Genomic DNA, 55,189 nt, shown 5'->3' on the forward strand with positions numbered 1-55,189 from the left:
CGCGCGGCTGACTTCCCACAGCGTCCAGAGGGCTTCACGATTGCCAAGCATGGCTTGAGCTTATGTGAAGAAGCCCTCGGTTTTCTGGGCGGACCTCCAGGCGTATCCCTTTCGCCGTGGGGCCCCTCCTCGTGGGCCCGCGAGGGAGCCGTGTCATGGAAGAGATGCTGACCGCCGTGAAGGTCCTGTTGATTGTCACCAGCCACTCGCAGTTCGGGAACACGGGAGAGAAGACCGGCTTCTGGCTGGAGGAGCTGGCCGCGCCCTACGAGGCGTTCGTCGACGCGGGGGCGCAGGTGGACATCGCCTCGCCGGAGGGCGGGGCCGCGCCGGTGGACCCTCGCAGCGAGAAGGAGCAGACCGAGTCCACGAAGGCGTTCCTGTCGGATGCGCGGGCGAAGAAGAAGCTGGCGAACACGCTCAAGCTCGCGAAGGTGAAGGACTCGTACGACGCGTACTTCGTCGTGGGCGGGCACGGCGTGATGTGGGACCTGTCGAAGCACGCGCCCACGCACAAGCTGTTGTCCGCCGGGTACGCGCGGGGCGCGGTGGTGGCGGCGGTCTGCCACGGGCCCGCGGCGCTGGTGGGGGTGAAGGGGCCGGACGGGCAGCCGCTGGTGAAGGGCAAGCGCGTGGCGGGCTTCAGCAACGCGGAGGAGAAGGCGGCGAAGTTCGACGCCATCGTCCCGTTCGCGCTGGAGACGCGGCTGAAGGAACAGGGAGCCCGCTACGAGTCGGGCCCGCTGTGGGAGAGCTTCGTCGTGGCCGACGGCCGGCTCGTCACCGGGCAGAACCCGGCGTCGTCCGCCGCCACCGCGCGCGAGGTTCTCCGCCAACTGCGCGAGAAGAAGCAGCCCTGACGGAGGCTCGAGGCGGCGCCACCTGAACGATGTGCCGTCATGGGGGCGGAGGTGCGCTCGTAACCTCCGGACCGAACGGGTGTTGAATGGGCGGACCTCGCCGCCTCGCGGGGCCGACCACCCTGGAGTCCCAGCCGCATGCCCCAGTCCCTCTCTCGACGCCGTCTGCTGCATGCGCTGGGTCTGTCCGGAGTGGGGCTCCTGTTCACGCCAGGTCTCCTGCGTGGCGTCCAGGCGGGCACACCTCCTTCACGGCGCACGTTGGTGACGGTGTTCCTCCGGGGCGGAGTGGACGGACTCTCGCTCGTCCCGCCTGTCGAGGACGCGGCCTACCACCGCGCGCGCCCCTCGCTCGCGCTGAAGTCCACGGGCGAGGGCGCCGCGCTGCCCCTGTCCTCACCCTTCGGCCTGCACCCACGTTTGGAGCCCCTGCTCCCGCTGTGGAAGGAAGGACAGCTCGCGGTGCTGCACGGCGTGGGACTGCCCACCCCGGTCCGCTCGCACTTCGATGCCCAGGACTTCGTGGAGTCCGGAACGCCGGGCCGCAAGTCGACGCCGGATGGTTGGCTCAACCGCGCGCTGGGCTCCGAGGCGCAGGTCCCCTCCGCGCCGCTGCGCGCCGTGGCGCTGCAGTCTACGCTGCCCCGAGCACTCTTTGGTGACGCGGGCGCGCTGGCCATGGGGCGACTGGAGGAGTTCCGGCTGCGCGTGGGCAACCGAGGAGCACGGGCCACTCGCGGCTTCGAGGCGCTCTATGCCGGCGCCGTGGACGACGCGCTGCGGACCACGGGGCAGGGCGCCTTCGAGGCCCTCTCGCACCTGGACGAAGAGCAGCTCGCCCGGCTGCCGCCCACCTCCGGCGCCGAGTACCCACGCGCGCCCCTGGGCCAGCGACTGGCGGACATCGCCCGGCTCATCAAGGGCGACGTGGGCCTGGAGGTCGCCGCCACGGAGATGGGCGGCTGGGACACCCACGCGGCGCAGGGCGCGGCCACGGGCACCTTCGCCAATCGCTGCGCGGAGCTGTCCGGCGCGCTGTCCGCCTTCGCGCGCGACCTGGGCCCACGGCTCGAGCACGTGACGGTGGTGGTCCTGACGGAGTTCGGCCGCACCGTGCGGGAGAACGGCAGTCGAGGCACGGACCACGGCGTCGGGAGCGCGATGCTCGTGCTCGGCGGCGGTGTGCGCGGAGGTCGGGTGTACGGCCGCTTCGAGCCCCTCACCGCGGACCGGCTCCAGGACGGCCGGGACGTGCCCGCGTGGACCGACGTGCGCGCCCCGCTGTCGGAGGCCCTGCGCGCCTGCCGCCCTGGCGTGGACCTGACCCGGGTGTTCCCGGGGTACTCCCCCGGCACCGCGCTGGGCCTGTTCACATAGCGCGGTCCGGAATCGGGCAGACTGGGCGGGGCCATGGTCCGCCTCCGCCGCATGCTCACCCTCCTCCTCTCCGTCTTCGCGGTCCTCTACGTCGCGCTGTGCGTCGCGGCCTTCGTCTTCCAGCGCTCGCTGCTCTTCCCCGCGCCGAAGGCCGCCACCCTGCTCCCCGCGGCGGACGGCTTCAGCCGTCTGCCATTGAGCGCAGGGGCCTACGTGGACCTGCTCCAGTTGCCAGGGCCCGAGGGCGCGCCGACCGTGGTGCACTTCCACGGCAACGGGGAGCAGCTCCTCGACCAGCTCGACCTGGGCCTGTTCCTCCAGGCGAACGGCCTGGGCTTCCTGGCCGTCGAGTACCCGGGCTACGGCGCCTCCCCCGGAGCGCCCTCCGAGCAGGGCATCTACGCGGCGGCGGAGGCCGCGCTCGCGCTGCTGCGCACCCAGGGGGTCCCGCCGGAGCGCACGGTGCTCAGCGGCCGCAGCCTGGGCACGGGCGTCGCGGTGGAGATGGCGCGCCGGGGCCATGGCGCGCGCATCATGCTGGTGGCGCCCTACACCTCCATCCCCGACATGGCGGCGACGATGCTGCCCTTCCTCCCCACCTCGCTGCTCGTGAGGGACCGCTTCGACACCCTGTCGAAGGCGCGGGGGCTCGACCTGCCGGTGCTCATCATCCACGGTGAGCAGGACACCCTCATCCCGGTGGAGATGGGGCGCCAGCTGGGCACCCGCTTCCCTCGCGCCACGGTGATGACGGTGCCGGACGCGGGGCACAACGACGTGCTGGAGCGCTCGGGGCCGGACCGCGTGCAACGCATGGCCGCGTTCGCGCTCGGCGGCGACTGAGGCTCCAGCGCACGCCGTCGTCAGTGCACCTGCGACGCGGACTGCGTGTCGATGGAGACCTCGCGCATCAGCTCGGCGGTCTCCTCCGCGCCCAGACGCTTCACCAGGTCCGCCTGCGCCACCATGCCGCAGACGGTGTTGTCGTCGTCGAGCACCACCATTCGCCGCACCTGGTTCTGCTCCATCAACGCCAGGCAGTCCTCCAAGGGGGTGTCGCGGTACACGGTGGCCGCGGGCGCGCTCATCGCCGCCGTCACGTCCAGCATGTAGGGGTCCTTCCCCTTGGCGATGATGCGGCAGGTGATGTCCCGGTCCGTGATGATGCCCAGCGGCCGGTTGTCGGCGTCGATGACGGGCAGGGCCCCGCAGTCACACTCGACCATCCATCGCGCCGCCTGTTCGATGCCCGTGTCGGGCAGACAGGTGACGGGATTGGCGGTCATGGCTTCTCCGACCTTCATGGCGACCTCCCAGGGAGAATGAGTCTCCCCAGGAAGGTGCGCCTCGAGGTCTCGAGCCGCGGCGGGCAACAAGGCGAGGGCCCGTCACGCGCCGAGGACTTCAATCCCGAGGGAAGCGCTCCTCGTACTCGGCCTCCAGGCGTGCGTGGGTGGACCAGAAGCCGCGAGGCGTCTGTCCGCGCAGCTGGTCCTCGAGGATGCCCAGGTGGGTGTCCCAGCCGCTCGCGACGCTGACGCGGTCCTCGCGCGTGACGAGGCGCCGGTGCGTGACGACGAGCAGCACGTCCGAGCCCCGAGCGCTCAGCTCGAAGGTGACCTCGGAGGGGGCGCCCGTCTGCTCGGCCCAGGTGTAGCTCAGCACGTGTGGCGGCTCGCAGCGGAGCACGCGCCCCGTGTGGCGATGGCCATCGCGCATCACCTGATAGCGCTGGGGCACCGGCTCGTGGGAGAGGTGGGCGTGCTGGAAGCGCAGCTCGACGCTTCCACCTTCGCGCAGCTCCATGTCCCCGGCGGCGAGCCACTTCCCGCGCAGCTCCGGGGCCGTGAGGAACGCCCACACGCGCTCCAGCGGACCCGGCAGCACGCGCTCCAGGCGCACCGTCTGGGGCTCGGTGACGACGCCGTGTTCAGCCATGGCGCGGGGTCTCCACGGCCAGCTCGCGCGCCAGGGTGGTGAGCATGGTGGCCCAGCCCGCCTGCGTGCGGTCCGCATACTCCGCCCACGTGTCCGACATGACGTGCGTCAACGTCAGCTCACAGCCCGCGTCCCTCGGCCGGAAGTCCAGGGTGACGCGGCTGATGTTCTCCTCGCTCATCGGCTCCTCGCGGATGGCCCACGTGAAGACCAGTCGCTGGGGACGGGCTATCTCCAGATAGGTCCCGATGTGGTCGATGTCCTGACCCTTCCTGCGCACGAGGAAGGAGAAGCCGCCGCCCACGCGCGCGTCGAGCCGCAGGTGCACCACCTCCTCGTCGCGCACACCCGGGCCCCACATCCACCGGCCGAGCGTCTCGGGGCTCAGCCACGCGTCGAAGACGCGCTCGGCGCTGGCGGGGAAGAAGCGGGTGAGCTGGACCTGGACCGTCTTCGAGGCATTCACCGGGTGCGTCCTTTCTTGGGGGAAGGGGGCGTGGGAGCCTCGCCGCGCAGCAGGCTCTCCAGCATGTCGAGCCGCTCGCTCCAGAAGCGCTCGTAGTAGCGAATCCAGTCCTGCGCGTCCGACAGCGGCCGGGCGTTGAGCCGGCAGACGTGCGTGCGGCCCTTCACCTCGCGGTGCACCAGCCCCGCACGCTCCAGCACCTTGATGTGCTTGGACGCAGCGGCCAGGGACATCTGGAAGGGCGCCGCCAGCTCTCCGACGCTGCGCTCGTGCACCGACAGGTTGCGCAGCATCGCCCGACGTGTCGGGTCGGACAGCGCATGGAACGTGTGGTCGAGCTGGCTCGCGTGTTGTTCAACCATGAGGTTGAATATAGAGTCGCGCGTGACGCTGTCAACCCACGTGGACCGCGGGGAGGCTGCTACGCTGGCGGCGCCCCTCGACCCCGGAGAAGACCCATGTCCCGAGCCCCCGCGCCCGTCATCGGCATCATCGGTGGCAGTGGCCTGTACCAGATGGATGGCCTGAAGGACGTCGCGTGGAGGAAGGTGTCGTCGCCCTTCGGCCAGCCCTCCGACGAGCTGTGCTTCGGCACGCTCGAGGGCACGCAAGTGGTGTTCCTGCCCCGCCATGGCCGCGGGCACCGCATCGCCCCGAGCGACATCGACTTCCGGGCGAACATCGACGCGCTCAAGCGCAGCGGGGTGACGGACCTCTTGTCGCTGTCCGCGGTGGGCAGCCTGCGCGAGGACCTGCCGCCGGGCACCTTCGTGGTGGTGGACCAGTTCGTGGACCGCACCTTCGCGCGGGAGAAGAGCTTCTTCGGCACGGGGCTGGTGGCGCACGTGTCCATGGCGAAGCCCACGTGCTCGCGCTTGGGGGAGGCGGTGGTGGCCGCGTGCGAAGCGCTGGGCGTGGCCGCGCACCGGGGCGGCACCTATCTGGCGATGGAGGGGCCGCAGTTCTCCTCGCTCGCGGAGAGCCGGCTGTATCGGACGTGGGGCTGTGACGTCATCGGCATGACGAACATGCCGGAGGCCAAGCTCGCCCGGGAGGCGGAGCTCTGTTACGCGACGGTGGCCATGGTGACGGACTTCGACTGCTGGCACCCCGAGCACGACGCCGTCACGGTGGACCAGGTCGTCTCGGTGCTCGTGGGCAACGCGGGCAAGGCGCGCTCGCTGGTGAAGCAGGTGGTGCCGCTGCTCGGAGGACACGAGGGGCCCTGTCGGCAGGGGTGTCAGCGCGCGCTGGAGCACGCGCTCATCACCGCGCCGGACGCCCGCGACGCGGCGATGGTGGAGAAGCTGTCGTCGGTGGCCGGACGGGTGCTCGGGCGATGAAGGTCCACGGCAAGCCCACCCGCGCCGTCTGGCTGGAGCCGGATGCCCGCGCGGTGGGCATCATCGACCAGACGCGGCTGCCCCACGCCTTCGTCACCGCGCGACTGGAGACGCTGGACGAGGCCGCGCACGCCATCCGCGCGATGCGGGTGCGGGGCGCTCCGCTCATCGGCGCGACGGCCGCCTACGGGGTCTGGCTGGCCTTGCGCGCGGATGCCTCCGACGCGGCGCTGACGCGGGCCCTCGCGGTGCTGGGTGAGACGCGGCCCACCGCCGTGAACCTGCACTGGGCGCTGGAGGAGATGCGCCGTGTGCTGACCCCGCTGCCGCCCGCCGAGCGCGTGGAGGCGGCGAAGCGGCGCGCGGTCGAGCTGTGCGACGAGGACGTGGCCATCAACCGGGCGCTGGGCGAGCACGGCCTGAGGCTCCTGGAGGCCGCGTGGGAGAAGAAGGGGAGGAAGGGCCGGCTGGAGGTGCTCACCCACTGCAACGCGGGGTGGCTCGCGACGGTGGACTTCGGCACGGCGCTCTCGCCCATCTACCTGGCGCACGACGCGGGCCTGCCCGTGCATGTCTGGGTGGACGAGACGCGCCCGCGCAACCAGGGCTCGCAGCTGACGGCGTGGGAGCTGGGGCAGCATGGTGTCCCGCACACCGTCATCGCCGACAACGTGGGCGGCCACCTCATGCAGCACGGGCAGGTGGACCTGTGCATCGTCGGCACGGACCGCACCACGGCCCACGGTGATGTGGCGAACAAGATTGGCACCTACCTCAAGGCGCTCGCGGCGAAGGACAACGGCGTGCCTTTCTATGTGGCCCTGCCCTCGCCCACCATCGACTGGAGTCTGCGCGACGGCGTGCGGGAGATTCCCATCGAGCAGCGCGATGGCTCCGAATTGAGCGACGTCACGGGCCGGCTCGCCTCGGGGGAGGTGGCCACGGTGCGGGTGACACCGGAGGGCAGCCCCTCCGCCAACTACGCCTTCGACGTGACGCCCGCGCGATTGGTGACAGCGCTCATCACCGAGCGGGGCGTGTGTCCGGCGAGTGAGGCGGGCCTGCGCTCGCTGTTCCCGGAGCGCGCGAGGATGGGCTCATGAAGGACGAGCGCGTCGTGCGAGAGGCGATGATCGCCACCTGCCGCAAGATGAACGCGGCGGGGCTCAACCAGGGCACGAGCGGCAACTTGAGCGTGCGCGTGGACGGGGGCTTCCTGCTGACGCCCACCGGCATGGACTACGAAGTGCTGGTGCCCGAGGACATGGTCCTCATGCGCATGGATGGAAGCCACGAGGGCCCACGGCGTCCGTCGTCCGAGTGGCAGCTCCACCGGGACATCCTGGAGGCCCGTTCGGAGGTGGGCGCGGTGCTGCACGCGCACTCCATGTTCAGCACCACGCTGGCGTGTCTTCGCCGGGGCATCCCGGCCTTCCACTACATGGTCTGCGCGGCGGGCGGCGTCGACGTGCGGTGCGCGCCGTACGCCACCTTCGGCACCGCGGAGCTGGCGCGAAACGTCCTGGACGCGCTGGAGGGCCGCAAGGCGTGCCTGATGGCGAACCACGGCATGCTGGCGCTGGGGCGGGACCTGCCCTCGGCCTTCAAGCTGGCGGTGGAGGTGGAGACGCTCGCGGCCATGTACTGGCGAGCGCTCCAGGTGGGAGAGCCCGTGCTGCTCGACGACGCGGAGATGGCGCGCGTGCTGGAGAAGTTCAAGACCTACGGCCAGCAGTCCGCGCTCACGCCGAGCGGAGCGTGAGCACCGTCACCTCGGGCGGGACGCCCAGGCGGAAGGGCAGCCAGTGTCCGGTGCCGCCGGACACGTAGAGCTGGTGGTCGCCCCGGCGGTAGCGGCCGAGCATGTACTGGAAGGCGAAGAAGAAGAACGGCATCCCGAAGAAGGCCACCTGGCCACCATGGGTGTGGCCCGCCAGCGTCAGCCGCGCCCCGCGCTCGGCGGCGTGGTCGAAGAAGTCCGGGTGGTGCGTGAGGCACAGCACCACCTCGTCGGCAGAGATGCCCTGGAAGGCCTGCTCGGCGGACTGCTTCATGCGCGCGGCCTTCACGCGGTGGCTGCGGCCGGACATGGGGTAGTCCACGCCCACCACGCGCACGCGCTGACCGCCGTGCTCGAAGGTGTGGGACTCGTCCACGAGCAGGCGCACCGGGCTGCCCCGCGACTGGGACTTCGCGTAGGCCTCCACGACCTCGTCCAGCCCGCGCCAGTGCTCGTGGTTGCCGAGCACCGCCAGCATGCCGTGAGGCGCGCGGCACTCCTCCAGCGCGGCCATGGTGGCGTCGAGCTGGTCCAGGTCATCGATGAGGTCCCCCGTCATCACCTGGAGGTCCACCTGGGCCTCGTTCATCGCGGCCACCGTGTCGCGCAGGTACTGGGTGTCGATGAAGGTGCCCACGTGTACGTCGGTAATCTGGCCGATGCGGAAGCCATCCAGCGCGGCGGGCAGGCCCGGCAGGCGCACCTCCACCGACTCCACCTTGAAGCCCATGGAGCCGCTGGCCAGGCCCGCCGTGCTCGTCCCCACCGCGAGCAGCGGCACCGCGCGCCCCGCGTTCGTCAGGAGGTTGCGCCGGCTCATCCTCGCGGACGTCAGCGACTCCAGGGCGCTGGCCTGCGTGGAGTGGGTGGCGGGTGTTCCGCTGGGGACGGACTCGGGGGCCTCGGGGACCGGGGCCTGGGTCGTCATGACGTCAGGGGAGGCCTTCGCCCGGGCGCGGCGGTCCATCCACCGGCGCAGCAGGGCCAGGGGGCCGCCGACGAGGAAGATGATGATGGCGGAGATGGACCAGCCCGTGGCGAGGATGCGCAGCAGGGCGGGGACCTCGGAGGTGCGTCCGGTGATGGCGGGCACCAGCCAGACGGCCAGGGACAGCGCCGAGCCGCCGAGCAACACCCACCGGCGCCACCCTCGCGCCATCGCGGGCCAGAACGACTTCAGGACGGTCCAGGCGACCACGTAGACCAGGAGGAGAAGCAACGGCCTGACCATCAACACGCTCCCAAGCGCACGAGAACCGCAGTCATAGCGCCGGGCCGCATGCCCCGCCGCACGAAGTGGCTGAATGTAGGTGATGCCCCTGTCACCGAGGCTCGCCTGGGCGCCAGGGCGTCCTCCCTACGTCCGCGCGGCCCGGGACATTCCCCAGGGCGTGTGGGCTTCAGCCCCGGGCGCCGGGGCTGGCCATGCGCAGGTGCGCGTGCAGCGTCTCGGTGCGCAGGTAGAGGAACTGGGCATCGCCGAAACCCAGCGCGTCGCCATCCGTGAGCAGCACGTCCTGCTCGGGCGTCAGCGCGGCGGTGTTGACCCACGTCCCGTTCATCGAGCCCACGTCCCGGACCGAGCAGTCCCCCGCCGAGGCGTGCCACTTGAGCGTGGCGTGGTGCTTGGACACGGACGGGTCCGGGACGATGAGCGTGCAGCCCTCCATCCGTCCCACGGTGAGCTCCTGCCCGTCCGCGGCCGGACGCAGGAAGTGGACCTCCAGCGCGTCGAAGCCGCGCAGCATGACGAAGAGCCGGTCCACCAGCCGGGTGCGGTGCGCCATGCCCACGGTGCGCGCCTCGCCCAGCCGCATCGCCACCTGTTGGAAGACGGGCTCGGGCGGCTGTTGGACGAGGACCACGGGCCCGGAGGCGTCGAGGAAGGCTTCCAGGGTTGCCAGGGCGAACGGGCGCAGTTGCTTCACGGACGGCATGGTGGCCACAACCTACCCCGAAGCCGCGGGCCCTGGCGCGCACCCGCACGCACCAGGCCGCCGCCGTCCACCAGCGAACGCTCCCACGTGAGCACATGGAGCGGGTTTGGTCCGGGTTCTTCGGAAGGTTTCATGGAGGCACGCGCGAGGCTCAATCCATGCGCAGTGATTGCGAGTGGCTGTAATCCCAGACCCGAGACGAGGCTGGAAACATTTCAGCTAGTGGCTATCAACGATGGAGAAGGCTCGACAATCATTGCATATCCGCCCACGGAGCTCGGGTCGGTGGGCTCCATCACCAGGAGAAGCGCATGAAGGCACTGTCATTCGTGATGGTCGCGGCTGTTTCCATGGGCGTGCTCGCCGGTTGCGGCGAGGGCACCACGCCGGAGGCGACAGTCGACGACAAGGGGCCCCGGTACGAGGCCACGCTGAACGATGGGAGGTCCGTGATCGTGCGGGACGCCTCGGGCGAGAACAACGTGAGCGCCCAGGCCATCGAAGGTGAGCGCACCGTCACCCAGGCCGCGTGTTGGGTGACGTTGCAGTGGTGCAGCGAGCCGGGCACCGGCGACATCGTCTGCACCCAGAACGGCGGCTGCACGACGGCGCAGTTCATCGCCGCGTGCATCTCGCTCGCCGAGGATATCTGCGGAATCTGATACATCCGTGGAAGCTCAGCGTCAGCCCCAGGTGAGGGCTGACGCTGCATGGTGGTGCGTGGCGCGGTGTGTCGTGAGATGAGGCTTTGCGCTCGCGGCGTGTCCGGTGACACTCGTGTGACACAGACATTTGTGTTCGCGCGAGGAGCGTCCAAGCCATGTGGGAGCGAATGAGGAAGCACGGCGCCTGGGTGTTGGCGGCGTCGTTGTTGGCGTTGAGCGGGTGCTCGGACCCGGACGATGACCAGCCGACGCCGGACGCCGGGGCGCAGCCCGACTCGGGGACACCGGATGCGGGGGCCCCGGACTCGGGCTCGGAGCTGCCGCCGCTGCAGGTGCCGGAGGGCTGCAACCCGCTGGCGTCCGAGCATGACTGCCTGTTGCCGTATCCCTCGGACTACTTCCTGAAGGAGGACGCGGCGCTGCCTTCGGGACATCGGGTGACGCTGAGCGCGGCCGCGAAGCTGAAGACGCGGGATGGGACGCCGTTCGACTTCACGGACCTGCATCCGGCGGATGGGTATTCGCATGGCACGCAGATGCTGGCGCTGTTCCCGGGCGGGGTGGATGACACGGGGCTGCCCTCGGTGACGCGGCCCACGGCGGCGACGTCGGGGAGCACGGTGTTGCTGGAGGCGGAAGCCGGCACGGGCGTGCTGCACTTCGCGGAGCTGGACCCTCGGGCGGCGGCGGACGCGCGGCGGGCGCTGCTGGTGCGGCCGGCGGTGCGGCTGAAGGGTGGGACGCGCTACATCGTGGCGCTGCGCGGGCTGAAGGCGAAGGACGGCGCGCCGGTGCCGGTGCCGGAGGGCTTCCGCCGCATCCGGGATGGACAGACGGCGGGGGACGCGCTGCTGGCGCCGCTGGCCCGGCGCTACGAGGCGGACATCTTCCCGGCGTTGGAGGCGGCGGGGGTGCCGCGCGCGGAGCTGCAGCTCGCGTGGGACTTCACGACGGAGACCGAGCAGAACGTCACGCGGGACATGTTGGATGTGCGTCGGCTGGCGATGGAGGCGATGGAGGCCACGCCGCCGGTGGTGACGGTGACGGAGGTGACGAACGACGTGGACGCGAACATCGCGCGTCGCATCAAGGGGACGCTGCGGGTGCCGCTGTTCATGGAGACGGCGCAGCCCGGAGCGCTGCTGGCGCGGGATGCGCAGGGGCGGGTGCGGCGCAATGGCGAGGCGGAGGTGCCCTTCACGCTGCAGATTCCCCGGAGTGTCTGGGGGCAGGGCGTGGCGCCGGTGCGGCTGCTCCAGTACGGGCACGGCTTCTTCGGCGGGCAGGGGGAGGCGGACGGCTCGTTCGTGCGGCCGTTCGTGCAGGCGACGCGGATGGTGGTGATGACGGTGGACTGGTGGGGCATGTCGCAGGCGGACGCGCCGGGGGTGGTGGGGGCGATGGCGCAGCAGCCGGGGCAGACGATGCGCTTCTCGGACCGGGTGCATCAGGGGATGGTGAACCAGATGGCGGTGACGTACGCGGCGCGCACGACGCTCCGGGACGTGCCGGAGCTGAGCGACAACGGGGTGCTCGTGTACGAGCCGGGGCAGACGTACTTCTACGGCATCAGCCAGGGGCACATCCTGGGCGGGACGTACGTGGCGCTCTCGCCGCATCTCGAGCGCGCGGTGTTCAGCGTGGGTGGGGCGGACTTCTCGCTGATGATGTTCCGGGCGAAGCCCTTCGCGCCGTTCCTGCAGGCGATCGCCGCGGCGGTGCCGGACGCGCTGGACCAGCAGAAGTTCGCTGCGATGACGCAGACGGGGTTCGACCGCATCGACCCGCTGACGTACGCGCCGCACGTGTTGAAGACGCCGTACGAAGGTGGCCCCGCGTCGCGCAAGGTGTTGGTGCAGTACGGCCTGGGCGATGCACAGGTGCCCAACGTGGCGACGGAGCTGCATGCGCGGGCGATGGGGCTGACGCAGCAGCTGCCGGCGACGTGGCGCGTGCCGGAGCTGCCGGCGGTGGAGGGGGTCCTCGACGGCGCGGCGCTGGTGCAGTTCGACTTCGGGTTGCCCTCGCCGCTGCCGGGCACGGTGGCGAACCTGCCGGCGGACGACAACCCGGTGCATGAAGGGGTGCGTCGCAACACGAAGGGCCGTGAGCAGGTGGACCTGTTCCTCAGGCCCGACGGCAAGGTGGAGGCCACCTGCGGCGGCGTCTGCCTCGGCGCGAACTGACGCGGTGGGCTGAACGTGTAAGCCGTAGTTACAAGTTCGTGGATGGCTCCGCGTTGGTTCGGAAATCGTGCGCCGTGAGGCGTGTGGCTTGCAGCGGAGACGGTCCGCGCTCGTGAAGGGGCGCGGACCGTCCAACCTGTGAGACTGCATGCATCGTCTGAGTGAATCGCCGGGCCATACGGCCCCTGTCGTGATGGGGCCGCGAAGGAGGGTAGGGGGTAGACAGCACGACCTGGTGGGTGAGACACCCAGGATGGACCTCGCGCCCCTTCGGGCCGAAGTCTGTCGAGGCGAGAGTGCTCGGGCTCGACAGGGAGGGCTCATGACGCGGTACTGGCTTTCGTTCGACTTGGGGCTCCGGGGCAACTACGACGACCTCTACCGGTGGTTGGCGAAGCTGGACGCGCGCGAGTGTGGTGACGGCATGGCGACGTTCACCACGGAGCAGACGCCCGTGCAGCTCAAGCGGGCCCTCAAGCCCATCGTGGGCAAGAAGGGGCGGGCTTACCTGATTGGCTCCGACAAGGAAGGGAAGTGGAGCGGCAAGTGGCTCTTCGGCAACCGGCGTCCCGCCCCGTGGGTCGGCTACGTCGAGCTCGCCGGTGAGGAGCAGGACGACGCATGAAGGTCTGTGTCGATGCCTGCTTCCTGCTCGCGCTCTATGATCCGAGGGATGGTCTCCACGGCGTCGCCAAGGCGCTGTTCGAGAAGCTGTTCGACTCGACTGCCCACGAACTGGTGGTGCCCTGGCCCATCCTCTACGAGACGGTGTCGACGCGCATGGCGCGCAGGAGCGCGTCGATGGGGCTGCTGGAGCGGGACTTGAAGCGCCTGCGGCAGCGCAACCGGCTGTCGATGTTGTTCGACCGGAAGATGCGCGAGCAGGCGCTCGCGGAGTGCTTCGAGGAGCTGACGAAGGACGGTGGTTACCGCGCCCTGAGTCTGGTGGACCGGGTGGTGCGGCTGATGCTGCTCAGTCGGAGCCACCGGCTCCACGCCCTCGTCACCTTCAACCGGGGCGACTTCGAGGACGTGTGCCGGCAGCGGAAGATCCAGCTCATCGACCAGCAGGGCTGACGAGCTTGGGGCCCACCGTCCTTCCACGGACGGCGGGCCCACCGTGCCTCACCCCGCGGCGGTGCTCGGGTTCTTGATGAGGTGGTCGCCGTAGTCCTCACGGAGCTTCGTCTTGAGGAACTTCCCGGTGGACGTGCGCGGAATCTGCTCGATGAAGAGGTAGTCGTCCGGCAGCCAGAACTTGGCGAACTGCTTCGCCAGGTGCTCCGTCAGCGCCTCCTTGCTCACCGCCTGCCCCGGCTTGAGCACCACCGCCGCCAGCGGGCGCTCGTCCCACCGCGCATGCCGCCCGGCGAACACCGCCGCCTCCAGCACCGCCGGGTGGCTCATCAGCGCGTTCTCCAGCGCCACCGACGAAATCCACTCTCCGCCCGACTTGATGACGTCCTTGCTCCGGTCGCAGATGCGCACATACCCATCCGCGTCCAACGTGACGACATCCCCCGTCCTGAACCAGCCATCCGCCGTGAAGCGGTCCGCGCCCTCGCCGCCGTAGTACGAGCCCGCCACCCACGGCCCGCGCACCTCCAGCTCGCCCATCGTCGCGCCGTCCCACGGCAACGCCTTCCCGTCCTCCCCCATCACCCGCGTCTCCACGAACGGCAGCGCGAAGCCCTGCGAGCTCTGCGCCCCCAGCTGCGCCTTCGCGTCCGCGTGGCGAAGCGCCTGCTTCACCTTCGCCATCGTCCCCACCGGGTTCATCTCCGTCATGCCCCAGGCGTGCGTCACCTCCAGCCCGTGCCGCTGCCGGAAGCCGTCAATCATCGCCGGCGGCGCCGCCGAGCCTCCAATCAACATCGTCCGCATCGCGCTCAGGTCCCACTTCTTCGGGTCCTGGTCCAACAACGCGAGGATGCCCAGCCAGATGGTCGGCACTCCGCCCGCCACCGTCACCTTCTCCGCCGACATCAACTCCAGGAGCGACGGCGGGTCCAGGTGCGGCCCCGGCATCACCATCCGCGCCCCCGTGAGCAGCGCGTCGAACGGCAACCCCCACGCCGCCGCGTGGAACATGGGCACCACCGGCAACACCGAGTCCGCCTCGCCGATGCCCGTCAAATCCTTCATGCAGCACACCAGCGTGTGCAACGTGATGGACCGATGGCTGAACAGCACCCCCTTGGGGTTGCCCGTCGTGCCCGACGTGTAGCAGAGCATCGCCGCGCTGTTCTCCTCCAGCGTGGGGAAGTCGAACGTCTCCGGCTCCGCCGCGAGCAGCTGCTCGTAGTCCAGCGTCCCCTCCGGCGCGGGCCCCGCGTCCGGGATGACGATGACATGGCGGATGCTCGGCACCTGCGCCGCGAACTTCTCGAACAGGGGCCACAGCGAGCGGTCCACCAGCACCACCGTGTCCTCGGCGTGCCGGGCGATGTAGGCCAAATCATTCGGATGCAGTCGCAGGTTGAGCGTGTGCACCACCGCGCCCATCGCCGGAATCCCGAAGTACGCCTCCAGGTGCCGGTAGTGGTTCCAGCTCAGCGTCGCCACCCTGTCGCCGGCCTTCACCCCCAGCCGCTTCAGCGCGTTCATCAGCCGGCACGTGCGCTTGTAGAAGTCCGCGTACGTGTAGCGGTGCATCGACTTGTCCGGATTGCGGCTGACGATTTCGGAGCGCGGGTAGTACGTCCGCGCGCGCTCCAGGAAGTGCGTCAACGTCAGCGGGAAGTCCATCATGCGGCCTGGCAGCATCGGCACGTCCCTTCGAGGCGAGGGTGGGGCGCCGATGCTACCGGATGCGCGCTCGGGCCAGCGTCCCGCGTCACTCGCGCCCCGAGCGTTGTCGCGTTGCGTCAGCCGAAGAACACCTGGGCGACCTCGAAGAACTCCGTCGGGACGCGCTTGAGCTCCTTGGTGGCGGCGGCCAGCTCCACGCTGACGATTTCGTTGCCCTTGAGCGCGGCCATCTTCCCGAACTCGCCCCGGGCGACCATGTCGCACGCGTGCACGCCGTAGCGCGTGGCCAGCACGCGGTCATGCGCGGTGGGCGCGCCGCCGCGCTGGATGTGGCCCAGCACGGACACGCGCGTCTCGAAGCCCGTGCGGCGCTCGATTTCCTGCGCGACGATGTTGCCCACGCCGCCCAGCCGGGGCCGTCCCGCCTCGTCCAGCGCGCCGCTCGTCACCAGCTGCTCGCCCTGGTCCGCGGACAGCTTGATGCGCGTGCCCTCGGCCACCACGACGATGGAGAAGCTGCGTCCGCCCGCGTGGCGGCTGCGGATGTGCTCGGCCACGCGCTCCAGGTCCGCGGGAATCTCCGGCACCAGGATGACGTCCGCGCCGCCGGCGATGCCCGCGTAGGTGGCAATCCAGCCCACGTGCCGGCCCATCACCTCGCAGACGATGACGCGCTTGTGCGACTCGGCCGTCGAGTGCAGCCGGTCCACCGCCTCCGTCGCAATCGCCACCGCGGTGTCGAAGCCGAAGGTGAAGTCGGTGCCGTTCAGGTCGTTGTCGATGGTCTTCGGCACGCCCACGATTCGCAGCCCCTCCTGGGACATGCGCGTGGCGGCGGACAGCGTGCCCTCGCCGCCGATGGCGATGACGGCGTGGATTCCGTTGCGCTCGATGGCGCGCTTCACCTTCTCCAGGCCGTTCTCCACCTTGAACGGGTTGACGCGCGAGGTGCCCAGGATGGTGCCGCCCCGGTGGAGGATGCCGGAGGTCGTCTCGCGGGTGAGGCGGAAGTGGTTGTCCTCGAGCAGGCCCTTCCACCCGTCGCGGAGGCCCATCATCTCGAAACCGTGGGCGGAGGCGCGGCGGACGAGGGCGCGGATGACGGCGTTCAGGCCGGGGCAGTCACCCCCGCCGGTAAGCACGGCGACTTTCATGAAGAATGTTTTATCGCGCCTTGCACCCGACGTGCTGATGAAGTTTGCCCGAGCGCCCTGCGACGGGAGGAGCGGCCCCTAGCCGAACACCGACGGCCGCCGGTGCGTCCACGGATGCGCGGCCTCCAGCTGCGACGCCAGCCGCAAGAGCGTGGCTTCATCCCCGAAGCGGGCGATGAACTGCACGCCCACCGGCAGTCCCTCGGGACTCCAGTGGAGGGGCACGCTCATCGCCGGGTTGCCCGCCATGTTGGCCATGGGGCAGTAGGGCGTGAAGCCCGCCGCGCGGAACAGGGGAGCGAGCGGCGCGTCGGGCAGGGACGCGAACGTCCCCAGCACGGGCGCGGGCTCGGTGACGGTGGGCAAGAGCCACACGTCCACGTCCTCGAAGTGCCGGGCGAAGACGCGGCCGAAGCGCAGGATTTCCGTCTGCGCGTGCAGGTAGGCCGACAGGCCCTGGCTCAGCCCGTGTTGATACAGCGCCCAGGTGAAGGGCTCGAAGTCCTCGGGCGAGGGCGCGCGGCCCAGGCGGCGCGAGAGCCCCTCCACGGTGTTCACCACGCCACAGGCCCAGGCCGTCATGAAGTGCTGGCCGAGCGTGTCGTCGCCGGGAATCTGGAGGTTGCCCTCGAGGACGGAGTGGCCCAGGCCCTCGAGCCGCTTCGCGGTGGCGACGACGGCGCTGAGGCACTCGGGGTGGACGGGGGCGCCCACCGCGTTGCGCAGCGTCAGGCCGATGCGCAGCCGACCCGGGGGTGCGCCGACCTCCAGGCCGTAGGGACGGGCCTTGGGCGGGGCGTGGTAGGGCGCGCCGAGGTCGGGCCCCTCGGTGGCGTCGAGCAGCGCCGCGCTGTCTCTCACCGTGCGGGTGAGGGCATGCTCGCCTATCAGCCAGTGGACACTGTCGGCCAGCTCCGGCCCGGTGGGGTTCCTGCCCCGGCTGGGCTTGAGGCCGAACAGGCCACACGCGGACGCGGGGATGCGGATGGAGCCGCCGCCGTCGGAGGCGTGCGCGAAGGGCACCATGCCGCTGGCCACCGCCGCCGCCGCGCCGCCGCTGGAGCCTCCCGGCGTGCGCGTCACGTCCCACGGGTTGCGACACGGTCCGTGCAGCGAGCCCTCCGTCGTGGGGAGCAGCCCCAGCTCCGACGTGTTGGTCTTTCCCAGGACCACGAGCCCCGCGCGCAGGTAGCGCTTCACCAGCTCGCTGTCATGGCCCGGCGCGAAGTCCTTCGCGAAGCGCGAGCCGAAGGTGAGCGGGTAGCCCTCCTGCGCGGCGAGCAAATCCTTGAGCAGGAAGGGCACGCCGGTGAAGGGGCCTTCGGGCAGCGGAGCCTTCGCCCTGAGGCGCGCGGTCTCGAACTGCGTCTGCACCACGGCGTTGAGCCGGGGGTTGCAGCGCTCGATGCGGGAGATGGCCGCGTCCACGAGCTCCAGCGGAGTCACCTCCCGGCGCCGCACGAGCTCGGCCTGGGCGGTGGCGTCGAGGCTGATGAAGGGGTCCATGGGCGGGCACTCTACCCGTGCGTGCGCCACGCGCGGTATGACGCGTCGCGTCCGCGCGGTGTCGGCGATGACGGCAGTTGCTGCAACAGTCACGGACATGCCTCTGGGTGAACGGCTTCGTGACTCCCGGGTGGTGTTGAGGGGGCAAAGAACATGTTCGTGTGCGCGGCTCTTTTCGAGCGAGGAGCCTCCATGAACATCCGGGTCTTCGAGTCCGAGCAGGAAGCGGCCGCCGCGTGCGCCGCGCGCATCGCCGAGGCGGTGACGGCGCATCCGTCGTTGGTGTTGGGGTTGCCCACGGGGCGCACGCCGCTGAATGTCTACCGGGAGCTGGTGGCGCTGCAGGCCCGGCGGCGGCTGGACTGGTCGATGGCGCGGACGTTCAACCTGGAGGAGTGGGTGGGGTTGTCGCCGGAGGATGGCGGCAGCTTCCACGCGTACATGGAGCGGCACCTGTTCCGACATGTGAACCTGTCGAAGGAGCGCATCCACTTCCTCGACGGCGCGGCGCCGGACCTCGCCCAGGAGTGCGAGCGCTACGAGGCGGAGCTGATGGCGGAGGGAGGGCTGGGATTGGTGTTGGTGGGCGTGGGCGCGGACGGGCACCTGGCGTTCAACGCGCCGTCGGACAGCCTGCGCGCGCGCTGTCACCGGGCGAAGCTGAGCCGGGGCGCGCGCGAGGCGAACGCGATGTTCTTCGGGGATGACGCGAGCCGCGTGCCGCTGGAGGTGCTGACGCTGGGCATGGGCGCGCTCATCCAGTCGCGCCGGGCGATGCTGCTGGCGTTCGGCGCGCAGAAGGCGGAGGCGGTGAAGGCGCTGGTGGAGGGGCCGCTGACGCCTTCGTGTCCCGCGTCGTTCCTGCAACTGCACCGCGACGTGGAGGTGTGGCTGGACGTGCCCGCCGCGAGCGCGCTGGCGGGCCGCGTCCAGTAGGGCCTCAGCGCGAGCTGCTGGCGAGGCGCGGGGCGAGAAGCTGGCGCAGCTTGCCGAGCAGCGTGAGGAACTCCACGCGGTCCTCCTGCCCGTGGGTGGCGTCCGCCGCGAGCGAGTGGATGCGCGAGAAGTTGCGCTCGTCGGTGGTCAGGGTGCCGCGCAGCAGGTCCGCGGTGCTGGCGACCGCCGCGGCGAAGCGCAGGTCCTCCGAGGCGCGGTCCAGCGACGCCTTCACCTCGTTGCGGTTCAGCACGAAGCGCTGCTCGGCGGCCTCGGAGTCACCCGGCTTCTTGGCGCGCACGCGCACGGTGGCCACCGTGTCCCCCTTGCCCGTCAGGTCCAGCTCGTAGAGCGCGGTGACGGTGTGGCCCGCGCCCACCTCGCCCGCGTCGACGTCGTCCTTGCGGAAGTCCGCGTCGGCGATGGCGCGGTTCTCGTAGCCGAGCAGCCGGTACGCGCGCACCGCCGCGCGGTCGAACTCGACCTGGATCTTCACGTCCTGGGCGATGACCTCCAGCGTGCCACCCAGCTGGTCGCGGAACACGCGCTGCGCCTCGCGCTCCGAGTCGATGTAGTAGCAGTTGCCGTTGCCCTGGTTGGCCAGCTTCTCCATCAGCTCGTCACGGTAGTTGCCCATGCCGAAGCCAATGGTGGACAGGGTGACGCCCTCCTTCACGTACCGACGGATGCTGCCGAGCATCGTCTCCACCGTCTGGTTGCGGCCCAGGTTGGTGTCGCCGTCCGTCAGCACGATGACGCGCGAGACGCGCTGTGAGCCCGCCATGCGCACCGCCTGACGGTAGGCGAGCTCCAGGCCATCCCCCATGGCGGTGCCACCGCCCGCGGAGAGCGCGTCGATGGCGGCGTTGATGCGCTTGCGCTCCTTGGCGGGCGTGGGCTCGAGCACGGTGGACACGCCGCCGGCGTAGGTGGTGATGGCCACGGTGTCGTGAGGGTTGAGCCCCTCCACCGCGAGCTTCACCGACTTCTGGACGAGCGCCAGCCGGTCGGGCCCCTGCATGGAGCCGCTGGTGTCCACGAGGAAGACCAGGTGCGTGGGCTTGCGCTCGGCCCTGGGGACGTGGCGTCCCTGGAGGCTCACCTTGAGCAGGTGCTGGCGCTCCGCGAAGGGCGAGGGCGCGGCCTCGAGCGCGACGTGGAACGGGCCCTGCCCCGGGGGTGGCGCGGGGATGGCGTAGCGGAAGTAGTTGACCCACTCCTCCACGCGCACGTTGGACGGGTGGGGGAGCTGGTGCTCCGTCACCGAGCGGCGGAACTGGGTGTAGGAGGCGGTGTCCACGTCCACCGCGAAGGTGGAGAGGGCGTCCTCGCGCACGTCGGTGCGCGGATTGATGGCCTGGGGCGCGCCGCTGGGGGCCGGGGCCTGTGCGACGGGGACGCTGGCCCGCTGCCCGGTGTCGGAGTCGCCATAGGCGTCGTTGTTGCCGAAGGTCCTCATGCTCTTGCGCTGGAGGCCCTCCGAGTCCGAGGCGACGGCCTCATGGTTCCCCGTGAGCGACGAGGCGCTGGCGCCGAAGAGCTTGCGGATGTTGTCGCCGTACAGCGTGACGCCGCCGCCGAGCAGCGCGAGCGTGACGAACAGCGTGACGAGGATGCGGGTGAAGCGCTTGCTCATGGGGCCTCGGGGTGTGGCGGAAGAAGGCATTGCGTGGAGGGACTCGTCTCATGGGCGCCTCACCGCGCGCGTCCGTCATCCGCCCGAGGTCGGTCATTGGGAGGAGGTCGGTCATCCGACCGATGCCCTCGTGCGGGAGGAGCCGGAGGCGGGACGCCTCGGATTGGATGTCTGGGATTGCCCCAGCTCCGTCGGAAAGTGGACAGCCTTGGAAGGAGGGCTTGTTGACGGTCTGCCAATAAGAGGGCATCCTTTCTGGCGAAGCAGTCACGAGTGGCCCCCATGCGCTCCTTCCCCTGGTCCTCGATTGCCGAGCAGGTCTCGCTCCTCGCGCGCTCGAGTGGAGTGACGACCGTGCGTGGGACGAGGGCTGTCGGGTGCGCTCGGCGAGGCGCCCGACGATGTCCCTCCGCGCGCACTTCCGCCTCGCTGTCAGGGATGCCCGCCCTGGAGTCCGCCGTGGTGGCGGCGCTCCGGACGGGCCTGGCCTGCTTCCCTCCGTGTCTTGGCGGCCGGGAAGCGGGAACACGCAGCGAAGGAGCGTTTCATGCGCGTCGTCAGGAAGTCACTCACAGGAAGCAGTCACGCCGTGTCATTCATTCGCACGTGGGTTGCCGTGGCGACGCTGGCGGTCCCCGGCGTCGGCGCCGCGAATGACTTGTTGAAGAGCAGTCGAGGCGGTTCGGTGCAGTGGGACTTCTGCTATGGCAAGGCGGACAGCACGCTGTTGCCCGTGGACCCGCGCACGCTGGTGCAGCCGGGCATCAGCAACGGCAAGGCGGTGCACTTCAACGCCTATTGGAAGAACTGCCACGTCGACCCGGTGGCGGTGAAGGAGGTGGGCGCGGCGAAGACGTGCGGCGAGCTGCGCGCGCGCTTCGACCACGGCGAGGGCCTGTTGACCAACGGCCACCCCGGCGTGGGCGCGCTGTTCACCGGTACCGACTACACCGTGCCCGAGGCCGCGTTCGGCATCGCGACGTTCTCCGCCGCGCAGTACAACGAGCTGTGGCGGGTCTGGGGCTTTCCCTTCCGTCCCGACAACTTCGACACCCTGGTCTCGCAACGCTACGGCTCGGGGTTGAGTCCCAAGCGCAACCCCTATCCGCTGCCGGGGCAGTTCCCCAACCTCTCCAACGGTGGCAGCGGGCAGCTGCCGGAGATGCTCACGCAGCTGCGCAATCCGGATGGCAGCTGGAGCGGGCGCATCGGCGTGACCTGCCACGCCTGCCACAGCGGCATGGTGGGAAAGCCCTCGGATGGTCCGGGGATGGGCGTCCAGGTGGGCGGTGGCAGCAGCCTGGCGGACCTGGACCTGTTCCTGAGTGATTTGCTGCCGCTGGGGTATCCCGCGTCGCTGGCCACGTTCCTGAACCTCAACCGCACACGCGGCACGAACAACGCCAGTGACATCAACCTGGCCTTCCTGTTCCCGGACGAGAAGCTGCTGCGGCCCTCGGAGGTGATTGGGCTCATCAACTCCGGCTCCACCGCCGGCATGGACACGCCGGCGTGGTGGAACATGGGGCACCGTCCGGTGAAGTTCGTCGACGGGGTGTTCCCGATGGATGCGCCGCGCGTGGACATGGTGTTCTACACGCCGTTCATCGGTCTGTTCGGAAGTGCCGGCGGGCCGCTGAGCGAGGCGGGACAGGACTGGATGCGGGAGAACGGCCCGTCGCTCAACACCTGGGTGGACGCGCTGAAGTCCCCGCCGTATCCGCTGCCCATCAACCCGACGTTGGCGGAGCAGGGGGCGGTGCTGTTCCACACGCTCGACATGTGGGCGCCCTCGCGCAACAACACGGTGCCCCGGCCGCAGGGCAACGGCTCGTGCGCGAGCTGCCACGGGGCATACGCGCCCCGGTACGTCAACGACCCGTCCTTCCTCGCGTCCCCGATGCTGGAGGGCATGGCGAGCTACATCGTCCCGCTGGACATCATCGGCACGGACCCCGTGCGCGTGAACACGAACAACGCGGCGGTGCAGTCGGCGGGGGCGAAGAACTTCTTTGGCTATCCGACGACGGCGGGGACGGACCAGGACTGTGGTCCGCAGAACCAGCCGCACATCCGGGGCAACCGCCCGCTGGGCTATCTGGCGCCGCCGCTCTACGGCGTCTGGGCCACGGCGCCGTACTTCCACAACGGCTCGGTGCCGAACGTGTGGGAGGTGCTCAAGCCGTCGGACCGCAAGCCCATCTGGCGCCGGGTCTCCACGCCGCCGCGGTGGGACCAGCCGTTGGTGGTGATGGGGTTCGACACGGACCTGCAGCGCGCGTTCGACTCGACGAAGCTGGGGTGGAAGTACGACACGATTGCCTGCAAGTGGCGCGGGCCGTTGAACCCGGCGGTGTCGCCGTACATCAACTGCCAGCCGGGGGATGAGTTCACCACGCCGCTGGCTCAGGAGCTGATGAACGTGCTGTTCAGCAACCTGATTGTCTCCTGGAACATCCTCTTCCCGCCCACGCGCACGCGGCAGCAGTTGGAGGACCGGAAGATCTACAACACGAACGCCTTCGGCCAGGACAACGGCGGGCACGAGTTCAACTCCGTGCTCACCGACCCGGAGCGTCTGGCGCTCATCGAGTACATGAAGACGCTGTAGGCGGCAGGTCGAGCGCTGAGGGCATGCGGGCCCGCTGCTTCCTCTCGGGAGGTGGCGGTGTCCCGCGTGCGCACCGAACGCCTCCTCCGGGTCCTCTGCAACTGAGGGCCTCCACCCTCGCTGGATGACCTCCGCATGGGTGCCGCGGCGCTCAGTCGGAGTGTCGCGCTTCTCCGCGCGCCCGGCCCCTGTATGGCAGCACGAACAGGTACAGGCCGGTGAGCAGGAGCAGGAGGAGGGGAGGCAGTGCCAGATACGCGACCCAGACGGGCGGCGATTCCTGGCCCATGACGACGATGTTGGCGATGACCGCCACCGTGAAGGCCACGGACAGCCAACGGTGGGTCTGACGGATTCCTCGGCTCCAGCTCATGGGTTGCTCCTGGGATGAATCCCCACTGTGGAGTCGCGTGCGGGGGATTGCTTCTCGAAACCTGCTCGATCGGCCTGCGCTACGTGCCGGCGGACAGGGTGGAACCAAGGGCTACACGACCGTCAGCGGTGCGGTGTCCACGAAGACACAGGCCGCGAACACGGGGGCTCGCGGATCCGGTCCTCTTCCGAGAAGCCCTGCCTGGGACGTACTGTCTTCATCCCAGGCAGGGCGCACGGATAGGGTCGCGTCCGTGCCACGGGGCAGTCTGGGGTTGCGCCGTGTGCTAGCTTCGGGCCTCGACTCCAACGCCTGCTCAACGGAAGAGACGAGACCCTCATGTGCTACAGCGGCTGCCCGTTCGAACCCGGAGAGTTCGCCGAAGGCCTCATCCGGAATGAAGGCTATCCCGTGCTGGAGTTGTGCGCGAAGTGCCGCAAGATGTTGCCCCAGGCGCGTGGATACTGTTCGGGCTGTGGTGAGACCATCGAGTCTTCCACGGAAGAGGGCGGGACGCTGGTGAAGTGTTGTAGCGCCGAGATGATGCGAAAGGTCCGCGAAGGGAACCTCTTCGCTCAGACGTGGAATGCCGAGCCGATGAAAGGCTCGACGCTCGGGGCGTATGTCAACATGAGCATCCAGTTGGCCAGGCTGTCGCACGAGCACGACATCGGCTTGATGTTGTACCTGGGCGAGAGCCTGACGCTGGTGAAGCGCTGCATGGGATGGTTCGTGAACGAGCGCCTGGAGGAGACGGGCGTCCTGCGCAAGCTGCCCGGCGTGAAGGTGACCGGCTCGCTCACGACCGGAGGGGAAAGCGCCATGCCCTCCTTGTCCTGGCAGGAGTACTTCGCCCAGAAGCTGGCGAAGGGCGTCGAGCTGGCCAGGACCTGGAACCCTTCCGGGCCGACGAACCTGACGGTAGGGATTGCGGACTATGGCGTCAGTGGCGGGAGCTTCAAGGCGCTCTGCAAGTACCTGAGCACCCGCACCTTCCCGGGCGTGGAGAAGTTCCAGGTCGTGATGTTCTGCTCCGAGTCCTCACGGGAGAAGCTCCTGACCGCCGTCCAGGCCTACAACAACCAGGGCAAGTTCGCCGAGGCCCTGGTCCTCCCCTTCGAGGCCTTCCTCCCGAACCCCAAGCTCGGAGGAGACACGCCGAAGAACTTCCAGGGGCGCGGCTCCATCAAGCGCGCCTGGGATGACTTTGGTGAGAAGCGCCGGTACCGCGACCTCGAGGACTCGGGAGTCGTCTCCGAGGAGGACGCCTACTTCGAGCGGATGAAGACGGAGATCCACGACCTGCTGAGGTCGGGCAACTTCGACCGCGGATGAGGGCCGTGGCGGACCGGCTCCCTCGGTTCGCGCGGCTCAGCCCTGGCGCGTGCCGGGCGTCACAGCGGGCTTCGCCTGTGTCGCGCGGGTCGAGGCCTTCGCGGGCGCACCCTGTGGCTTCGCCGGAGTCTTGGCCGAGGGCGTGGGCCTCGCCGCGACAGGCTTCGCTGCCTGCGGCTTCGGTCGAGGCGCCGTGGCTCCCGTCTTCACGGCCGCCGTCGAAGAGGGGCGCGGAGGCTCCGCCTTCGCCGCCGCGGGAGGCGAGGACGCCACCTTCGTCGTCTCGGGCTGGGGCCGAGCGGGGGCCACGGCCTTGCGCGCCCCCGTCTGCGCCGGCCTCATCGCCGGAGCCGGCTTCACCACCACCGCCGCGCGCACGGGCGTCTCCACGGCCACCACGGGCACGGGCCGCGCGCGCGCCGCCACCACGGGCCGCGCAGGCGGCTCCGGCCGCGTCCGAGCCCACGCCGTGAGCACCTTCGGCACGTAGTACTCCGTCTCCCCGTTCCTCGGCACGCGCCCGTTCACCGCGCCGGGCCCCGCGTTGTACGCGGCCACCGCGAGCCGCACGTCACGGAAGCGCCGCAGCTGCTCGGCCAGGTACCGCGCGCTCCCATCCAGCGCCGGCTCCGGGTCGAACGGGTCCTCCACGCCGAGCATCTTCGCCGTCGTCGGCATCAGCTGCCCCGGGCCCATCGCACCCGCCGGGGAGATGCGGTGCACCCGCCCCTCCGACTCCACCAGCACCAGCGCGTGCAGCAGCCCCTCGGGCAGCCCGTGCCGCCGCTCCGCTCGCGCGATGAGCGGCTCCAGCGGCTCATGCCCATCCCACAGACACGAGGGCCGATGCGCCGCGTACGAGCGCAGCGCGTTCACCTTCATCTCCAGGAACGAGGGCGACAGGGGCGAGATGTGCGTGTCCCCCAGCCACGCGACGGCCGTGTTGATGAGCACCAGCGGCGCCACCGCCGCCAGCCCCACCCACGCCCACCACGGAATGCTGAAGCCACCCAGGGCCCGCTTGCGTCCCACCTCCCCACCCTTAAGGGCGCTTTCCCCCTCCGTCCAACTTCCGGCGCCCCCCAGGTCCACCCGGCGGCACCCTCAGTCCATCCAGCACCAGCGTGGTGAGCGCGTCCGGCAGCTCCAGCGGGTTGCCGATGTCCTCCTCGCTCAACACCGCGAGCAACAGCCGCTCCACTGCCCCCACCACCGCGAGCCCGCTCACCGCCGGGCGGATGGGCCGCAAGAGCCCGTGCGTGTGCGCCTTCTGGGTGATGGCCACCGCGTGCCGGGACACCTCGCGCGACAGCTGCGCCACCTTCGTGCGCGCCCCCACCGCGGGGCCCCGGCTCTCCTGCAGGTACAGCCGCACCACGCCCGGGTACTGCAAGAGCGCGCTGGCGATGACCGCCGCCATCGCCCGGTACGCCTCGAACATCGCCTCCACATCGCGCGCCCCCGCGAGCGCCCGTCCACACGCCTCCAGCCCCGACAACAGCTCCGCGCGCACGGGCGAAAGCAGCGCCTCCACCAGCGCCGGCTTGTCGGCGAAGTACCGGTAGAACGTCCCCTTGGCCACCCCCGCCGCCTGGGTGATGTCGTCGATGGTGACCGCGTCCAGCCCCCGCTCCACGAAGAGCCTCAGCGCCGCGTCCTCCAGCGCCTTCGTCCGCTCCCGCCGCGCCGTCTCCCGCACACCCCCAGGACGCCCCGGACGCTTGTCCGCCTCCCTGGCCCCTCGCTTCGGACTCACCATCGTGCGCTCCGACGCATCGCGTGATACATAAAGAGTGACCAAATAGTCATGATATCTGAGGGCGGGGCGTCGGCCGGGCGCTCCGTGGGAGAGCGACGATGATTGGCATCCCTCTGGGCTGGGCGTACTCCAATTTCGGTGAATGGGCGCTGCACAAGTACGTGCTGCACGGCCTGGGGCGCCGCCGCGGGAGCTTCTGGGGCTTCCACTGGCACGAGCACCACCAGGCCTCGCGCCGGCACGACATGCTGGACGACCAGTACCTGCGCTCCTTGTGGACGTGGTCCGCGCAGACCAAGGAGCTCTTGGGGCTGGCGGTGCTGGCGCTCGCGCACGCGCCCCTGTTGCCGGTGGCGCCGTTCTTCGTGGGCACCGTCTGGGCCTGCGCGGCCAACTACTACCGCGTCCACCGCCGCGCCCACCTGGACCCGAAGTGGGCCCGGGAGCACCTGCCGTGGCACTGCGACCACCACCTGGGCACGGACCAGAACGCCAACTGGTGCGTCACCCATCCGTTCTTCGACAACGTCCTGGGCACCCGCCGCGAGTACCTGGGCGTGCAGCCCGTGCACGCGGGAGAGCGCCGCTCCGTGGCCTCTCCCGCGCACCCGTGAGGCGGACCTAGAACACCAGGTCGAAGTAGTTCGCCTTGGCGCGCACGCCTGCGCACGCCTCCAGCCGGGCGCTCCAGTCGCGCGTGGGCAGCGAGCCGCGCGCGGTGAAGACCAGCTGCAGCGAGTCCTCGCGCGCCATGTCCAGCAGGTTCACCGCGCCGCTGCCCGTCAGCCGGATGGACTGGGTGGGCGTGGTGCTGGCGCGGCGGTACTCACCGATGAGGATGCTCTCGGAGGTGCCCGGCTTCACCACGGACACGCTGGCGCGCTCGATGCCGCTCAGGTCCGTGCTGGACGTCACCTCGAAGCCGCGGAGCCTGAGCTCCGTCTCCACGTCCGTGTCCTCGGGGAGCACGTCGTCGAAGTCGCCCAGCGGGAAGTCGAGCGCGTACTCGATGTCGGCGGAGCCGGGGAAGGCGGCGGGGAAGTCCACGTTCGGCTCGGCCTTGCAGATCTCCTCGGCCTCCGCCTCGATGAAGAACAACGAGTCGCAACCGGTGGCGACGAGCGCGCAGGTGGAGAGCACCAGGGCGCGGAAGGAAGTCGTTCGCATGGTGGGGCTCCTGGCCTTAGAAGAAGTAGAAGAGGAACCCCACCTTGACGGAGGGGATGGTGGCGCGAACGGTGAGGTTGCGGGCGGTGATGTCCGACTCGTCGGTGGCGTCCTCGATGAGGGCGGTGGCGTCCTTCACGCCCATCCGCACGTAGCTCAGGCCCAGGTGCAGGAAGAAGTTGAAGCGGCTGGCCGCGCCAATCTCCAGGCCCACGCTGCCGGCCACGTAGTTGTAGCTGATGTCCTGGATGGCGGACGTCGCCCGCGAGGGCTCGGCGCCCAGCCAGTCCACCACGTCGTTGTAGTCCGAGCCGAAGTAGTACCCGGCCTCGGCGTTGATGGACGGCGCGATGAAGGTCTGCAGGGGCAGGATGCTCAACCCGCCGCGCAGGCCCAGGCTCAGCGTGTTGGTGGTGGGCCCCGCCTGCAGCCGCAGCCAGGGCACCGGCTTGAGCACCGCGGACAGGCCGATGCCGTGGGGCGCGCCCGCGTCCACCAGCAGGCCGAAGCGGTAGGGTGAGTCGCCTCCGCCCTCCTGGGCGTGGGCGGCGGCGCCAGTGGCCAGCGCCGTGAGGCAGGCCAGCGCCGTGCCGTGTCGTCGTAGGAATGCCGCGCGTCGTCTCGTCGAGGGTGTCGCCGTCGTCATGTGCTGTTCCACGAAGGGAAGTCCCGGCCCGGGCGAGCATCATTCGGCGCCACGCTCCGAAACGGAAGTCGCGCGCTCGAAAATGATGCCGGCGGCCGCTTCGAGGCACGGAAAGCCCCGGGTTCCCGGCGCCGGCCCCGAGGAGGGGAGGCCCGCTGCCCGGTGTACACCAGGCAACGAAACCTCCCACACGCCTCGGGCCCTGCAGGCGACGTCAGCCCTGGAGCGCCTCGGTGCGGCCCTGGCGCGCGTTGACGGCCTCGATGACCTGCGCGGGCGCAATCACACCCTGGCGGCCGAGGATGACGGCGGTGGACTCACCCTCCGCCACCACCTTGCCGTTCGAGATGAACTGGTGCGTGGCGTAGAAGTACTTCTCGTCCCAGCGCGAAATCGTCATCGACACCGTGTACTTGCGGAACGGCGGCAGCGCCTTTTTGTAGTCCATGGTGTGGCGCACGATGATGGGCGCCCACTTGTTCTTCATCATCAGCGCCGCCAGCCCCGTGCGCACGAACAGGTCCACCCGGTTCAAGTCACACACCGTGAGGAACCGCCCGTTGTTCATGTGCAGGTTCAGGTCCAAATCATTGGGCAGCACGCGCTGCTGGAGGGTGCTGGTCAGCGCGTCCACCTTCATCTGCGGCTTCCACAGCGAGGACACGAGCACCCACAACATCCGGAGATAGAGATTCATGTGCTTCGCGCTGCTCCTGCAGGAAGAACGAGATGAGGCGGGACGGCGGATAGTAGCCAAAGCCGGAAGCGTGGCGGTACATGAAACCCAGATGGCCCCCGTGCGGTGTGAGCTCCAGTTGCACGTGGGAGCGCAGCTCGCCCGGTGAGGGCAGCGTGTCGGGCGCCACCAGCGGGTCGTCTCCGGCGTTGAGGATGAGGAAGGGCGTCTGGATGTCGCCCAGGAACTGCCGGCTGCTGCAGCGGCGGTAGTAGTCCTGGGCGTCGCTGAAGCCATGCAGCGGCGCGGTGAACACCTCGTCGAAGTCGCGGATGCCGCGCAGGCCCGACAGCGCGCCCAGCCGCGAGGCGTACTCGGGCAGGTGTGCCTTGAGCCGCGCCACGCGCTGGTAGGAGCGCAGCACGCGCAGCTGGTAGAGCTGGTTGATGCCCTCGTACGCGCGGGCGGCGGTGCTGGCCAGGTCGAACGTCAGCGACACGGCGGCCGCGGCGCGCAGGTGGCTGTGGTGGCCCGTCTGCGCGAGGTAGCGGATGACCATGCTGCCGCCCAGCGAGAAGCCCACCGCGTACAGCGGCGTGGTGGGCTCCTGCTCGCGCACGGTGGCGACGAGCCAGCCCAGGTGCTCGGTGAAGCCCGCGTGGTAGAAGGGCGCCAGCCGGTTGGGCACCGCGCCGCCCCGGTGGCAGAGCACCGCCGCGCGCAGGCCGCGCCGGGACAGCTCTCCCAACAGCGCGCGGATGTACGTGGAGTCGGGCGTGCCCTGCATCCCGGGCAGCAGGATGAACAGGGGCCCTGAGCCCTCGCGGTTCAGCCAGTGCACGTCCACGAAGTCGCCGTCGGGCAGCTCGTGCCGGCGCTGCTCGATGGCCACGTCGAAGCGCCGCGGGTCCAGGTGCGGCGCCACCGTCTGCACGTGCGAGTGCCTGAGCCACCACGGGGCCTGGAAGCCGGAGGCAAGCTCACCCACGGACGGCCTCGACGGGCGGCGTGGCCGTGTCCTCGGGCAGCGGCATGCCGATGCGCGCCATGACCTCCAAATCCTTGGGCGTGTAGGGCCGCGTGCGGCGGCGCACGTAGTCCGCGCCCAGCACCAGGTTGAAGTTGGACACGCCGCCGTAGCGGTGGTGCAGGAAGTGGTTGCGGTAGATGGCGCGGCCGTAGCGCGTGCGCAGGAACCACGCGAGCCACCGGGGCGCGGTGCGCTGCCCCTCCTCGAACGGGCGGTGCAGGTACGGGTGCACGAAGTGGCTCATGAACGGCGGCAGGAGCAGCGTCACGCACCCGGCCAGGAAGGCGATGGGCTTGAGCGTGAAGTAGAAGAGCGGGAAGAAGATGACCAGCGGCGAGACGAAGACGAACGCGCCCTCGCCGTGCAGCTTCGTGGCGAACGCGCCCTTGATGATGGTGACGCCGTGCTTGCCGCGCTGGAGCAGCTCCTCGGTGAGCTTCGTCTTCTCCTCCTCGTCGCGGAACTGGGTGACGTGGTCCCCGCGGAAGGTGCGCACGTGGTGGATGGTGTGGTGGGAGAAGTGCGTGTTGATGAGCGGCCGGAACAGCCACGGCGCGCGCTGCCAGAAGCGCACGGCCTTGGGGCGCGCGTCGGACACGTACTCGTGCATGAAGGACTCGATGTACGAGGCGATGACATAGCCGAGCACGAGCCCGAGGAGGACATGGATGAGGTCGGACATGGGAGTCAGTGCTCCTCTCCGGAGAGGGTGAGCAGGCGGTCCAGCCGACCGGGTGAGGGGGCCGGAGCCGCCAGGAGCGCGGGTGCGCCCCGGGGTGGGGTGGGGGGAAAGCCCGTCATGCGGCCTTGCGACGCGTCGTAGACCTTGAGGCGGAAGGCCTTCAGCGACTCGAACAGACCCAGGCGCACGCCGTGGCCCTCCAAGTCATGCTGCTGCATGTAGTCGCGCAGCAGGTAGCCAGGCACCTGCGGCTTGAGGTGGTGCACGTGGTGCAGGTTGATGGCGCCGAAGGTCCACTCGAGCACGCGCGGCAGCACCAGGAAGCTGCTGCCCTTGAGCGCGGAGTCCTTGAGCGTCCAGCGCGCGTGCGGCACCCAGTACGGCTCCTCCACCTGGTGCTGCACGAAGAACAGCCAGATGCCCAGGCCCGCGGCCACCTGGGTGATGAGCAGGTGCATCAGGACGAAGCGCGGCCAGTCACCGAAGGCGAGGAAGGCCCCGTGGACCGCGACGAGCGCCAGGTTCGTCACCCAGATGGAGCGGCGCTCCGGCACGCGCGAGCGCGCCACCAGCGTGGGCAGGCGGAAGCGGAACATGAACTGGAACACCGGGCCGATGCCGAGCAGCACCGCGGGGTGGCGGTAGAGCCGGTAGCGCAGCCGCTCGACGGGGCGGAGCGCCTGGTACTCGTCCGCCGTCATCGTCACGATGTCGCCCGTGCCCCGGCGCTCCAGGTCGCCACTGGTGCTGTGATGCACCAGGTGCATGGCGCGCCAGTACGCGTGCGGCGCCAGCGTGAGCAGCCCGAGCCACGTGCCCACCCGGTCATTCATCGACGGGCGCGCGAAGAGCGAGCGGTGGGAGCAGTCGTGCTGGAGGATGAAGACCCGCACCAGGGTGATTCCCGCGAGCACCGCGAGCCCCAGGCCCAGGGCCATGGAGCGCGCGAGGGCCACGTAGCTGGCGGCGGTGAGCAGCAGATAGGCGCCCGCCGTGCCCACCACGTGGAGCAGGCTTCGGGTGGTGCGGGGTTGCCAGCGGGCTGTCGGTGCGGGGTGTGGGGTGTGGGGTGTGGGATGAGCTGTCATGGTTGTCTCGACGCTGCGGGCCGGCCCCCCGGAACCATTGATTTCTCCATCAATGGACATAACCGCCGTGACGCGTCGCGACAAGGACTTCGCAGGTTTTGCGATGATTTGGTAGTTTTCTTGGTTGGTTGTGCGTCTGGGACTGTCAGGGGCGCAACAGTCGATGGAGGCTCACCTCGAGCTGGCTGCGGATGAGGGCCAGCAGGCTCTCCAGTTCGGCGGGGGCCAGCCGGAGCCGGCGGACGAGCGCGTCGCGGGTGCGCTCGACGAGCTGCTCGCGGGCCTGGGCAATCCAGCGCGCGGCGGTGGAGCGGGAGGTCTGGTACATGAGGCCCACGGAGTCCACCGAGAGGTTGTCGACATGGTGCAGGCGCAGCAGGCCGCGCTCCCGGGGGGAGAGCGTGGCGAGGGCCTCCTGGAGACACTCCCGGAAGTCCTCCTGATGCCGCGCCCGGATGAAGCTCAGCTCCGCGTCCCCTCCCACCAGCGCGTCCGCGTCCGAGGGCAGCGCGTCCAGCGCCACGTGACGGGGCACCTCCGCGTGCAGGTCCGCGAGCAGCCGCGTGGCCACCGCGCGCACCCAGCGCTCCAGGGGGCCTCGGCCCGTGTACGTGGCGATGCGCGGCAGGGGCGCGCCCTCGGCGACGAGGAGCCGGTGGCGCAGGCGCTGCTTCAGCTCGGCGACGCGCTCGGCGTCCTCGGCGGGGAACCACGCGCCCACGCGGGCGAACACGCTCGTGTCCAGCAGGGCCAGGGCGGTGGTGTCCGCGTGCGCGCACGCGTAGGTCAAGAGCAGCTCGCCCGCGTGCACCTGCTCCAACAGCGCGCACGGGTCCTTCGACGCGGGCATGCGCGCGGCCAGGTGGCGCACGAAGTCCTCGGGCTGGAAGCACAGCGTGGGTTGCTCGTGTCGGGCGCGGGCGAGGAGGGCCTGCAGCCGCGCCTCCAGCGTTCCAAGGTCTTCTTCCGACGACGTCTTCACGGGTGTCACGGCGACGAAGGTCCGACTCAGCCCCAATGCATCCCCCATGGCGGGGGAGTCTATCCGGGGATGGGTGAAGGGGGGACGGCATGGGTGAGGGCACCTGTCCGGATGAGGCGGAGCTGGCCGACCTGGTGCAAGGGTTGGTGTCGGGGGACGCGCTGGCTTCGCTGGAGCGTCACCTGGATGGGTGCGGGCTGTGTCGGCGCGTGGTGGTGGTGCTCGCGGGAGGCGAGGCGCGCGCGGAGTCGGTGGCCGCCTCGGCGGATGCGGGCGTGCCCCGGTTGGAGCGCGGCGCCCGGGTGGGGCACTACGAGGTGCTGGAGCACGTGGGCCTGGGCGCCATGGGCGTGGTGTTCGCCGCGAACGACCCGAGGCTGCACCGCAAGGTGGCCCTGAAGTTGTTGCGCTCGGACTGGGTGAAGGAGGGCGGCGCGGAGGACGCGCGCGAGCGCTTGTGGCGCGAGGCGCGGGCGCTGGCCCGGCTGTCCCATCCGCACGTCGTCGCGGTGCATGACGTGGGGGTGCATGGGGAGAGCCTCTTCATCGCCATGGACTTCGTGGAGGGGACCACGCTGCGGCGCTGGCTGCGGGCGGAGCCTCGGCGGTGGACGGAGGTGCTGGGCCGCTTCCTCCAGGCGGGCGAGGGCCTGGCGGCGGCGCATGCGCGGGGGCTGGTGCACCGCGACTTCAAGCCGGACAACGTGCTGGTGGGCGTGGATGGGCGCGTGCGGGTGACGGACTTCGGGCTCGCCCGGCTGACGCAGACCTCGCTGCCGGGGGGCGTGGAGTCCGCCGTGCTCGACGGGGCCTCCTCCGGGGACGCGGGGACGGTGACGCAGCCGGGGGCGCTGCTGGGGACGCCCGCGTACATGGCGCCCGAGCAGCTGGAGGGACGGCCCGCGGACGCGCGCAGCGACCAGTTCAGCTTCTGCGTGGCGTTGCACGAGGGGCTGTATGGCCGGCGTCCGTTCGAGGCGAGCTCGCGCGCGGCGCTCGTGCAGGCCATCCGCGCGGGGCCTCCGGTGTCGTCGGGGGAGGCGCGGGTGCCGGCGAGGATTCGCCGCGCGGTGCTGCGGGGCTTGAGCGCGGACCCGACGGCGCGGCATCCCTCGATGGAGGCGTTGCTCGCGGCGCTCACGCATCGGCCCCGGTGGGAGCGCTGGCGGATGGCGGCGGTGTGGGCGGGGGCGGCGACGCTCGCGGGGGTGGGGGCGGGGTTCTGGCTCCGGGAGACCACGCGGTGCGCGGGCGCGGACGGGCACCTGGTGGGTGTCTGGGATTCGGCGCTGCGAGGCCAGCTGGAGGCGGTCTTCGCCGCGTCGGGTCTGCCATTGGCCCAGGAGGGCTTCGGCGCGACGGCGCGGCGGCTGGATGCGTACGCGGAGGCGATTGCCCGGATGGAGCGGGACTCGTGCGAGGCCACTCACGTGCGTGGTGAGCAGTCCGGGCGGATGTTGGATTTGCGGGGCATGTGTCTGGACCGGCGGCGCGAGGCGCTGCGCGCGTCGGTGACGCTGATGCTGCAAGGGGACGCGGCGGTGCTGGAGCGCGCGCCCCAGGCGGCGCACGCGCTGCCGGACCTGCTGCCCTGCGCGGACCGGGAGGCGCTGGCCAGCGTGGTGCCGCTGCCCGAGGACCCGGTGGTGCGTCAGCGATTGCAGGGCTTGCAGGCGCGGCTCGCGGAGGGCATGGCGTTGCAGGAGGCGGGGCAGCACGCGCGGGCGCGGCAGGTGGCGGAGGAGGTGCTCCAGGCCGTGCGGCAGACGGGGTATCGGCCGATGGAGGCGTCGGCGTTGTTCCTGCTGGGGTTGGTGGAGAAGGCGCATGCGCGCTTCACCGAGGCCGCGGAGGTCTTCGACGCGGCGCAGCTGGCGGCCCTGGCCGGACGGGACGATGACCTGATGGTCCGCGCGCTCATGGGGCTGGCGGACTCGGAGCTCCAGGGGCATGCGCGCTACGCGGAGGCGGAGCGGGCCGTGAGGCTGGCGGAGGCGACGCTGGAGCGGCTGGACATCCGACAGGCGCCCGGGGCGGCCGGAGAGCTGCATTTGTTCCGGGGACACCTGTTCCATCGCAAGGGCGAGGCTGTCCGCGCGCAGGAGGACTTCCGTCGCGCGCTGGAGCTGTTCGAGCAGGCGCATGGGCCCGAGTCCCCGCGGCTGGACGCGCCGCTCACGGCGCTGGGGCTGATTCTCAACCTCCAGGGGCACTACGAGGAGGCGCGCGGTTACTACGAGCGCGCGCTGGAGCTGCAGCAGCGCGCGTACGGCCGCGAGCATCCGGTGTGTGTCAGCCACCTCAACAACGTGGCCACGGCGCTGCGGCTGCAGGGGCGGGTGGAGGAGGCGGTGGCGCGCTACGAGGAGGCGTTGTCGCTGGGGGAGCGGCGCCTGGGTGCGGCGCATTCGTCGACGAACATGGTGCGCGTCAACCTGGGGGACGCGCTCCAGCTCCAGGGCAGGCTCACGGAGGCGCTGGCGCGCTACGAGGAGGCGATGCCCGCGTTGCTGGCGGTGCACGGGGACACGCACCCGCGGGTGGCCTCGGTGCTCACGAGCATGGGCACTGCGTACGCGGACCTGGGCGAGTCGCGGCTGGCGCAGAAGTCCTATGGGGAGGCGCTGGCGGTGCAACGTCGGCTGCTGGGGCCGGAGCACCCCGACCTGGCGCTGACGTACAACAACCTGGCCTCGGTGATGTTGGACCTGGGGGAGCCTGGGAAGGCGCGGCCGCTGCTGCAGCTGGCGCGTGGGTTGTGGGAGAAGTCGCTGGGGCCGGAGCATCCGCGGGTCGCCTCGGTGTTGCAGAACCTGGCGAAGGCGGACCTGGCGGAGGGGCGGCTGGGCGCGGCGCACGCGGGGTTCGAGCGGGCGCTCGCGATGCGGCGCAAGGGCCTTGGGCCCGAGCACCCCAAGCTGGTGTCGACACTGACGCTGCTGGCGGAGGCGAAGCGCAGGCTGGAGGGGCCGCGCGCGGCGCTCGCGACGCTCCAGGAGGCGGTGCTCCTGGCGGGCAAGGCGCAGGTGACTCCGGCGGACCGGGCCAAGGCGCTGTTCTGGCTGGCCCGGGCGACGTGGGATTCGGACGGCTCGCGCGAGCAGGCGAGGACGCTCGCGAGGCAGGCCGAGGAGGCGCTGCGCAAGGCGCCCCGGACGACGGAGGCGCTGGCGCGCGAGGTGCGGCAGTGGCGGGCGCGGCATGACGCGTCGACGTCCCAGCGGGCCACGGGAGAGGCGAGGCGGCCGTGAGCCCCCGAGGGCTCAGGGCGCGGGCTGCCTCCACACGGGCAGGGTGAGCCGGCTCCCGGGCAGCCAGGTGATTTCGAGGGGCGTCTTCGCGTCCGCGAGGCGCTCGTCGCTGACGTCCTTGCCCGTGCCCAGGTTGAGCTGGGATTGCGCGTGCTTGTTGATGGCGACCACCGCGACCACCTGGCTCCCCACCTCGAGCCTGCGGCTGGTCATCCGTCCGCTCTGGAAGGTCAGGCGCTGGCGCTTGCCCGGAACGAGCAGCCGCCGCTGCTCGCGCTCCGCCACGTGGCTGGCGCGCTGGAGCACGTAGGACAGGTACACGTACTCCCCCTTCGCCGTGCGCTCGTAGAGCACCACGTAGAAGTCGAAGTCCTTCTTGTTGGTGATGAAGTCGAGCCGCCCGGCGAACAGCCCGCTCACCTCCAGGGCTTGCGTGAGCGGCTCGCCGACGTAGACGAAGCCGTCGCGCGGCGCCTCGAGCGTCGTGGACACGATGTCCGACGGCTCGTAGTGCGGCCCAGGCGAGCGGTCCTTGAAGTCCACGCGCAGCCGCTGCCGGGTCCCCGCCACGGGCGCCACTGTCGTCAGCCGGTGCGGAGCGCCCGTGGCCGAGGGCGCGAGGAACAGCTCCACCGCGCCGTTGCTCACACGCGCCAGGTCCGGCGCGTGCTTCCACGTGTTCGCCCCCATCACCTGGTAGTTGACGCGGTCCTTCAGCAACGCGGGCAGCGGCCCCTGTCGCAGCACGTGCTCCAGCCATTGGTAGCGCAGCGCATGCACGTCCAGTCGGGCCACGGGGTCGATGCGATAGCCCATCAGCTCGTCGCTCGACGCGTGCTGCCCGCCCATGTGGTCATACGGCCCGATGACGAAGTAGTGACGGGCGTCCGGCGCGTGCCTCAGGTGCTCGGTGAGGTAGTACATCGCGCTCAACGAACAGCCGTCGTAGTAGCCCGTCGTGGTGAGCACGGGGATGCGGATGCGCGCGAACTCCTGACGGTACGGAATCATCTTCCGCCAGTACGCGTCGTACGTCGGGTGCTCCAGCCAACGCTGGAAGAAGGGATTGGGACGCCCGTCCAGCCGCTCCAGCGCGCGATAGGGCTCGCCGCTCGTGTACCAGCGCTCGTGGAGCGCATCCCACCGCGCCAGGTCGAAGTAGTCCGCGTCCGCCAGGCCCTTGTCGAGCGTGACGTAGCGCGGCCAGCGGTAGAAGAATCCCTGGAAGACGTTGCCCTGCATCGGCACGTCGATGCCCGGCGCCACCGGCACCGACGGCATGATGGCCTTGAGCGCCGGGTGCCCTCGCTTCGCCGCGGACCACTGCGTGAAGCCCTCGTAGCTCCCCCCGAACATCCCCACCTGCCCATCGCTCCACGGCTGGCGGCTCACCCAGTCGATGACGGCGACGGCGTCGTCCCCGTCATGCTCGAAGGGCACCGGAGCATCGGGGCTGTTGCGCTTGCCTCGCGTGAGCGCCGTCACCCCCGCGAAGCCATGCGCCGCCGAGCGCACCGCCTCCTGCTTGTTGAAGCCGTTGGCGTAGATGGTGAACGACATCGCCGTGGACAGCGGCGCCTGGGTCTTCCGGGGACGCGCGACGGTCACGGACACCCGTGCCCCGTCGGGCGTGGGCACCAGGACGTCCTCCTCGATGACGTAGCGGCGCGCCTCGTCCCGGACCCACAGGGGCTCGCTCGCGGGCAAGAGCTCCTGGAACACCTGATGGACCTGGTAGTGACGCACCAGCTCCACCGCCTGGGCTCGTGTCAGCCGCCCCGCCTTGCGCGCCTCGGCGAGTCGGGTGTCCAGCTCCCGTCGCGCCCGCTCCAGGTCGAAGCGGAACATCCCCCGCGCATCGAGCGCGACCCGGTCCTCCAGCGCGCCGAAGGTCCGGTCGAACGCCCCGCGCAGCGCGTCGGCGTACGGCGTCCCGCGCTCGGCCTGGGCCTGCTTCGCCAGCGCGTGGGCCTCGTACTGCAGGAAGGTGATGCCCTGCGTCGCTGTGTTCGCCTCCAACAGGGGCCGGAGCTCGCGGATGGACGCGACCGCGCCCGCGAAGTCACCTGACACCAGCTGGAACCGGAAGCGCTGGCCCAGTCGGGTGGCCAGGTCCTCGTCCGGAGGGTCCTTCAGCAGGGCCCTGGCGAGCACGGGCATCGCCTTCGCGAGCGCCTCGGGGGATTCGGACGTGGGGGACGCGAAATCGGCGGGTGTGGCTTTCGCGAGCGTGGCGAGCAGCAGGGTCAGCAGGAGGGCGCGCGGCATGAGTTCTTTCGAGGAGGTCCACGATAGGACGCGATGCCCGCGCATCCATGGACACCTGGTGCGGCCCAGGCGTCGAAGGTGCGCCCCGGGCCTACTTGTCGTGGGTTCATTCGTGTGCATCGCGCGTGTGCTCCGCCGGACGAAGCGGGTGTCGTGGCTGGGGGCCTGTTGGGCTCGCGACGTCGGCGCTGTCCCCGGGAGCACTTCCGGTGCCCCTCGGTCGGTGCGACCTTGCGAGCCCGGATATCACGGAGCTCACAGGCTCCGTGGAGGCCGGCCCAGGACCTGGGGGGACCGGATGATCGACGAAGTCGATCAACGCTTGAAGGCATGGGTGAGCCGCGTCGCCGGCGAAGCGCCCGTGTACCTCGGCGTCCCGGACCGGGAGGCCATCGAGCGCGGAGTGTGTCTGTACCTGCTGGAGCTGGGGCCCGCGCCTCCCGCGCGAGGTGGACGCCGGGGGCCGCTGCAGTTCTCGGTCTGCTACCTGGTCACCGCCGGCGCGGAGGCTCCCGAACAGGCGCACCGGCTGCTCGGCGAGCTGGTCTTCTCCGCGATGGAGGAGGCGGAGTTCGAGGTGGACCTGACGCCCGTGCCCGCCACGCTCTGGGCGGGGCTGCGCGTGCCGCCGCGCCCCGGCTTCCGGCTGCGCCTGCCGGTCCGACGCGAGCGGCCCGCGTCCGTGGTGCACCGCGTGCGCTTCCCGGTCATCACCCAGCTGGTGCCCGCGGAGGCGCCGGCCGCCGAGCCCCAACCGCTGCCCATCCACTTGCCGCTGAAGGAGGACTGACGTGCCGAGCTCCCTCGCCGAAGTGGAGGAAGTGACCCATGACTGACGCCAAGGCGCCCGAGGTGGCCCCATCGCAGCAGGGGATGGGCACGCGCGTGGACCCCTTCCGCGCGTACAACTTCAAGCTGCTCATCGACGGGGTGAGCGAGGGGCACTTCACCCAGTGCACCGACCTGGAGGTGGAGGTCATCACGCCGCATCCCCGTGAGCGGCTCGCGGGGCCCGTGATGCACGGGGATTTGACGCTGCGCTACGGCGTCACGCAGTCCCCGGAGCTGTGGAACTGGTTCCTCGCGTCGATGAACGGGGGACCGTCGCGCAAGAACGTCTCCGTGCTGTTGTTTGACGGGGATGGGATGACGCAGAAGCTGCGGTGGGACCTCAACGAGGCCTGGCCGAAGAAGTGGCGGGCGGCTCCGCTGGACGTGCTCGGACAGCAGATCGCCGTCGACTCACTCACCCTCGTCTTCGAGTCCATCACCCGTGGTTGAGCGCGCGCGAGGACAGGTGTCCGGTGGGTGGCTGCGCTCCGTCGCCCGGCGGATGAAGGACTGGGCGCGGGCGGTGCTCTCCGAGGAGGAGGCGGACTTCGCCGCGGCGCTCTCCCAGGCGCGGTTGACTCCGGAGCGCGCGTGTCCCGCGACCCGCGGGCCGCCCATCACCGCGCCCCGGGGGCCACCGATGCCCCTGGCTTCCATCACGATGGTGACGGCGCCCGCGGTGAGCGTGGGGCCGCCGGAGCACTGGGTGCGGGACGTCCAGGCTCGGCGCGCCATGGGGCCTCCGGCGGACTGGGTGGCGCGGGTGCGCAAGGTCGCGCCCCATCTGGTCGAGGGGATGACGGACGAGGTGCCCACGCCGCCCTTGAGTGACGCGCATCTGTCCGCTCGCGCGCGCATGATGCTCTCGGGCAACGCGACGGACCCGGAGCCTCGGCGTCCCCTTCCACCTCCCGCGATGTCGCCCTCCATCCGCACGCGGCCTCCTGCTCCGCGTCTGTCCCGTCGGGTCGAGTCCCTCGCCACGACAGAGAACCCCGCGCCGATGTGGCGTGAGGGAGGGGCTTCTCCGCCGCCCGTGAGTACCTCGCCCACGCGGGACTCCACCGAGGTGGCGGCTCCGGGGGTGGCCGGGGCGCAAGGGGCCTGGGCTCATCCCTTCGCGTCGCCGCCGCACGCGCCCATTGAAGCGGAGCCCGCACCGCTGCCCGTGGAGGGGCCCACGACGCCTGTCCCGCTGATGCTGCGGGGCGCGCCGTTCCCCAATCCGGTGCGCGTCGAGTCCACGCCGGTGTCTCCCTCGGAGGTGTGCGTGCCGCCGCTGGGGGAGCTGGACAACGATGATGGGCTCAGCTCGTCGGGACTGCCGCAGGGCATCTCCGCGTCCCAGGCCTCCGGCGTCCAGGGCCCCGTGGCCGTGCCTCGTGCCCGCTCCACCGCGGAGCTGTGGATTCCGCGCCGGCCCGGTGCCGAGGCCGCGCCCGTGCACGCGGAGCCGGTGCCTCGCGAGCCGCACGTCGCGAGCGGGCCTCGGACGACTCCCGGAAGGACGGAGACGTGGCCGGGCGAGAGCGGTCAGGAAGAGCCGAGGCAGGCGGCGCATCCCGTCCAGGAAGAAGCGGGGTACCCCACCGCTTCGTCGCGGGACACCGACGACGAGGACGCCGCGCGCGAGCTGCGGCTGTGGGCGCAGATGCGCCGGCTCGAGCGGGAGCAGCGAGGTGAGTGATGGCCCGAGGGGCCTGCCCCATTTCGCATGAGGGGGCGCGAAGCGGTTGAGCGTTCGATGCCCGAGCCGTGCGTCGTGGGGTGCGCCTCGGGCCCGGCGTGCACCGGGTGGTCCGCCGCTCCAGGGCATTCGTGCCGTCACGAACCCGCGTCATCTCCTGGCTCGGCGGGCAGGGTGTCCCACCAGCGTGGCTCGTCCGGACTCTCCTCGAGCGCAGGGAAGTAGAAGGGGCTGCCCCAGCGCTCCTGGGCCCGCTGGCCCACCTCGATGGCGAGCACACGCGCGTCGCCCATCGTCTGGCCACTGGGGCGCATCGTCACCAGCGGGACGCAGGTGAAGCGAGGATGCGCGGTGGATGCACCCGGCAGGATGGCGAAGACATCGAGAGACCATCCGAACGAGTCGCCATCCCATTGCACCTCGATGGCCACGGGAGGATGGGGGAGCGCATCGAGCGCTTCACGTGCCCGCGCTCGCCACGCCTCGGGAGCGCTCTCCCTCCACCGGCGCGCCGCCTCCGCCTCGCCGAACGCGGGATGGAGCGTCTCCAGCTCCTGGGAGCGCCAGGTGAGCTGCTCGACCGCCGTGGCGAGCGGACAGCCCGTCCGCTTCCGCAGCATGGAGATGGCCGCGAAGAGCTCACGGGAGAGCAGGAGCGGGTCGACCTCGACGAGGACCTCGGGTGGGATGGACGGGCTCATGTTCCTGGGTGGGTCGCCGGGGAAGCGCTGCACGCGCCGGGACGCGGCGCGCAAGGACGAAGCGCTGCGCGGCCCCTGACCTGGGCGCTGCTCCCGTCCCCCTGCCTCGCCGGCTATGCTGTGCGCGCAATGTCCGAACGCACCCGAACCGGCGCCGCCCTGTCGGAGTCACGGGCGTCGGAGGGGGACCTGCGCCGCCGCCTGGAAGGGCGGGTGGAGCTCATCGAGTCAGCCCTCCGACGCTACCGCCTGCTCGCCGAGCAGCTCGAGTCCCGTCGCTGGCGACGCCAGGTGTGCGCCGCGCCGAGCCTGCTTCGTGAGGTCAGGGAGCTGGAGGGCTCGCTGACCGAGGCCCTGGAGCGCACGGAGCGCCGATGCGAGCTGGAGGGCTGGCCCGCCGACGCCCGGATTCCCGCGTCGGCGCGGCGCATGCGCGACCTCCAGGCGCGAGTCTCCACCCTGGTCGACCGGCGGCTGGATGAGCTGCTCCGCCGCCCCGAGTCGCTGCCGCTGCGGGATGCCCTCGTGAAGCTCGAGGAGGTTTGTCTCCAGGATGTCTCGCTCGTGCGGACACCGGGGGAGCCCTTCTCGCTGCGCATCGGCTCGGCGGGAGGAGGGATGCAGTACGTGCTCGCAGCGCAGTTCGTCCTGGGCTTGTTCCTGGGCACGGTGCTGTTCGATGGACTGGGCAATTCGTTCAATTGGGGGATGGCGCTCGTGGTCACCGCGGTCGCGCTGTGGCTGCTGCTGCTCCTCACCGCGAGCCTGTTGCGACGTCGTACACCCGGCGTCCTCTGGCTGACGCCGGAGCGGCTGGTGTGGCTGGCGCCGGGAGGCGATCCGCCGGTGGTCGTGCGGTTGGACTCACTGGGGGACGGCGCCGTCGAACCAGAGGGGCCTTGGGGCACGTTGGCGGTGCGCGGTGACCGGTATCTCCACCTGCCTCGCTTCGGGCGCGAGAAGGTGGAGCGGCTGCGCGTGTTTCTCGAGTTGTTCCGCGTGCCCCAGGTCCGTGCCAACGCCTCGCGCGCCGAGCGGCCCGTGACGCTCGTGAGCTATCCCGCGCAGCTTCGTCGCAACAACCTCTGGACGCCGGGGCAGCTCGTGCTGTCGCACCGGGGCGTCTACTTCATTCCGGGCCTGGACTCGGACCCAGGTGCGGCCTTGTTGAAGGCCGCGACGGGGCGGAGGCTCGACTCACGCGTCGAGCTGACGTGGGTGCTGGAGGCGCTTCGCTGGCAGCCCGAGTCGGAGCTGGATGCGTTGCTGGCGCGGGCCATCGCGCAGACCCAGGGCGCCGCCTGGGCCTCCGTGGACGTGCGCGTGTCTCCCGACGTGGAGGAGGAGCAGGACGTCCACTTGTCGCGAGGGAAGGAAGTCCTCGTGGGCAAGCCGGCCTCGGACGACCGAGGCACGGTCCTCCAACTGCTCCACGGCTGGGGTGTCGGAGGGTAACGGTCGCTCCCAACCCGAGCGCCTGGCTGTCTATCCTGTGAGCGCGATGTCCGAACGCGTCCGAGCCGCCAGCGCCGTCCTGTCCGAGCCGCCAGCGTCGGAAGAGGACCTGCGTCTCCGCCTGGAAGGCCGGGTGGAGTTCATCGAGGTGGCCCTCTATCGCTACACGCCGCTCGTGGATGCGCTCGCATCACGCCACTGGCTGCGCCACCTGCGCGAGAAGCCGGACCTGTTGCGCAAGGTCCGCGAGCTGGAGGGTTTGTTGCCCGAGGTGATGGAGCACCTGGAGCGCCGGGGCAAGGCGGAGGGCTGGCCCCGGGGCTCACGGATTCCGCGCAGGTTGCGTCGGCTGCGTGTGGTCCGGGAGCGGGTCTTCAAGCTGCTCCATCGCAAGGTAGGCCTGCTGTTGCTGCTGACGGAGGACACGCCCCCGCGTGAGGCGCTCACGAGGCTGGAGGACTACTGTCTCGAGGATGCCCCCGTCGCGCCGACACCGGACACCGCCTTCGCGATGCACGTCGGCACCACGTCCCAGGTGATGCGCTACCTCAGGCCCTTGCTCATCCTCGCGGGGGGCTTGCTGGGGGCGGTGATGCTCCTGGGGCTGGCGCTCTCGTTCGACGCGTTCCTGGTGTTTGGCTTCGTCCTGTCCTGCCTGTGGCCCATTGCCGCCATCGCCATGGCCCTGCTGACCCTCTGGACCCCCGGTTCCGCCTGGCTGACGCCGGAGCGACTCGTGTGGCTGGCCCCGAGTGGGGAGCCGTCCGTGTCCGTGCGACTGAACTCGCTGGGTGATGGCGGCGTCCAACTGGAGCACGCTCGAAGGGGCACGCTGCGGCTGCGAGGCAATCGCGGTGTCCGCCTGCCCCGGCTCGGTCGCGAGAAGGCCGCGAGGCTGCGCGTGCTGCTCGAGTTGTTCCGCGCGCCCCAGGTCCGGGCCAACGCCGAGCGGCCGGTGGAACTGGTGACCTGGCCCGCGCGGCTTCGTCGCGGCGGGGTGTGGACCTCGGGCCAGCTCGTGATGTCGCCTGGGGGCGTGTCCTTGCTTCCCGACCCCGAGGTCGGCGCCGCGCTGTTGAAGGCCGCGACGGGGCGCACGCTGGACGGGCGCGTGGAGCTGGCCTGGGTGCTGGAGGGGCTTCGCTGGCAGCCCGAGTCGGAGCTGGAGGCCGTGCTGTCACGCGCGGTCGCGGCGACCGGTGGCACGGCCTGGTCTTCCGAGGACGTGCGGGTGGCTCCAGGCCTCGAAGGCGCACGGGAGGTCCACCTGGTGCGTGGCGAAGAGGCGCTCGTGGGCACGCCCGGCGCGAAGGAGCGGAGCGCCGTCCTCGCGCGCCTCCACGCCTGGGCATCCCGCGGGCCGACCCGGTAACCTTGCCCGAAGCCATGTCCCGACAAGACCTCGCCAAGCGGGCGCCTCGCGAAGGCCCCACCTCCGAGGACGTGCGCCTCCAACTGGAGGGCCGCGCCGAGGTGCTGGAGTCCGCGCACGCGCACATCGCCGCGCTGGAGTCCGCGCTGCGCAGCCGCGCCTGGAAGCGCAAGCTGCGCGCGAAGCCCACGCTCGTCGAGGAGTGGCTGGAGCAGCAACCCCGCGTCGCGGAGGCCCTGGAGCACGCGAAGCGCCGCGCCGAGCGCGAGGCCTGGCCCGAGTCGCTTCCCCTGATGCGCGTGCTGCGCGAGCTGGACGCGCGCTCGAGGCGGCTGGCACCGCTGGTGCGTCGGCGGCTGTCCCGCCACGCGTTCGTGTCCGGCCCCATCGCGCTGGCAACGGAGCTGCGCCGGCTGGACACGCTGGCGAAGCAGCAGGTGTCCCAGAACCTCCAGGAGGGCGAGGTGCTGCTCTTCCAGACGCAGCGCTCCGGCTCCGTGCCTGTCCGTCAGACACCGCTGCGCTGGTCCTCACTGGCGCTGGCGCTGCTGGGCGTGTCCGCGCTCATCTTCTTCCTGCCGGTGGATGGGCGCCCGGTGGGAGGCTGGTTGTTGATGGCGCTCCTCGTCGTCCCGATGGTCATGATGCTGCTGCGCTCCGGCTGGCTCACGATGACGAACGAGCGGCTCATGTGGACGCCGGTGTTCGGCGAAGCCGTGTCGGTGCCCCTGTCCTCCATCGCGCCGGGCGGAATCCAGGTGGGCAGGTTGTTCTCCTTGAGGGTGGATGGGACGCCGGGCGTCACGGTGCCCTACCTGATGGAGGCCAATCTGGTCGCCACGCTGCTCGAGCTGCACACGCAGGCTCCGCTGCGAGGGCTGGCGCGCTCCGGAGTGCGGCTGGAGAACGCGGTCCTCTATCCGGCGACGCTGCGAGAGGATGGGCAGGGGCGCTCGGGCTGGGCGGTGCTGCGGCCGAGCGGCGTGTCCTTCGTCCCCAATGGCCAGGGCCCCCAGGCGCTCGCCACGGTGCTGGGGCGGCCGAGCGCCATCCAGGCCGAGGTGAACTGGGTGTTGGACTCACTGCGCTGGCTGCCCGACTCGGAGCTCGACGGGGTGCTGGCGCGCGTGGTGGAGGCCACCGGGGGCGTGAGCTGGTCGGCCTGGGAGACCTCTCGACGCGGCGATGTGCCGCTGTGGAAGCGACTGACGCTCTCCCACGGACATCGGGTGCTCAGCGGACAGGTGGAGTGGTCCTCGCTGGGCGCGACGGAGAAGGTGCTGGGCTTCTGGCCGGAGGGCGGAGGCCACCCGAAGTGAGCAGGCCCACCTCGGGTGCCTCCCGTGGGTCACTCGCTCAGCGCTGGACGTCGTACCGCAGCAGCACCACGCCGTTCTGGTAGACCTTGGTCGAGCGCAGCGCCAGCTCGAGGTGCCTGTCCAGCCTGGACACCAGCGGGATGCCCGAGCCGAGCAGCCGCGGGTTGAGCTTGACGAGCACCTCGTCCACCAGGCCCGCGGCGAAGAGCTGCGTGGCCAGGGCGCCACCGCCGGACAGGTAGATGCCCTTGCCCTCCTTCGCCTTCAGCGCGCGCACCGCGCCGACGACGTCGTCCGAGATGAGCTTCACCCGGGGATTCGGCGCCTCCTTCATGCTGCGCGAGACGACGAACGTCTCCAGGTACGGGTAGGGGTCGGTGACCTTGAACTTCAGGCCGACGTCATACGTCCGGCGGCCCATCAGCACCGTGTCGTAGTCGTGCCGCAGCGTGGCCATGTACTCGGTGGCGTGGTCGCCTTCGAAGACGAAGCAGTCGAAGGAGTCGTCCTCGCGGGCGATGTAGCCGTCGAGGGTGGTGGCGACGTGGTACGTGAGCTTGCGCGTCTGGGATTGCATACGGAGACCTCGGGAGTGGCTGTGTCCCGCCGCGCGCACGGGTGGCGCTCCGCGCCGGAAGGCCGCGGTGGGACAGGGAAGGGACGCGTCACGGGCCGTGAGGGCTCGTGGCGCACGCTCTGGATGCCTGGGGAACAACTCCGCTGTCCGCGTGGACTCACGCCGAGCACGTTCGACGCCCGCACGGACTCAAGACAGAGCCGAGGGCGAGGTGCGCTTCGAGGAGCGGAGGTGTCAGTTGGAGGAGGTCATGGACAGCGCGGTTGCCCGCGCCGTCAAACACAATGGCCCCGCCCTCGCATGAATGCAAGGGCTTGATTGTCGCTGTGTCCCGCTCCGGCACCGGACGAGCGTTCGTCCGATGTCACGCGAGGGAATGTTCTTCAGAAGTCGAGGATGAAGGTCTCGAGCGCCTCGTGCTCGGGGTCCGTCATCGTCGACGGGTCATGGTCGTTCGGGTCGTCGCCGAAGATGGACATGCCCGGAGGCACGGTGGTGCCGATGCACAGGATGCGTCGGGGCTCGGTGCCCACGCCGTCGCCGTCGTTGTCCGGGTACAGCACGGCCCAGCGGATGAGCGCCGTGTTCGCGTCATCGCAGTCATTGCCCGTGGCCTGGAGGAAGTAGGGCGCGGGGAGCGTGGCGGCGGCGCAGCGCGTGCCGGACTCGGGCGTGGTGAAGCCGTCCCCGTCGCGGTCCACGTGCCGATACGAATGGCTCATCCAGCGACTTGAGTCGTCGTCCGCGCAGTCGCTCCCCAGCAGCGACCTGTTCGCGGGCGTCTGCCCGTTCGTGCACTGGTCCTCCTCGACGCCCGCGCCCACGCCGTCCCCATCCAGGTCCGGCCACGTGCGCAGCGTCTTGTGCACCGCCGCGTTCATGTCGTCGCAGTCCGGGCCCACGGAGAGGTTGAGGTAGCCGGCGGGCAGCGCCTCGCCCGCGCAGAGCTGGCCCGGGGCGGCCACGGTGTACCTGTCACCATCCACGTCCCGATAGGCATAGGACAGCCATTGCCACCGCGCGGCGTCGTCGTCCGCGCAGTCCTCGCCCGTCGTCGCGTAGCCCGAGGGCCGTGTGGTGCCCGCGCACACGGGGACCCTGGGGCCCACGCCCACGCCGTCTCCATCCGCGTCCCGGTAGAGGTCCCAGCGCACGCGCACCGTGGCGTCCCGGTCATCGCAGTCCTCCCCTCGCGCGGTGGTGAGGTGGCCCGGCGGAAGCTCCGTGCCGGCGCAGACGTTGCCGGGCGACCACACCGTGTCTCCGTCGCCATCCGCGTCGCGGTAGGAGTAGTCGAGCAGCCGCCAGCGGGTGGCGTCCTCCGGCGCGCAGTCTCCACCAAAATAGACGTAGCCCGCGGGCGGCGTGTCGCCGATGCACAGGGCCAGCATGTCGCCGTCGCCAGCCCCGTCCCCGTCCTTGTCCGTGTAGACGCCGCGTACCTGGAACCGCGTCGCATCCGCTTCGTCGCAGTCCTTCGACAGCCAGTGGTCGACGTACCCCGGTGGCAGGGGCGCGCCCTGGGGCAGGCAGAGGCTGCCGGGCGACTCCCGGCCATACCCGTCCAGGTCCTCATCCCGGTACAGGTAGACGCGAGTCTGGCTGCGCGTCGGGTCTGTGGGGTCGCAATCGCCTGAGTGGGCCGCGTAGCCCGCGGGGAGGGGGTCCTGGGCGCAGATGGAGAAGGTTTCGATGCCATCTCCCACGCCATCCCCGTCCGCGTCGGGGTAGACCCAGGTGGACGCTTGGTAGCGCCTGTCCTCGTCATCGCAGTCCAGCGGTCCCGGCTGCTCGCGGTAGGGAAGCAAGTGCTCTCCCACGCAGGCACTCACGAGGTTGGGACCCGTGGCCCCGTCCCCGTCGCGGTCCGGATACAGCCCTGGGACTTCCCGCCAGGTGCCAGGGTCCGTCGGGTTGCAGTCTCCCTCCACGGCGGACCAGCCCGGGGGCAGGTCGTGGGCGCCACACACCTTCTCCCGGAGGCCATGCCCCCGGCCGTCCCCATCGGTGTCCGCGTACCCCCAAAGCTCGCGCCAGCGCTGGCCGTCCGTCGGAGCGCAGTCCTGCGCGTCCATGACGCCATCGCCGTCCGAGTCCGGTCGTGTCTCCTCGCCGCCCTTCTCGAGCCCGCTGCCACAGCCGACCTGGAGTGTCGTCAGGGCCAGCGCGAGCGGCAGCCAACTGCCTCGCATCGTGCGCATGGATGTGCCCCTCATCCTTGCCGTCAGGGCGCGGGCTGCGCCGTACGACGCGTGAGGCGACAGGACGGCTGTCCGCCAATCCATCGCTGGACCTTCAGCTCGAGCAGGTAGCGCCCCGGACGCGTCATGGCCAACAGCGCCATCCGGTCGCACCGCGAGCCATGCTGGCTGGCGTCGTAGTACGCGGGGTTCGAGTAGAACTCGAACTCGAAGGTCCGCGGGGCGCTCTCGCCCTGGAGCACGCCCCGTATCTCGATGACGTTGGCCTCCGTGATGGCGTAGCTGTCCACCGTCTCGAAGACGTAGGGCACGTCCACCTGGGGCGTCTCGCTCCAGGCCAGCGTCGAGGGCAGCAGCGCGGCCGCGGTCGACAGCACGAGGTTTCGGAGGACTCGACTCGGGGACATGTGGGGCAACCTGGGACGGGGGTGGGCAGGGCGCACGAAGCCCCGCCGCATATACACCTCGAGGGGATTTTCCTGGCCTTTCCCCGGGATTTCCCGCCGGTCATCCAGGCGACCGGCGGCCCACGGCGCGCCTTGTCATACGCGGGCGCCTGCAATACGCCTGAGGCCCATGTCCTCCGACGCCGCGCTCCCCGCCGACTTCCTCGCCGCCCTCGCCGAGGGCTTCCCCCAGGACTTCCTCACCCGGGAGCCCGAGGAGCTGAAGGAGTACGGCCGCGACTGGACGCGCGTGTACACCCCGGCCCCCAGCGCGGTGGCGCTGCCCCGCACCACGGACGAGGTCGCCCGGCTGCTCGCCCTCTGCCACCGGCACGGCGTGGCGGTGGTGCCCTCCGGCGGGCGCACGGGCCTGGCGGGCGGCGCGGTGGCGGCCAGGGGAGAGCTGGTGCTGTCCCTGCGGCGCATGGCGCGCATGGGGCCGGTGGACCTGCTCGGCAACACGGTGCGCGTGCAGGCGGGCGCGGTGACGGAGGCGGTGCACCGCCACTGCGCCGAGCACGGCCTGACGTGGCCGGTGGACTTCGCCTCCAAGGGCTCGAGCACCGTGGGCGGCAACATCGCCACCAACGCGGGCGGGGTGAAGGTCATCCGCTACGGCCTCACCCGCAACTGGGTGCTGGGCCTGCAGGTCGTCACGGCGGAGGGGCGCGTGCTGGAGCTCAACGGCGCGCTGGAGAAGAACAACACCGGCCTGGACTTGCGCCAGCTCTTCATCGGCAGCGAGGGCACGCTGGGCGTCATCACCGAGGCCACGCTCAAGCTGACGCAGGTGCCCGGCAAGCAGGACGTCTTCCTCTTCGCCGTGCCGGACGTGGCCGCGGTGCTGCGGCTGTTCCGCGACGCGCGCGAGCAGACGGCCTTCGTCATCTCCGCCTACGAGTTCTTCACGGACCGCTGCCTCGCCCGCGTGCAGCGCCATCGCAAGCTGCGCTCGCCGTTCGAGGCCGACAGCGGCTGCTACGTGCTGCTGGAGGCCGAGTCGCGTGACGCCTCCGCGGTGGAGGCGTGGCTGGGCTCGCTGTTCGAGCGGGGGCTGGTGACGGACGGCACCCAGGCGCAGGGCGCCGCGCAGGCCCAGGAGCTGTGGGCGCTGCGCGAGGGCATCAGCGAGAGCCTGTCCGCCACGGGCCTGCCCCACAAGAACGACATCTCGCTGCCCGTGGCCGGCCTGGAGGCCTTCTGCGCGGAGCTGGAGGCCGTGTTCCAGGCGCGCTACCCGGGGTGGGAGATCTGCCTCTTCGGCCACATCGGCGACGGCAACCTGCACGTCAACGTGATGAAGCCGGACGCCATGGACAAGGCGGAGTTCCTCGCCCACACGAAGCAGGCGGACCCCACCATGTTCGAGCTGGTGAGGAAGCACGCGGGCAGCATCTCCGCGGAGCACGGCATCGGCCTGCTGAAGAAGGACTACCTGGGCTACTCGCGCTCCGAGGAGGAGCTGGTGCTCTTGCGCGCGCTCAAGCGGACCCTGGACCCCCGGGGGCTGCTCAACCCGGGGAAGGTGCTGGACGCCTGAGCGGCGCGGCGCGCGTCAGGAGACGATGCGCGTCTTGATGTCGGTGGTGAGGCCCGCGATGGCGTCACACACCGGCCGCGACACGTCCTGGTCCAGGTCCATCACCAGGTAGCCGATGTTGGCGTCGGTGCTGAGGACCTGGGCGTGGATGTTGGCGTTCAGGTCGGAGACGATGCGGTTGATGTCGCGCAGCACGCCGGGGATGTTGCGGTGCACGTTGAGGATGCGGTGCGTGCCGGGGATGAGCGGCGCCTCCACCATGGGGAAGTTCACCGCGCCCGTCGTCGCGCCCGTGCGGAAGAACTTGGAGAGGCTGACGGCCACCTCCTTGCCGATGGACGCCTGCGCCTCCTCGGTGGAGCCGCCGATGTGCGGCGTGAGCACCACGTTGGGCAGGTTCTGCAGCTCCGTCACGAACCCGTCCGAGTTGCCCTCCGGCTCCTCCGGGTAGACGTCCACCGCGGCGCCGCCCAGGTGCTTGGACTTGAGCGCCGCCGCCAGCGCGGCGATGTCCACCACCGTGCCCCGGCTGGCGTTGATGAGGCTGGCGCCCCGCTTCATCTTCGCGAACTGCTCGGCGCCCATCATCATGTGCGTGGACGTCAGCGCCGGCACGTGCAGCGTCACGAAGTCCGACTCGGCGAGCAGCTCGTCCAGCGTCGCCACCGCGCGCGCGTTGCCCAACGGCAGCTTCGTCATCACGTCGAAGTACACCACCCGCATGCCCAGCGACTCGGCGAGCACGCCCAGCTGCGAGCCGATGTGGCCGTAGCCGATGATGCCCAGCGTCTTGCCGCGCACCTCGTGGCTGCCGGTGGCCACCTTGCGCCACTGGCCGGTGTGCACCTCGCGGCTGCGGTCGAAGAGCTGGCGCGTGAGGACGATGATCTCCGCGATGACCATCTCCGCCACGCTGCGCGTGTTGCTGAAGGGCGCGTTGAAGACGGGGATGCCGTGCGTGTTGGCGGACGTCAGGTCCACCTGGTTGGTGCCGATGCAGAAGGCGCCGATGGCGAGCAGCTCCTCCGCGTGCACCAGCGCCTCGGCGGGCACCGTCGTCTTGCTGCGGATGCCCAGGAGGTGCACGCCCTTGAGCCGCTCGGCCAGCTCCAGCGGCTTGAGCGCGGAGCTGACGCGCTCCACCTGGAAGCCCTCGGCGGCGAGCAGCTCCTCCGCGGACGGGTGGATGTTCTCCAGCAGCAGGGCGCGGAACGGACCCTCGTTGAGAATCGGGCGCGTCGGGGACGGCGGGAACCGGGCAGTGCTCATGTCGCCGTGCGTTATTCCCGGGCCCCCGGAGTGTCAAGGGCGGGTTGAGCAGGCGGGGGCGGCCGGTGTCTCGGGCTGGCAGGCCGCTGGCCCGCCGTGCATGGAGGACGTGGCCCGAAAGACAGAAGCGGGCGGCCCGTGTCTTCCACGGACCGCCCGCCTTGGTGCAGCAGGTGACCGCCGTCGGTGGGCCTACCGGAGCGTCCAGGCCACCGTGCCGGAGCAGGTGGTGGCGCCGTAGCAGCCGGCGCGAATCTGGTACGTCCCGCCCGCGCCCGCGGGCACGGTGTAGGTGGCGTGGGACAGCGAGCCGCAGGCGTCGTCGTTGCTCGTCACCTGCTGGCCGGCGCTGTTGTACAGCCGCAGCAGGGTGTCCCCGGTGCCCGAGGCGCCCGTCACCGAGCAGGTGCCGAAGGAGAGCGTCTGGCCGGCGGCGAGGGTGACGCCCTGGTTCGTGGTGCCCGTGCGCGCGCCGTTGGTGGCGGTGGCGGTGAAGTCGAACGTGCCGCTGGTGGGCGCGGCGCCGCCCTCGAGCTTCCAGGCCACGGTGCCCGAGCAGGTGGTGGTGTCGTAGCAGCCGGCGCGGACCTCGTAGGTGCCCGCGGACGTCGCGGTGAAGCTCAGCTGGGAGCCCCGGCCGTTGCACGCGTCGTCGTTCTCCGCGACCTGCAGGCCGCTCGGGCCGAACAGGCGCAGGTACGAGTCCCCGACGACGGCCGCGTCGGGCACGCCGCAGGTGCCCACGGTGATTTTCTGGCCCGCCGTCAGCGCCACCGTCTTGTGGGTGGTGTTGACCGTGGCGCTGTAGGTGTTCTCCGCGGCGAAGGTGAAGGTGGTGCCGCCCGTCGGGGGCTGCGTGGTGCCGCACAGGCGCTGGCTGGTGGCCACGCGGCAGAACGCGGTGATGGCGGGCTGGACGTAGGTGATGGCCTCGCCCCCGCAGCCCGTCTCCGAGCAGGTGTTGACGACGTAGCAGCTCCCGCTGCGCACGTAGTCCTCGTCGCCGCGGACCAGGATGCCCGCCACGGTGTGGGTGGCCAGCTCATAGACGCCGGAGCCGGAGTTGCCCGCGAAGGTGTCGGTGGTGGCGACGAAGTAGTCCAGGGTGCTGGCGCGCGCGGTGCGCACCTTGCCGCCCGAATCAATCTTGAAGGGGATGCCGCTGCCCGAGCCGATGACGGCCACGCCCTCGCCCACCGTCAGCGCGGTGTTGCCCGAGCGCACGGGCGCGGGAGTGAAGCGCGGCGCGGCGGAGCGGTCCAGCCGGATGATGGCGTAATCGAGGTTCGTGCTGCCGCTGCCGGAGTCCAGCCGCCGCGTGACGATGGCCTTGCAGGAGAAGATGTCCGCCGTCGTCACCTTCTGCAGGGTGTCGACGCCGGTGTTGTAGTAGTTGAAGACGAAGCGCGTGTCGGCGCAGTCGGCCGCGTTCTCCACGCAGTGGCCCGCCGTCAGCACCAGGTCGTCGTCGATGAGCGTGCCCGAGCACCACGCGGCCGCCGGGTCGTTCCGGAAGCGCTGGTTGGTGCACAGGTTCTCGTACTCGCCCAGCGTGTAGGCGTAGAAGCCGACGTCGTCCGGGTTGGACGTGTCGAGCATGTCCGGGGACATCAGCGCCACGGTGGACTGCTCGGCGCGCTGGCGCAGCGTGGCGTTGGCGTGCGCGTACACGTCGAAGCGGTCATCCGTGCCGTACACCACGGGGCTCTCACCGGAGCCCGTCTCCTCCGGCACCTCCGGCTCACCCGTGGGGGACTCGGGGCCCGGCTGACAGGCGGTGAAGGCGACAGAACACATGAGCGCGCCCAAGAGCTGCCTGGCGGCGCCATTCCGGATGTGGTGCATGAAGAGACGACTCCTGATGTGGAACGGGCCCGCCCGGAAGGACGGGCGGGGCTCACACTCTACCGGAGACGTCGGGGCCGCGCAGGGCCCGGGCGCTTCAGTCCGCCTCGGGGTTGCGCAGCCACTCCAGGGCTTCCGGCTTCGTCTCGAAGGTGCGGGTGGGGATGGTGAGCATGGCCCGCTTCGTCATCCGCCACGCCTGCAGGCCGGAGGGGGCGTCACTGACGACCCGCGCCGAGCGCTTCATCCCGTGCAACTGCGCGTACGCGTTGAGCGCCGCCATGGAGGCCACCACGTCGGTGGGCATCACCCGCAGCTGGGACTGGTCCACCAGCGCGGACCACTCCCCCGCGAAGCCGACAATCGCCTTCTTCACCTCCGTGAGGTACTCGGTGAGGTCCGCCGAGGTGACCTGCGGGGGATAGACGACCTCGAGGATTCGGTCCTGCGCGTGAACGGTGATCTGGAATGGCATGGGCGGTGACGGCTCCGAAGGCGCGCCATCCTAGCCTCAGCCGGTGACACTCCGATACCCGACGCTTCACCTGCCCCCGAAGACGGGTGGCAAAGGCCACCCTGTCCAGAAGCGCCGGGAATGTCAGACCCCCCGGCTAGTGACGTCCCTGCCGCCGAACCGGTACTGGCCTGCGTCGTAGGGCGTGGCCGGCGGTTCGAGCCGGCAAGGGGGTTACATGAACAGGAAGCTGTATGTCCTGGGCGCGGTGCTGGGCACCGTGCCGGGGCTGCTGCCGGGAGCCTGTCCGTCGGGGGAATCGACCGCGGAGGCACGACGGGAAGCCCAGGCGCCGGTGTCGGCGCATGGCAAGGGCCGCACGGAGCACCGGGCCGTGGTGGCTCCGCCCGAGGCTCCCAAGGCCGTCCGGAGCGAGGACGCACGAGCGATTGGCGCGCGGGAGACGGAAGCACCTCGTCACCCGTGCGAGCTGATGACGGTGGTGAAGGTCCCCTGCGATGAGCGCCTGGAGACCTGTGAGTACACGTATTGGGAGTGCCCGGCGGCGGTGAACCCGCTCCGGGCCTGAAGCAAGTCGAAGAGCGAGGTCCCCTCATGATGCGCACCGACCGACAGGCAAGCCCGAGCACCCCCACGGCCTGGGGCGCGGACCCGCTCGTCGGGCAGGTGTTGCAGGGCCGTTTCCAGGTCGTGGCGCCGCTGGAGGGTCCGGGCACGCAGCGGGTGTACCGGGCCCTCCAGCTCCCGCTGGAGCGCACCGTGGCGCTGCGGGTGCTGGGCGCGCCCTTCGAGGACCTGGAGGCGCCGCGCCGCTTCTTCCAGGAGGCCCGGGCCGCGGCCAGGCTCGCCCATCCCCACACCGTCACGGTGCTGGACGCGGGCCGGCTGGAGGACGGGACGCTGTTCGTGGCCACGGAGTGGCTGGAGGGGCGCACGCTGCAGGAGGTGCTCGCCTCGGGGCCGCTGCCGTGGGCGCGGGCGGTGGCGTGGGCCCGGGCGATGGGGCGCTCCCTGCGTCAGGCGCACCAGCGGGGCGTGGTGCACGGGGACGTGTCCCCGGGCAACGTC

General features: G+C 70.7%; 53 protein-coding genes (2 of these 53 running past the window's edge). 24 read left to right on the forward strand and 29 right to left on the reverse strand.

Translation table 11 applies throughout. The annotated features are described in order from the left end of the window. On the reverse strand, positions 1-51 hold the 5' portion of the coding sequence (locus K8640_RS11605) for a LysR family transcriptional regulator (protein ID WP_223747107.1). The gene continues 870 nt to the left of window position 1, outside the view; 51 of the gene's 921 nt are visible here — the first part of the coding sequence; the start codon lies at positions 49-51; the stop codon falls past the left edge of the window. A gap of 104 nt (positions 52-155) precedes the next feature. Between K8640_RS11605 and K8640_RS11610 the strand changes: the two genes are divergently transcribed. The 3 genes from K8640_RS11610 to K8640_RS11620 all read left to right on the forward strand — a co-directional run bounded on the left by K8640_RS11610 (position 156) and on the right by K8640_RS11620 (position 3,080). After that, positions 156-860, forward strand: a complete 705-nt coding sequence (locus tag K8640_RS11610; RefSeq protein WP_223747108.1) for a type 1 glutamine amidotransferase domain-containing protein — start codon at positions 156-158, stop codon at positions 858-860. A gap of 138 nt (positions 861-998) precedes the next feature. Further along, on the forward strand, positions 999-2,237 hold the full coding sequence (locus K8640_RS11615) for a DUF1501 domain-containing protein (RefSeq protein ID WP_223747109.1): 1,239 nt from the start codon (positions 999-1,001) through the stop codon (positions 2,235-2,237). 51 nt (positions 2,238-2,288) lie between these two features. Then, a complete protein-coding gene (locus K8640_RS11620; RefSeq protein ID WP_223747110.1) occupies positions 2,289-3,080 on the forward strand; it encodes an alpha/beta hydrolase in 792 nt (263 codons plus the stop codon). A gap of 20 nt (positions 3,081-3,100) precedes the next feature. On the opposite strand, the gene K8640_RS11625 is transcribed toward K8640_RS11620, so the two are convergent. From K8640_RS11625 to K8640_RS11640, 4 genes are all read right to left on the reverse strand, one after another. Further along, positions 3,101-3,541 carry a CBS domain-containing protein gene (locus K8640_RS11625; protein ID WP_223747111.1) on the reverse strand — a complete coding sequence of 147 codons (441 nt, stop codon included), beginning with the start codon at positions 3,539-3,541 and terminating at the stop codon, positions 3,101-3,103. Between the two features lie 100 nt (positions 3,542-3,641). After that, positions 3,642-4,175 (reverse strand): SRPBCC family protein, encoded by a 534-nt coding sequence (locus K8640_RS11630; RefSeq protein WP_223747112.1) that lies wholly within the window; start codon positions 4,173-4,175, stop codon positions 3,642-3,644. Further along, a complete protein-coding gene (locus K8640_RS11635) occupies positions 4,168-4,641 on the reverse strand; it encodes an SRPBCC domain-containing protein (protein ID WP_223747113.1) in 474 nt (157 codons plus the stop codon). The genes K8640_RS11630 and K8640_RS11635 overlap by 8 nt, the downstream gene beginning before the upstream one ends. Further along, a complete protein-coding gene (locus K8640_RS11640; RefSeq protein WP_223747114.1) occupies positions 4,638-5,003 on the reverse strand; it encodes a helix-turn-helix transcriptional regulator in 366 nt (121 codons plus the stop codon). Before K8640_RS11640 ends, K8640_RS11635 begins: the two co-directional genes overlap by 4 nt. A gap of 96 nt (positions 5,004-5,099) precedes the next feature. Here K8640_RS11640 and K8640_RS11645 point away from each other — a divergent pair, with 96 nt between their 5' ends. The 3 genes from K8640_RS11645 to K8640_RS11655 are packed head-to-tail and all read left to right on the forward strand — an operon-like array spanning position 5,100 to position 7,746. After that, positions 5,100-5,984, forward strand: a complete 885-nt coding sequence (locus K8640_RS11645) for an S-methyl-5'-thioadenosine phosphorylase (protein WP_223747115.1) — start codon at positions 5,100-5,102, stop codon at positions 5,982-5,984. Beyond that, positions 5,981-7,087, forward strand: coding sequence for an S-methyl-5-thioribose-1-phosphate isomerase (gene mtnA, locus K8640_RS11650; RefSeq protein ID WP_223747116.1), 1,107 nt, complete (start codon positions 5,981-5,983; stop codon positions 7,085-7,087). The genes K8640_RS11645 and mtnA overlap by 4 nt, the downstream gene beginning before the upstream one ends. Then, a complete protein-coding gene (locus tag K8640_RS11655) occupies positions 7,084-7,746 on the forward strand; it encodes a class II aldolase/adducin family protein (protein WP_223747117.1) in 663 nt (220 codons plus the stop codon). Before mtnA ends, K8640_RS11655 begins: the two co-directional genes overlap by 4 nt. Here K8640_RS11655 and K8640_RS11660 read toward each other — a convergent pair. Together K8640_RS11660 and K8640_RS11665 are read right to left on the reverse strand one after the other, a co-directional pair. Beyond that, on the reverse strand, positions 7,727-8,995 hold the full coding sequence (locus K8640_RS11660; RefSeq protein WP_223747118.1) for a metallophosphoesterase: 1,269 nt from the start codon (positions 8,993-8,995) through the stop codon (positions 7,727-7,729). The genes K8640_RS11655 and K8640_RS11660 overlap by 20 nt on opposite strands. A gap of 169 nt (positions 8,996-9,164) precedes the next feature. Continuing rightward, positions 9,165-9,701, reverse strand: coding sequence for an FHA domain-containing protein (locus K8640_RS11665; RefSeq protein WP_141324015.1), 537 nt, complete (start codon positions 9,699-9,701; stop codon positions 9,165-9,167). 311 nt (positions 9,702-10,012) lie between these two features. On the opposite strand from K8640_RS11665, the gene K8640_RS11670 reads away from it, so the two are divergent. The 4 genes from K8640_RS11670 (at position 10,013) to K8640_RS11685 (ending at position 13,629) form a co-directional block, all read left to right on the forward strand. Further along, positions 10,013-10,363, forward strand: coding sequence for a hypothetical protein (locus K8640_RS11670; protein WP_223747119.1), 351 nt, complete (start codon positions 10,013-10,015; stop codon positions 10,361-10,363). 158 nt (positions 10,364-10,521) lie between these two features. Beyond that, positions 10,522-12,552, forward strand: a complete 2,031-nt coding sequence (locus tag K8640_RS11675) for a hypothetical protein (protein ID WP_223747120.1) — start codon at positions 10,522-10,524, stop codon at positions 12,550-12,552. A gap of 322 nt (positions 12,553-12,874) precedes the next feature. Continuing rightward, positions 12,875-13,177: a hypothetical protein gene (locus tag K8640_RS11680; protein WP_223747121.1), complete on the forward strand. Its 303-nt coding sequence runs from the start codon at positions 12,875-12,877 to the stop codon at positions 13,175-13,177. Next, entirely contained in the window at positions 13,174-13,629 is a 456-nt protein-coding gene (locus K8640_RS11685; RefSeq protein WP_223747122.1) for a hypothetical protein, read from the forward strand. Before K8640_RS11680 ends, K8640_RS11685 begins: the two co-directional genes overlap by 4 nt. Before the next feature lie 48 nt (positions 13,630-13,677). On the opposite strand, the gene K8640_RS11690 is transcribed toward K8640_RS11685, so the two are convergent. The 3 genes from K8640_RS11690 to K8640_RS11700 all read right to left on the reverse strand — a co-directional run bounded on the left by K8640_RS11690 (position 13,678) and on the right by K8640_RS11700 (position 17,963). Beyond that, positions 13,678-15,318, reverse strand: coding sequence for a long-chain fatty acid--CoA ligase (locus tag K8640_RS11690; protein WP_223747123.1), 1,641 nt, complete (start codon positions 15,316-15,318; stop codon positions 13,678-13,680). A gap of 101 nt (positions 15,319-15,419) precedes the next feature. Then, on the reverse strand, positions 15,420-16,457 hold the full coding sequence (locus tag K8640_RS11695) for a 6-phosphofructokinase (RefSeq protein ID WP_141332983.1): 1,038 nt from the start codon (positions 16,455-16,457) through the stop codon (positions 15,420-15,422). A gap of 78 nt (positions 16,458-16,535) precedes the next feature. Beyond that, complete coding sequence (locus K8640_RS11700; RefSeq protein WP_223747124.1) at positions 16,536-17,963, reverse strand: amidase; 1,428 nt, start codon at positions 17,961-17,963, stop codon at positions 16,536-16,538. Positions 17,964-18,155: 192 nt separating this feature from the next. Between K8640_RS11700 and K8640_RS11705 the strand changes: the two genes are divergently transcribed. Beyond that, positions 18,156-18,899, forward strand: a complete 744-nt coding sequence (locus K8640_RS11705; RefSeq protein ID WP_223747125.1) for a glucosamine-6-phosphate deaminase — start codon at positions 18,156-18,158, stop codon at positions 18,897-18,899. A 4-nt stretch (positions 18,900-18,903) separates the two neighbouring features. Here the strand turns inward: K8640_RS11705 and K8640_RS11710 are convergent, their stop codons facing one another. After that, positions 18,904-20,535 (reverse strand): von Willebrand factor type A domain-containing protein, encoded by a 1,632-nt coding sequence (locus K8640_RS11710; protein ID WP_223747126.1) that lies wholly within the window; start codon positions 20,533-20,535, stop codon positions 18,904-18,906. Positions 20,536-21,124: 589 nt separating this feature from the next. Between K8640_RS11710 and K8640_RS11715 the strand changes: the two genes are divergently transcribed. Then, the gene (locus tag K8640_RS11715) at positions 21,125-23,146 is read left to right on the forward strand and encodes a hypothetical protein (protein WP_223747127.1); all 2,022 of its coding nucleotides are present in this window, start codon (positions 21,125-21,127) and stop codon (positions 23,144-23,146) included. Positions 23,147-23,297: 151 nt separating this feature from the next. Here the strand turns inward: K8640_RS11715 and K8640_RS11720 are convergent, their stop codons facing one another. Then, a complete protein-coding gene (locus tag K8640_RS11720) occupies positions 23,298-23,519 on the reverse strand; it encodes a hypothetical protein (protein WP_223747128.1) in 222 nt (73 codons plus the stop codon). Positions 23,520-23,858: 339 nt separating this feature from the next. Here K8640_RS11720 and K8640_RS11725 point away from each other — a divergent pair, with 339 nt between their 5' ends. Continuing rightward, positions 23,859-24,854 (forward strand): hypothetical protein, encoded by a 996-nt coding sequence (locus K8640_RS11725; protein WP_223747129.1) that lies wholly within the window; start codon positions 23,859-23,861, stop codon positions 24,852-24,854. Between the two features lie 36 nt (positions 24,855-24,890). On the opposite strand, the gene K8640_RS11730 is transcribed toward K8640_RS11725, so the two are convergent. Both K8640_RS11730 and K8640_RS11735 read right to left on the reverse strand, forming a co-directional pair. Then, on the reverse strand, positions 24,891-25,886 hold the full coding sequence (locus tag K8640_RS11730; protein WP_223747130.1) for a lytic transglycosylase domain-containing protein: 996 nt from the start codon (positions 25,884-25,886) through the stop codon (positions 24,891-24,893). 10 nt (positions 25,887-25,896) lie between these two features. Next, complete coding sequence (locus tag K8640_RS11735; protein WP_223747131.1) at positions 25,897-26,613, reverse strand: TetR/AcrR family transcriptional regulator; 717 nt, start codon at positions 26,611-26,613, stop codon at positions 25,897-25,899. A gap of 98 nt (positions 26,614-26,711) precedes the next feature. On the opposite strand from K8640_RS11735, the gene K8640_RS11740 reads away from it, so the two are divergent. Then, on the forward strand, positions 26,712-27,227 hold the full coding sequence (locus K8640_RS11740) for a hypothetical protein (protein ID WP_223747132.1): 516 nt from the start codon (positions 26,712-26,714) through the stop codon (positions 27,225-27,227). A 7-nt stretch (positions 27,228-27,234) separates the two neighbouring features. On the opposite strand, the gene K8640_RS11745 is transcribed toward K8640_RS11740, so the two are convergent. The 7 genes from K8640_RS11745 to K8640_RS11775 all read right to left on the reverse strand — a co-directional run bounded on the left by K8640_RS11745 (position 27,235) and on the right by K8640_RS11775 (position 32,932). Next, entirely contained in the window at positions 27,235-27,780 is a 546-nt protein-coding gene (locus K8640_RS11745; RefSeq protein WP_223747133.1) for a hypothetical protein, read from the reverse strand. 16 nt (positions 27,781-27,796) lie between these two features. Beyond that, positions 27,797-28,426 (reverse strand): hypothetical protein, encoded by a 630-nt coding sequence (locus K8640_RS11750; RefSeq protein WP_223747134.1) that lies wholly within the window; start codon positions 28,424-28,426, stop codon positions 27,797-27,799. A gap of 214 nt (positions 28,427-28,640) precedes the next feature. Further along, a complete protein-coding gene (locus K8640_RS11755) occupies positions 28,641-29,123 on the reverse strand; it encodes an acyl-CoA thioesterase (protein ID WP_223747135.1) in 483 nt (160 codons plus the stop codon). Next, positions 29,014-30,090, reverse strand: coding sequence for a YheT family hydrolase (locus tag K8640_RS11760; protein ID WP_223747136.1), 1,077 nt, complete (start codon positions 30,088-30,090; stop codon positions 29,014-29,016). Before K8640_RS11760 ends, K8640_RS11755 begins: the two co-directional genes overlap by 110 nt. Next, positions 30,083-30,814 (reverse strand): hypothetical protein, encoded by a 732-nt coding sequence (locus K8640_RS11765; RefSeq protein WP_141332770.1) that lies wholly within the window; start codon positions 30,812-30,814, stop codon positions 30,083-30,085. The genes K8640_RS11760 and K8640_RS11765 overlap by 8 nt, the downstream gene beginning before the upstream one ends. Before the next feature lie 5 nt (positions 30,815-30,819). Further along, on the reverse strand, positions 30,820-31,902 hold the full coding sequence (locus tag K8640_RS11770; RefSeq protein WP_223747137.1) for a fatty acid desaturase: 1,083 nt from the start codon (positions 31,900-31,902) through the stop codon (positions 30,820-30,822). Between the two features lie 145 nt (positions 31,903-32,047). Further along, entirely contained in the window at positions 32,048-32,932 is an 885-nt protein-coding gene (locus tag K8640_RS11775; protein ID WP_223747138.1) for a sigma factor-like helix-turn-helix DNA-binding protein, read from the reverse strand. Positions 32,933-32,973: 41 nt separating this feature from the next. Between K8640_RS11775 and K8640_RS11780 the strand changes: the two genes are divergently transcribed. Then, positions 32,974-36,135: a serine/threonine-protein kinase gene (locus tag K8640_RS11780; protein WP_223747139.1), complete on the forward strand. Its 3,162-nt coding sequence runs from the start codon at positions 32,974-32,976 to the stop codon at positions 36,133-36,135. Between the two features lie 12 nt (positions 36,136-36,147). On the opposite strand, the gene K8640_RS11785 is transcribed toward K8640_RS11780, so the two are convergent. After that, entirely contained in the window at positions 36,148-38,403 is a 2,256-nt protein-coding gene (locus tag K8640_RS11785; RefSeq protein ID WP_223747140.1) for a CocE/NonD family hydrolase, read from the reverse strand. 334 nt (positions 38,404-38,737) lie between these two features. On the opposite strand from K8640_RS11785, the gene K8640_RS11790 reads away from it, so the two are divergent. Genes K8640_RS11790 through K8640_RS11800 form a run of 3 tightly spaced genes read left to right on the forward strand, consistent with a single transcriptional unit; the run spans position 38,738 to position 40,921 of the window. Next, complete coding sequence (locus K8640_RS11790; RefSeq protein ID WP_223747141.1) at positions 38,738-39,193, forward strand: hypothetical protein; 456 nt, start codon at positions 38,738-38,740, stop codon at positions 39,191-39,193. A 38-nt stretch (positions 39,194-39,231) separates the two neighbouring features. Beyond that, positions 39,232-39,684, forward strand: a complete 453-nt coding sequence (locus K8640_RS11795) for a phage tail protein (RefSeq protein WP_223747142.1) — start codon at positions 39,232-39,234, stop codon at positions 39,682-39,684. Continuing rightward, positions 39,677-40,921 carry a hypothetical protein gene (locus K8640_RS11800; RefSeq protein WP_223747143.1) on the forward strand — a complete coding sequence of 415 codons (1,245 nt, stop codon included), beginning with the start codon at positions 39,677-39,679 and terminating at the stop codon, positions 40,919-40,921. The genes K8640_RS11795 and K8640_RS11800 overlap by 8 nt, the downstream gene beginning before the upstream one ends. Before the next feature lie 137 nt (positions 40,922-41,058). Here K8640_RS11800 and K8640_RS11805 read toward each other — a convergent pair whose 3' ends face one another. Further along, complete coding sequence (locus K8640_RS11805; RefSeq protein WP_223747144.1) at positions 41,059-41,622, reverse strand: hypothetical protein; 564 nt, start codon at positions 41,620-41,622, stop codon at positions 41,059-41,061. A gap of 129 nt (positions 41,623-41,751) precedes the next feature. On the opposite strand from K8640_RS11805, the gene K8640_RS11810 reads away from it, so the two are divergent. The 3 genes from K8640_RS11810 to K8640_RS11820 are packed head-to-tail and all read left to right on the forward strand — an operon-like array spanning position 41,752 to position 45,768. Continuing rightward, complete coding sequence (locus K8640_RS11810) at positions 41,752-43,077, forward strand: hypothetical protein (protein WP_223747145.1); 1,326 nt, start codon at positions 41,752-41,754, stop codon at positions 43,075-43,077. Between the two features lie 46 nt (positions 43,078-43,123). Next, positions 43,124-44,449 (forward strand): hypothetical protein, encoded by a 1,326-nt coding sequence (locus K8640_RS11815; RefSeq protein WP_223747146.1) that lies wholly within the window; start codon positions 43,124-43,126, stop codon positions 44,447-44,449. A 14-nt stretch (positions 44,450-44,463) separates the two neighbouring features. After that, positions 44,464-45,768: a hypothetical protein gene (locus K8640_RS11820; RefSeq protein WP_223747147.1), complete on the forward strand. Its 1,305-nt coding sequence runs from the start codon at positions 44,464-44,466 to the stop codon at positions 45,766-45,768. A gap of 37 nt (positions 45,769-45,805) precedes the next feature. On the opposite strand, the gene K8640_RS11825 is transcribed toward K8640_RS11820, so the two are convergent. From K8640_RS11825 to K8640_RS11835, 3 genes are all read right to left on the reverse strand, one after another. Next, positions 45,806-46,345 carry a dihydrofolate reductase family protein gene (locus tag K8640_RS11825; protein ID WP_223747148.1) on the reverse strand — a complete coding sequence of 180 codons (540 nt, stop codon included), beginning with the start codon at positions 46,343-46,345 and terminating at the stop codon, positions 45,806-45,808. A gap of 383 nt (positions 46,346-46,728) precedes the next feature. Continuing rightward, the gene (locus K8640_RS11830; RefSeq protein WP_223747149.1) at positions 46,729-48,546 is read right to left on the reverse strand and encodes a hypothetical protein; all 1,818 of its coding nucleotides are present in this window, start codon (positions 48,544-48,546) and stop codon (positions 46,729-46,731) included. A gap of 23 nt (positions 48,547-48,569) precedes the next feature. After that, positions 48,570-48,953, reverse strand: coding sequence for a hypothetical protein (locus K8640_RS11835; RefSeq protein ID WP_223747150.1), 384 nt, complete (start codon positions 48,951-48,953; stop codon positions 48,570-48,572). Between the two features lie 169 nt (positions 48,954-49,122). Here K8640_RS11835 and K8640_RS11840 point away from each other — a divergent pair, with 169 nt between their 5' ends. Beyond that, complete coding sequence (locus tag K8640_RS11840; protein ID WP_223747151.1) at positions 49,123-50,532, forward strand: FAD-binding oxidoreductase; 1,410 nt, start codon at positions 49,123-49,125, stop codon at positions 50,530-50,532. Between the two features lie 15 nt (positions 50,533-50,547). On the opposite strand, the gene serA is transcribed toward K8640_RS11840, so the two are convergent. The 3 genes from serA to K8640_RS11855 all read right to left on the reverse strand — a co-directional run bounded on the left by serA (position 50,548) and on the right by K8640_RS11855 (position 54,121). Then, a complete protein-coding gene (gene serA / locus K8640_RS11845; RefSeq protein WP_223747152.1) occupies positions 50,548-51,801 on the reverse strand; it encodes a phosphoglycerate dehydrogenase in 1,254 nt (417 codons plus the stop codon). A gap of 192 nt (positions 51,802-51,993) precedes the next feature. Further along, the gene (locus K8640_RS11850; RefSeq protein WP_223747153.1) at positions 51,994-53,646 is read right to left on the reverse strand and encodes a serine protease; all 1,653 of its coding nucleotides are present in this window, start codon (positions 53,644-53,646) and stop codon (positions 51,994-51,996) included. 97 nt (positions 53,647-53,743) lie between these two features. Then, positions 53,744-54,121 (reverse strand): STAS/SEC14 domain-containing protein, encoded by a 378-nt coding sequence (locus K8640_RS11855; protein WP_046716184.1) that lies wholly within the window; start codon positions 54,119-54,121, stop codon positions 53,744-53,746. 217 nt (positions 54,122-54,338) lie between these two features. On the opposite strand from K8640_RS11855, the gene K8640_RS11860 reads away from it, so the two are divergent. Continuing rightward, entirely contained in the window at positions 54,339-54,689 is a 351-nt protein-coding gene (locus K8640_RS11860) for a hypothetical protein (protein ID WP_223747154.1), read from the forward strand. Between the two features lie 26 nt (positions 54,690-54,715). Further along, positions 54,716-55,189: the beginning of a serine/threonine-protein kinase gene (locus K8640_RS11865; protein ID WP_305070653.1), read on the forward strand. 522 nt of this gene lie beyond the right edge of the window; 474 of the gene's 996 nt are visible here — the first part of the coding sequence; it begins with the start codon at positions 54,716-54,718; its stop codon lies off the right edge, out of view.

The sequence above is a fragment of the Myxococcus sp. XM-1-1-1 genome, assembly GCF_020037095.1.
Classification (GTDB): domain Bacteria; phylum Myxococcota; class Myxococcia; order Myxococcales; family Myxococcaceae; genus Myxococcus; species Myxococcus fulvus.

Coding starts and splice junctions, on each gene's coding strand:
- K8640_RS11610 (WP_223747108.1), top strand. CDS start 156: ATGGAAGAGATGCTGACCGCCGTGAAGGTCCTGTTGATTGTCACCAGC.
- K8640_RS11615 (WP_223747109.1), top strand. CDS start 999: ATGCCCCAGTCCCTCTCTCGACGCCGTCTGCTGCATGCGCTGGGTCTG.
- K8640_RS11620 (WP_223747110.1), top strand. CDS start 2,289: ATGCTCACCCTCCTCCTCTCCGTCTTCGCGGTCCTCTACGTCGCGCTG.
- K8640_RS11625 (WP_223747111.1), bottom strand. CDS start 3,541: ATGAAGGTCGGAGAAGCCATGACCGCCAATCCCGTCACCTGTCTGCCC.
- K8640_RS11630 (WP_223747112.1), bottom strand. CDS start 4,175: ATGGCTGAACACGGCGTCGTCACCGAGCCCCAGACGGTGCGCCTGGAG.
- K8640_RS11640 (WP_223747114.1), bottom strand. CDS start 5,003: ATGGTTGAACAACACGCGAGCCAGCTCGACCACACGTTCCATGCGCTG.
- K8640_RS11645 (WP_223747115.1), top strand. CDS start 5,100: ATGTCCCGAGCCCCCGCGCCCGTCATCGGCATCATCGGTGGCAGTGGC.
- mtnA (WP_223747116.1), top strand. CDS start 5,981: ATGAAGGTCCACGGCAAGCCCACCCGCGCCGTCTGGCTGGAGCCGGAT.
- K8640_RS11655 (WP_223747117.1), top strand. CDS start 7,084: ATGAAGGACGAGCGCGTCGTGCGAGAGGCGATGATCGCCACCTGCCGC.
- K8640_RS11660 (WP_223747118.1), bottom strand. CDS start 8,995: ATGGTCAGGCCGTTGCTTCTCCTCCTGGTCTACGTGGTCGCCTGGACC.
- K8640_RS11665 (WP_141324015.1), bottom strand. CDS start 9,701: ATGCCGTCCGTGAAGCAACTGCGCCCGTTCGCCCTGGCAACCCTGGAA.
- K8640_RS11670 (WP_223747119.1), top strand. CDS start 10,013: ATGAAGGCACTGTCATTCGTGATGGTCGCGGCTGTTTCCATGGGCGTG.
- K8640_RS11675 (WP_223747120.1), top strand. CDS start 10,522: ATGTGGGAGCGAATGAGGAAGCACGGCGCCTGGGTGTTGGCGGCGTCG.
- K8640_RS11680 (WP_223747121.1), top strand. CDS start 12,875: ATGACGCGGTACTGGCTTTCGTTCGACTTGGGGCTCCGGGGCAACTAC.
- K8640_RS11685 (WP_223747122.1), top strand. CDS start 13,174: ATGAAGGTCTGTGTCGATGCCTGCTTCCTGCTCGCGCTCTATGATCCG.
- K8640_RS11690 (WP_223747123.1), bottom strand. CDS start 15,318: ATGCTGCCAGGCCGCATGATGGACTTCCCGCTGACGTTGACGCACTTC.
- K8640_RS11695 (WP_141332983.1), bottom strand. CDS start 16,457: ATGAAAGTCGCCGTGCTTACCGGCGGGGGTGACTGCCCCGGCCTGAAC.
- K8640_RS11700 (WP_223747124.1), bottom strand. CDS start 17,963: ATGGACCCCTTCATCAGCCTCGACGCCACCGCCCAGGCCGAGCTCGTG.
- K8640_RS11705 (WP_223747125.1), top strand. CDS start 18,156: ATGAACATCCGGGTCTTCGAGTCCGAGCAGGAAGCGGCCGCCGCGTGC.
- K8640_RS11710 (WP_223747126.1), bottom strand. CDS start 20,535: ATGAGCAAGCGCTTCACCCGCATCCTCGTCACGCTGTTCGTCACGCTC.
- K8640_RS11720 (WP_223747128.1), bottom strand. CDS start 23,519: ATGAGCTGGAGCCGAGGAATCCGTCAGACCCACCGTTGGCTGTCCGTG.
- K8640_RS11725 (WP_223747129.1), top strand. CDS start 23,859: ATGTGCTACAGCGGCTGCCCGTTCGAACCCGGAGAGTTCGCCGAAGGC.
- K8640_RS11735 (WP_223747131.1), bottom strand. CDS start 26,613: ATGGTGAGTCCGAAGCGAGGGGCCAGGGAGGCGGACAAGCGTCCGGGG.
- K8640_RS11740 (WP_223747132.1), top strand. CDS start 26,712: ATGATTGGCATCCCTCTGGGCTGGGCGTACTCCAATTTCGGTGAATGG.
- K8640_RS11745 (WP_223747133.1), bottom strand. CDS start 27,780: ATGCGAACGACTTCCTTCCGCGCCCTGGTGCTCTCCACCTGCGCGCTC.
- K8640_RS11750 (WP_223747134.1), bottom strand. CDS start 28,426: ATGACGACGGCGACACCCTCGACGAGACGACGCGCGGCATTCCTACGA.
- K8640_RS11755 (WP_223747135.1), bottom strand. CDS start 29,123: ATGAATCTCTATCTCCGGATGTTGTGGGTGCTCGTGTCCTCGCTGTGG.
- K8640_RS11765 (WP_141332770.1), bottom strand. CDS start 30,814: ATGTCCGACCTCATCCATGTCCTCCTCGGGCTCGTGCTCGGCTATGTC.
- K8640_RS11770 (WP_223747137.1), bottom strand. CDS start 31,902: ATGACAGCTCATCCCACACCCCACACCCCACACCCCGCACCGACAGCC.
- K8640_RS11775 (WP_223747138.1), bottom strand. CDS start 32,932: ATGGGGGATGCATTGGGGCTGAGTCGGACCTTCGTCGCCGTGACACCC.
- K8640_RS11780 (WP_223747139.1), top strand. CDS start 32,974: ATGGGTGAGGGCACCTGTCCGGATGAGGCGGAGCTGGCCGACCTGGTG.
- K8640_RS11785 (WP_223747140.1), bottom strand. CDS start 38,403: ATGCCGCGCGCCCTCCTGCTGACCCTGCTGCTCGCCACGCTCGCGAAA.
- K8640_RS11795 (WP_223747142.1), top strand. CDS start 39,232: ATGACTGACGCCAAGGCGCCCGAGGTGGCCCCATCGCAGCAGGGGATG.
- K8640_RS11805 (WP_223747144.1), bottom strand. CDS start 41,622: ATGAGCCCGTCCATCCCACCCGAGGTCCTCGTCGAGGTCGACCCGCTC.
- K8640_RS11810 (WP_223747145.1), top strand. CDS start 41,752: ATGTCCGAACGCACCCGAACCGGCGCCGCCCTGTCGGAGTCACGGGCG.
- K8640_RS11815 (WP_223747146.1), top strand. CDS start 43,124: ATGTCCGAACGCGTCCGAGCCGCCAGCGCCGTCCTGTCCGAGCCGCCA.
- K8640_RS11820 (WP_223747147.1), top strand. CDS start 44,464: ATGTCCCGACAAGACCTCGCCAAGCGGGCGCCTCGCGAAGGCCCCACC.
- K8640_RS11825 (WP_223747148.1), bottom strand. CDS start 46,345: ATGCAATCCCAGACGCGCAAGCTCACGTACCACGTCGCCACCACCCTC.
- K8640_RS11830 (WP_223747149.1), bottom strand. CDS start 48,546: ATGCGCACGATGCGAGGCAGTTGGCTGCCGCTCGCGCTGGCCCTGACG.
- K8640_RS11835 (WP_223747150.1), bottom strand. CDS start 48,953: ATGTCCCCGAGTCGAGTCCTCCGAAACCTCGTGCTGTCGACCGCGGCC.
- K8640_RS11840 (WP_223747151.1), top strand. CDS start 49,123: ATGTCCTCCGACGCCGCGCTCCCCGCCGACTTCCTCGCCGCCCTCGCC.
- serA (WP_223747152.1), bottom strand. CDS start 51,801: ATGAGCACTGCCCGGTTCCCGCCGTCCCCGACGCGCCCGATTCTCAAC.
- K8640_RS11850 (WP_223747153.1), bottom strand. CDS start 53,646: ATGCACCACATCCGGAATGGCGCCGCCAGGCAGCTCTTGGGCGCGCTC.
- K8640_RS11855 (WP_046716184.1), bottom strand. CDS start 54,121: ATGCCATTCCAGATCACCGTTCACGCGCAGGACCGAATCCTCGAGGTC.
- K8640_RS11860 (WP_223747154.1), top strand. CDS start 54,339: ATGAACAGGAAGCTGTATGTCCTGGGCGCGGTGCTGGGCACCGTGCCG.